52 protein-coding genes, 1 tRNA gene and 1 pseudogene (1 of these 54 cut by a window edge) are annotated in these 57,438 nt (G+C 66.9%); 29 read left to right on the forward strand and 25 right to left on the reverse strand.

The annotated features are described in order from the left end of the window. From ASE91_RS02745 to ASE91_RS02760, 4 genes are all read right to left on the reverse strand, one after another. Positions 1-1,640, reverse strand: a 1,640-nt coding sequence (locus tag ASE91_RS02745) for an alpha-galactosidase (protein ID WP_235530272.1), incomplete at its 3' end; no start/stop codon positions are given. Next, complete coding sequence (locus tag ASE91_RS02750) at positions 1,637-2,935, reverse strand: MFS transporter (RefSeq protein ID WP_235530273.1); 1,299 nt, start codon at positions 2,933-2,935, stop codon at positions 1,637-1,639. The genes ASE91_RS02745 and ASE91_RS02750, both read right to left, overlap by 4 nt. A gap of 156 nt (positions 2,936-3,091) precedes the next feature. Further along, a complete protein-coding gene (locus ASE91_RS02755) occupies positions 3,092-3,475 on the reverse strand; it encodes a hypothetical protein (RefSeq protein WP_235530274.1) in 384 nt (127 codons plus the stop codon). Then, positions 3,472-4,323 carry a type 1 glutamine amidotransferase gene (locus ASE91_RS02760; protein WP_056622539.1) on the reverse strand — a complete coding sequence of 284 codons (852 nt, stop codon included), beginning with the start codon at positions 4,321-4,323 and terminating at the stop codon, positions 3,472-3,474. The genes ASE91_RS02755 and ASE91_RS02760 overlap by 4 nt, the downstream gene beginning before the upstream one ends. Positions 4,324-4,524: 201 nt before the next feature. On the opposite strand from ASE91_RS02760, the gene ASE91_RS02765 reads away from it, so the two are divergent. Further along, entirely contained in the window at positions 4,525-5,523 is a 999-nt protein-coding gene (locus ASE91_RS02765) for an alpha/beta hydrolase (protein ID WP_056622442.1), read from the forward strand. A gap of 97 nt (positions 5,524-5,620) precedes the next feature. On the opposite strand, the gene ASE91_RS02770 is transcribed toward ASE91_RS02765, so the two are convergent. Further along, the gene (locus ASE91_RS02770) at positions 5,621-6,973 is read right to left on the reverse strand and encodes a methyl-accepting chemotaxis protein (RefSeq protein WP_056622443.1); all 1,353 of its coding nucleotides are present in this window, start codon (positions 6,971-6,973) and stop codon (positions 5,621-5,623) included. Between the two features lie 263 nt (positions 6,974-7,236). Between ASE91_RS02770 and ASE91_RS02775 the strand changes: the two genes are divergently transcribed. The 5 genes from ASE91_RS02775 (at position 7,237) to ASE91_RS02795 (ending at position 11,979) form a co-directional block, all read left to right on the forward strand. Next, positions 7,237-7,509, forward strand: a complete 273-nt coding sequence (locus tag ASE91_RS02775; RefSeq protein WP_056622445.1) for a hypothetical protein — start codon at positions 7,237-7,239, stop codon at positions 7,507-7,509. A 340-nt stretch (positions 7,510-7,849) separates the two neighbouring features. Next, entirely contained in the window at positions 7,850-8,332 is a 483-nt protein-coding gene (locus tag ASE91_RS02780) for a GAF domain-containing protein (RefSeq protein WP_056622447.1), read from the forward strand. 86 nt (positions 8,333-8,418) lie between these two features. Further along, entirely contained in the window at positions 8,419-9,744 is a 1,326-nt protein-coding gene (locus tag ASE91_RS02785) for a Gfo/Idh/MocA family protein (protein WP_056622541.1), read from the forward strand. A gap of 58 nt (positions 9,745-9,802) precedes the next feature. Further along, positions 9,803-11,308, forward strand: a complete 1,506-nt coding sequence (locus ASE91_RS02790) for a tryptophan halogenase family protein (protein WP_056622449.1) — start codon at positions 9,803-9,805, stop codon at positions 11,306-11,308. Further along, on the forward strand, positions 11,305-11,979 hold the full coding sequence (locus ASE91_RS02795; RefSeq protein ID WP_056622451.1) for a DUF6445 family protein: 675 nt from the start codon (positions 11,305-11,307) through the stop codon (positions 11,977-11,979). Before ASE91_RS02790 ends, ASE91_RS02795 begins: the two co-directional genes overlap by 4 nt. On the opposite strand, the gene ASE91_RS02800 is transcribed toward ASE91_RS02795, so the two are convergent. Next, positions 11,976-14,012, reverse strand: coding sequence for a hypothetical protein (locus ASE91_RS02800; protein WP_056622453.1), 2,037 nt, complete (start codon positions 14,010-14,012; stop codon positions 11,976-11,978). The genes ASE91_RS02795 and ASE91_RS02800 overlap by 4 nt on opposite strands. A 147-nt stretch (positions 14,013-14,159) precedes the next feature. Then, positions 14,160-16,662 (reverse strand): annotated as a pseudogene (locus tag ASE91_RS02805) (TonB-dependent receptor domain-containing protein); the annotation flags it as partial. Between the two features lie 269 nt (positions 16,663-16,931). Here ASE91_RS02805 and ASE91_RS02810 point away from each other — a divergent pair. Next, positions 16,932-19,064 carry a glycoside hydrolase family 3 N-terminal domain-containing protein gene (locus tag ASE91_RS02810; protein ID WP_082453775.1) on the forward strand — a complete coding sequence of 711 codons (2,133 nt, stop codon included), beginning with the start codon at positions 16,932-16,934 and terminating at the stop codon, positions 19,062-19,064. A 5-nt stretch (positions 19,065-19,069) separates the two neighbouring features. Here ASE91_RS02810 and ASE91_RS02815 read toward each other — a convergent pair whose 3' ends face one another. Beyond that, positions 19,070-20,065: a ligase-associated DNA damage response exonuclease gene (locus tag ASE91_RS02815; protein WP_056003413.1), complete on the reverse strand. Its 996-nt coding sequence runs from the start codon at positions 20,063-20,065 to the stop codon at positions 19,070-19,072. Between the two features lie 140 nt (positions 20,066-20,205). On the opposite strand from ASE91_RS02815, the gene ASE91_RS02820 reads away from it, so the two are divergent. The 3 genes from ASE91_RS02820 (at position 20,206) to ASE91_RS02830 (ending at position 26,133) form a co-directional block, all read left to right on the forward strand. Beyond that, complete coding sequence (locus ASE91_RS02820; protein WP_235530276.1) at positions 20,206-21,417, forward strand: DUF5690 family protein; 1,212 nt, start codon at positions 20,206-20,208, stop codon at positions 21,415-21,417. 157 nt (positions 21,418-21,574) lie between these two features. Continuing rightward, positions 21,575-23,953 (forward strand): TonB-dependent receptor domain-containing protein, encoded by a 2,379-nt coding sequence (locus tag ASE91_RS02825; RefSeq protein WP_056622458.1) that lies wholly within the window; start codon positions 21,575-21,577, stop codon positions 23,951-23,953. A 122-nt stretch (positions 23,954-24,075) separates the two neighbouring features. Continuing rightward, entirely contained in the window at positions 24,076-26,133 is a 2,058-nt protein-coding gene (locus ASE91_RS02830) for a phosphocholine-specific phospholipase C (RefSeq protein WP_056622459.1), read from the forward strand. 57 nt (positions 26,134-26,190) lie between these two features. Here the strand turns inward: ASE91_RS02830 and ASE91_RS02835 are convergent. The 4 genes from ASE91_RS02835 to ASE91_RS02850 all read right to left on the reverse strand — a co-directional run bounded on the left by ASE91_RS02835 (position 26,191) and on the right by ASE91_RS02850 (position 28,205). Continuing rightward, positions 26,191-26,267, reverse strand: a tRNA-Arg gene (locus ASE91_RS02835). A 52-nt stretch (positions 26,268-26,319) separates the two neighbouring features. Continuing rightward, positions 26,320-26,979, reverse strand: a complete 660-nt coding sequence (gene nth / locus ASE91_RS02840; protein ID WP_056622461.1) for an endonuclease III — start codon at positions 26,977-26,979, stop codon at positions 26,320-26,322. Continuing rightward, complete coding sequence (gene dapB, locus ASE91_RS02845; RefSeq protein WP_056622463.1) at positions 26,976-27,704, reverse strand: 4-hydroxy-tetrahydrodipicolinate reductase; 729 nt, start codon at positions 27,702-27,704, stop codon at positions 26,976-26,978. The genes nth and dapB overlap by 4 nt, the downstream gene beginning before the upstream one ends. Before the next feature lie 129 nt (positions 27,705-27,833). Then, entirely contained in the window at positions 27,834-28,205 is a 372-nt protein-coding gene (locus tag ASE91_RS02850) for a hypothetical protein (RefSeq protein WP_235530277.1), read from the reverse strand. 269 nt (positions 28,206-28,474) lie between these two features. Here ASE91_RS02850 and crcB point away from each other — a divergent pair, with 269 nt between their 5' ends. From crcB to ASE91_RS02880, 6 genes are read left to right on the forward strand one after another with little or no spacing between them, the layout of a single operon-like run. Next, complete coding sequence (crcB, locus tag ASE91_RS02855; RefSeq protein WP_056622464.1) at positions 28,475-28,849, forward strand: fluoride efflux transporter CrcB; 375 nt, start codon at positions 28,475-28,477, stop codon at positions 28,847-28,849. After that, entirely contained in the window at positions 28,846-29,940 is a 1,095-nt protein-coding gene (locus ASE91_RS02860; protein ID WP_056622466.1) for an RluA family pseudouridine synthase, read from the forward strand. The genes crcB and ASE91_RS02860 overlap by 4 nt, the downstream gene beginning before the upstream one ends. Before the next feature lie 23 nt (positions 29,941-29,963). After that, entirely contained in the window at positions 29,964-30,515 is a 552-nt protein-coding gene (locus ASE91_RS02865) for an FMN-binding negative transcriptional regulator (protein ID WP_235530278.1), read from the forward strand. After that, on the forward strand, positions 30,512-31,171 hold the full coding sequence (locus ASE91_RS02870) for an HAD-IA family hydrolase (RefSeq protein WP_056003625.1): 660 nt from the start codon (positions 30,512-30,514) through the stop codon (positions 31,169-31,171). The genes ASE91_RS02865 and ASE91_RS02870 overlap by 4 nt, the downstream gene beginning before the upstream one ends. Beyond that, complete coding sequence (locus ASE91_RS02875) at positions 31,168-31,377, forward strand: hypothetical protein (RefSeq protein WP_056622471.1); 210 nt, start codon at positions 31,168-31,170, stop codon at positions 31,375-31,377. Before ASE91_RS02870 ends, ASE91_RS02875 begins: the two co-directional genes overlap by 4 nt. Continuing rightward, complete coding sequence (locus ASE91_RS02880) at positions 31,374-32,081, forward strand: ATP12 family chaperone protein (protein ID WP_056622545.1); 708 nt, start codon at positions 31,374-31,376, stop codon at positions 32,079-32,081. The genes ASE91_RS02875 and ASE91_RS02880 overlap by 4 nt, the downstream gene beginning before the upstream one ends. Here ASE91_RS02880 and ASE91_RS02885 read toward each other — a convergent pair. From ASE91_RS02885 to uxuA, 3 genes are read right to left on the reverse strand one after another with little or no spacing between them, the layout of a single operon-like run. Then, the gene (locus tag ASE91_RS02885) at positions 32,041-33,054 is read right to left on the reverse strand and encodes a LacI family DNA-binding transcriptional regulator (protein ID WP_235530279.1); all 1,014 of its coding nucleotides are present in this window, start codon (positions 33,052-33,054) and stop codon (positions 32,041-32,043) included. The genes ASE91_RS02880 and ASE91_RS02885 overlap by 41 nt on opposite strands. Before the next feature lie 5 nt (positions 33,055-33,059). Then, on the reverse strand, positions 33,060-33,263 hold the full coding sequence (locus ASE91_RS02890; protein WP_156357623.1) for a GntR family transcriptional regulator: 204 nt from the start codon (positions 33,261-33,263) through the stop codon (positions 33,060-33,062). A gap of 47 nt (positions 33,264-33,310) precedes the next feature. Beyond that, the gene (gene uxuA / locus ASE91_RS02895) at positions 33,311-34,477 is read right to left on the reverse strand and encodes a mannonate dehydratase (RefSeq protein WP_056622477.1); all 1,167 of its coding nucleotides are present in this window, start codon (positions 34,475-34,477) and stop codon (positions 33,311-33,313) included. Positions 34,478-34,689: 212 nt separating this feature from the next. Here uxuA and ASE91_RS02900 point away from each other — a divergent pair, with 212 nt between their 5' ends. The 3 genes from ASE91_RS02900 (at position 34,690) to ASE91_RS02910 (ending at position 37,870) form a co-directional block, all read left to right on the forward strand. Next, complete coding sequence (locus ASE91_RS02900; protein WP_056622480.1) at positions 34,690-35,937, forward strand: putative DNA modification/repair radical SAM protein; 1,248 nt, start codon at positions 34,690-34,692, stop codon at positions 35,935-35,937. 77 nt (positions 35,938-36,014) lie between these two features. Next, positions 36,015-36,491, forward strand: coding sequence for a hemerythrin domain-containing protein (locus tag ASE91_RS02905; RefSeq protein WP_056622481.1), 477 nt, complete (start codon positions 36,015-36,017; stop codon positions 36,489-36,491). Continuing rightward, positions 36,491-37,870 carry a UdgX family uracil-DNA binding protein gene (locus tag ASE91_RS02910; protein ID WP_056622483.1) on the forward strand — a complete coding sequence of 460 codons (1,380 nt, stop codon included), beginning with the start codon at positions 36,491-36,493 and terminating at the stop codon, positions 37,868-37,870. The genes ASE91_RS02905 and ASE91_RS02910 overlap by 1 nt, the downstream gene beginning before the upstream one ends. A gap of 313 nt (positions 37,871-38,183) precedes the next feature. Here ASE91_RS02910 and ASE91_RS02915 read toward each other — a convergent pair whose 3' ends face one another. The 6 genes from ASE91_RS02915 to sdhC form a co-directional block, all read right to left on the reverse strand. Further along, positions 38,184-38,825, reverse strand: coding sequence for a nucleotidyltransferase family protein (locus ASE91_RS02915; RefSeq protein ID WP_056622485.1), 642 nt, complete (start codon positions 38,823-38,825; stop codon positions 38,184-38,186). Next, positions 38,815-39,726 carry an XdhC family protein gene (locus tag ASE91_RS02920; protein WP_056622547.1) on the reverse strand — a complete coding sequence of 304 codons (912 nt, stop codon included), beginning with the start codon at positions 39,724-39,726 and terminating at the stop codon, positions 38,815-38,817. The genes ASE91_RS02915 and ASE91_RS02920 overlap by 11 nt, the downstream gene beginning before the upstream one ends. 172 nt (positions 39,727-39,898) lie before the next feature. After that, positions 39,899-40,468 carry an ATP-dependent Clp protease proteolytic subunit gene (locus tag ASE91_RS02925; protein ID WP_056003365.1) on the reverse strand — a complete coding sequence of 190 codons (570 nt, stop codon included), beginning with the start codon at positions 40,466-40,468 and terminating at the stop codon, positions 39,899-39,901. A 378-nt stretch (positions 40,469-40,846) separates the two neighbouring features. Next, positions 40,847-42,652 (reverse strand): succinate dehydrogenase flavoprotein subunit, encoded by a 1,806-nt coding sequence (gene sdhA / locus ASE91_RS02930; RefSeq protein WP_056622487.1) that lies wholly within the window; start codon positions 42,650-42,652, stop codon positions 40,847-40,849. Then, positions 42,652-43,038, reverse strand: coding sequence for a succinate dehydrogenase, hydrophobic membrane anchor protein (sdhD, locus tag ASE91_RS02935; protein WP_056003359.1), 387 nt, complete (start codon positions 43,036-43,038; stop codon positions 42,652-42,654). Before sdhD ends, sdhA begins: the two co-directional genes overlap by 1 nt. Then, positions 43,038-43,457: a succinate dehydrogenase, cytochrome b556 subunit gene (sdhC, locus tag ASE91_RS02940; RefSeq protein WP_056622489.1), complete on the reverse strand. Its 420-nt coding sequence runs from the start codon at positions 43,455-43,457 to the stop codon at positions 43,038-43,040. The genes sdhD and sdhC overlap by 1 nt, the downstream gene beginning before the upstream one ends. A gap of 210 nt (positions 43,458-43,667) precedes the next feature. Here sdhC and ASE91_RS02945 point away from each other — a divergent pair, with 210 nt between their 5' ends. From ASE91_RS02945 to ASE91_RS02955, 3 genes are all read left to right on the forward strand, one after another. Then, positions 43,668-45,017, forward strand: coding sequence for a methyl-accepting chemotaxis protein (locus ASE91_RS02945; protein WP_056622491.1), 1,350 nt, complete (start codon positions 43,668-43,670; stop codon positions 45,015-45,017). A gap of 70 nt (positions 45,018-45,087) precedes the next feature. Then, positions 45,088-45,783: an SDR family NAD(P)-dependent oxidoreductase gene (locus ASE91_RS02950; protein WP_056622493.1), complete on the forward strand. Its 696-nt coding sequence runs from the start codon at positions 45,088-45,090 to the stop codon at positions 45,781-45,783. After that, the gene (locus ASE91_RS02955; protein WP_056622495.1) at positions 45,780-46,715 is read left to right on the forward strand and encodes a 50S ribosomal protein L11 methyltransferase; all 936 of its coding nucleotides are present in this window, start codon (positions 45,780-45,782) and stop codon (positions 46,713-46,715) included. Before ASE91_RS02950 ends, ASE91_RS02955 begins: the two co-directional genes overlap by 4 nt. Positions 46,716-46,739: 24 nt before the next feature. Here the strand turns inward: ASE91_RS02955 and phhA are convergent, their stop codons facing one another. After that, positions 46,740-47,606 (reverse strand): phenylalanine 4-monooxygenase, encoded by an 867-nt coding sequence (gene phhA, locus ASE91_RS02960; protein WP_056622497.1) that lies wholly within the window; start codon positions 47,604-47,606, stop codon positions 46,740-46,742. A 24-nt stretch (positions 47,607-47,630) separates the two neighbouring features. Here phhA and ASE91_RS02965 point away from each other — a divergent pair, with 24 nt between their 5' ends. Next, on the forward strand, positions 47,631-48,287 hold the full coding sequence (locus tag ASE91_RS02965) for a TIGR02117 family protein (protein ID WP_235530280.1): 657 nt from the start codon (positions 47,631-47,633) through the stop codon (positions 48,285-48,287). Further along, complete coding sequence (locus ASE91_RS02970) at positions 48,278-48,994, forward strand: alpha/beta fold hydrolase (RefSeq protein ID WP_235530281.1); 717 nt, start codon at positions 48,278-48,280, stop codon at positions 48,992-48,994. The genes ASE91_RS02965 and ASE91_RS02970 overlap by 10 nt, the downstream gene beginning before the upstream one ends. 128 nt (positions 48,995-49,122) lie before the next feature. On the opposite strand, the gene ASE91_RS02975 is transcribed toward ASE91_RS02970, so the two are convergent. Both ASE91_RS02975 and ASE91_RS02980 read right to left on the reverse strand, forming a co-directional pair. Further along, positions 49,123-49,344 carry a hypothetical protein gene (locus ASE91_RS02975; RefSeq protein WP_443024520.1) on the reverse strand — a complete coding sequence of 74 codons (222 nt, stop codon included), beginning with the start codon at positions 49,342-49,344 and terminating at the stop codon, positions 49,123-49,125. A 28-nt stretch (positions 49,345-49,372) separates the two neighbouring features. Further along, complete coding sequence (locus ASE91_RS02980) at positions 49,373-50,374, reverse strand: glycerophosphodiester phosphodiesterase (protein WP_200911182.1); 1,002 nt, start codon at positions 50,372-50,374, stop codon at positions 49,373-49,375. Positions 50,375-50,471: 97 nt separating this feature from the next. Between ASE91_RS02980 and ASE91_RS02985 the strand changes: the two genes are divergently transcribed. The 5 genes from ASE91_RS02985 to zapE all read left to right on the forward strand — a co-directional run bounded on the left by ASE91_RS02985 (position 50,472) and on the right by zapE (position 56,464). Continuing rightward, positions 50,472-50,993 carry a 2Fe-2S iron-sulfur cluster-binding protein gene (locus ASE91_RS02985; RefSeq protein ID WP_082453772.1) on the forward strand — a complete coding sequence of 174 codons (522 nt, stop codon included), beginning with the start codon at positions 50,472-50,474 and terminating at the stop codon, positions 50,991-50,993. After that, the gene (locus tag ASE91_RS02990) at positions 50,990-51,967 is read left to right on the forward strand and encodes an FAD binding domain-containing protein (RefSeq protein WP_056622505.1); all 978 of its coding nucleotides are present in this window, start codon (positions 50,990-50,992) and stop codon (positions 51,965-51,967) included. The genes ASE91_RS02985 and ASE91_RS02990 overlap by 4 nt, the downstream gene beginning before the upstream one ends. Further along, positions 51,964-54,183, forward strand: a complete 2,220-nt coding sequence (locus ASE91_RS02995; RefSeq protein WP_056622507.1) for a xanthine dehydrogenase family protein molybdopterin-binding subunit — start codon at positions 51,964-51,966, stop codon at positions 54,181-54,183. The genes ASE91_RS02990 and ASE91_RS02995 overlap by 4 nt, the downstream gene beginning before the upstream one ends. A 239-nt stretch (positions 54,184-54,422) precedes the next feature. After that, positions 54,423-55,202, forward strand: coding sequence for a succinate dehydrogenase iron-sulfur subunit (locus tag ASE91_RS03000; protein ID WP_056622510.1), 780 nt, complete (start codon positions 54,423-54,425; stop codon positions 55,200-55,202). A gap of 158 nt (positions 55,203-55,360) precedes the next feature. Next, positions 55,361-56,464: a cell division protein ZapE gene (zapE, locus tag ASE91_RS03005; protein ID WP_056622512.1), complete on the forward strand. Its 1,104-nt coding sequence runs from the start codon at positions 55,361-55,363 to the stop codon at positions 56,462-56,464. Positions 56,465-56,633: 169 nt separating this feature from the next. On the opposite strand, the gene hrpB is transcribed toward zapE, so the two are convergent. Continuing rightward, a protein-coding gene (gene hrpB, locus ASE91_RS03010; protein WP_056622513.1) for an ATP-dependent helicase HrpB crosses the window boundary here: on the reverse strand, positions 56,634-57,438 show its 3' end. It continues 1,616 nt past the right edge of the window; 805 of the gene's 2,421 nt are visible here — the last part of the coding sequence; the start codon falls outside the window, past its right edge — the gene reads right to left on this strand; the stop codon is at positions 56,634-56,636.

Raw genomic sequence — 57,438 nt, forward strand, 5'->3', positions numbered from 1 at the left:
AACGCCATGCCTTGGCTGCGCCCGGTCGAATGCGCCGGGCTGGCCCCGACATGCGACCCCATCATTTCGGGCGGCAGGAAATGCAGGAAGCCGCGCTGCATCGCGACCCGGCTGACCGCGTCGATGCAATCGCTGGTCCACATCCGGTGCGTGCGCGTGGCGATGCCGGCATCGCTGCGCCCGCCGCCACCGGCGCATGCCTCGATCTCGACCGCCGGATGCGCCGCGCGCAACCGGTCGATCAGCGCATAGGCACCGACCACCTGTGCATGATAGCCCGCCCGTCCCCGCGCATCGCCGGCCGGCGCCAGATCGCGATTATGATCCCATTTCAGATAGGCGATCGGCAGGTCGCGCAGCAGCGTATCGATCGCGTCGAACAGATACGCGCGAACCTCGGCCCGCCCCAGGTCGAGCACCAGCTGGTTGCGCGACGTCAGCATCGGCACGCCGTCCAGCTGCAACGCCCAGTCGGGATGCGCGCGCGCCAGATCGCTGTCGGGATTGACCATTTCGGGTTCGACCCACAGCCCGAACTCCATGCCCAGGCCGACGACATGGTCGGCCAGCGGCTGCAACCCGCGCGGATATTTGACCGGATCGGCCACCCAGTCGCCCAGCGCGGCGGTGTCGTCGCCGCGTCCCTTGAACCAGCCATCGTCGAGCACGAACCGCTCGACGCCCAGCCCCGCCGACCGATCGGCCAGCGCCATCAGCGCCGCTTCGTCATGGTCGAAATAGAAACCTTCCCAGCTGTTCACATGCACCGGGCGCGGGCGCATCGCCCCGGCCCATGGTGCGCGCGCGCGGACGGCGGCATGGAATGCCTGCACCGCGCCGTTCAATCCGGCGATCGAACAGGTCGCGAGCATCTCGGGCGTGGCGTAGGTTTCGCCCGGGGCCAACCGGATCTCGCCGGGGGCCGGCGCCTCGCCCATCTGCAACACCCAGAACCCATCATCGTCGCGCTCGATCGACAGCCGGTGATTGCCCGACCATGCCAGTTGCGCGGCATGGACCCGGCCATGGTGCCAGCCCGCATTCGGTCCGACCACGAACAACCCCGGTGGCCCGGCATGGCCGGTCAGCCCGCGCCGGTTCTCGCGGACCCAGCCATGCGCCGGCATCGCTTCGTCATGGACGACGAACTCGGCATTGTGCCGCCCGGTGAAGCTGCGAATCGTCGCACTGTCGCCGGGCAGCGGCAGTGTCCCCGCCGCCAGCCAGTCGACATCCAGCACATCATCGCCGTCATTGGTAACGCTCGCCGACAGCGTCAGCATATCGCCCGCCATCGCAATCCGCTGCACGACGGTCACGCGCGCGGTCCGATCGGTCAACGTGACGGTGATCGCGTCCGGTTCCGCCTTGATGGCAACGTCGGCGAACCATTGTGCGAACGCCCGCCCGCCGCGATGCGCGCGCAACGCCGCCGGCCCGAACCAGCCGGTGCCATAGGCCGGCACCAGCGTCAGCGGCTGATCGCGATCGAGCGAGAAGGACGCCTGCGGCCGCGTATCGCCGAGCGGCGGCAGCAGGGCGGCGTCGACGCGCGGCCCCCACCAGCGCCACAGCGGCGCGGCACCTTCCTGCGGTTCGAGGATCAGGCTCGATGTCGGGCCGTGCAGCGCGATGGTCACGCCGCCGCGTCCTGCGTCGCGCCGACCGGCAGCCCCTGCGCATTGCGCTCGCGCACGCTCCACACCGCGATCGCCGCCGCGAACATCAGCACCCCGCACAGCGTCAGCACGTTGCGCGGATCGCCGCCCAGCAGCCTGTCGTAGAACAGCCACATCGTGCCCGAGAAGATCAGCATCGGGATCACGATCATCATGTTGAAAATGCCCATATAGACCCCGGTCCGCTCGGGCGGGATCGATCCGGCGAGGATCACATAGGGGTTGCCCATGATGCTGGCCCAGCCGATGCCGATGCCGATCGCGGGCACGAACAGCATCCATTTTTCGGTGACGTGCGGCAGCGTGACCATGCCGATCCCGGCCAGCACGAGGCAGAGGGCGTGCAGGCTCGCCGCACCCATCCGCTTGGCCAACGGCACCATCGCGAACGCGGCGAGGAACGCGACCCCGTTATAGAATGCCGCCATCTCGCCATTGGTCAGCACCGCCGAATGGAAACCCGATGAGGTCGCATCGGCGGTGCCATAAACCGACCGGCCGACCGAATAGATGACATACGCCCAATAGGCCGCCATCGCATACCATTGGAACAGGCTCATCAGCGCCAGCTTGCGCATCGCCCGCGGCATGTCGCGGATCGCCGATCCGATCTCCGTCAGCATCGCGCCCAGCCCCTTCGGCTCGGCGGCGATGCGGGCGCGTTCCTGCGCCGACAGCGGCAATTCGGGCACGCGCCAGATCGACCACAGGATCGTCGAAAAGCTCAGCACCGCCCCCACCATGAACGCGATCCGCGCGGTATAGGGGATGTTGTGGGTGTCGACCCAGTCCTGGTTCATCCCCGCCCACACCAGCAGCGACGGGGTCAGGAACGCCAGCATCTGCGCCGCACCGGTGAAGGCGCTCTGCGTCAGGAACCCGATCTGGTGCTGATTTTCGTTCAGCCGGTCGCTGACATAGGCGCGATACGGCTCCATCGTGATGTTGTTGCCGGCGTCGAGAATCCACAGCAGCGACACCGCCATCAACAACGACGAACTCAGCGGCATGAAGAACAGCCCCAGCGCGCACAGCACCGCCCCCAGCAGAAAATAGGGGGTACGCCGTCCCCAGCGGCTGTCGGTCCGGTCGCTCAGCGCGCCGATCAGCGGCTGCACCAGCAGGCCGGTCATCGGCCCGGCCAGTTGCAGCATCGGGATCGTCGCCTCCGACGCGCCGAGATAGCTGTAGATCGGTGCCATATTCCCCTGCTGCAACCCGAACGAGAATTGCAGGCCGAGGAAACCGAGATTCATTTCCAATATGCGGGGAAGCGACAAATGGGGCTTGGAAGCGGGCAGGCGCATCGGACATCCTCATGACAGACGCCCGTCTTCGCGAGCCTTGCAACCCGCTATATCAGCTTTGCCGATCCTGACAACAATCGATTGCGGTCGCATGTACATGCGCCGTTACGTGTCACCTTCGCCACCTTCGATGCCCGCCAGGAACGCCGCGACATTCGCCCCCAGCGCATCGACCGCATAGCCGCCCTCCATGACGATCACCGCCGGCAAGCCGGCTCCGGCGATCATCCGCCCCATCTCCAAGAAGTCCGCCGTCTCCAGCGCGAAACCGGCAACCGGATCATGGGCATAGGTATCGGCGCCGAACGACACGACCAGCGTCTTCGCCCCCCAGTCCGCGATCACCGCCAGCGCCTGCGCCAATGCCGGCCGATACCCGGCCCAATCGGTACCGCGCGGCAACGGCAGGTTGAGCGTACTGCCCATGCCCGCCCCCGCACCACGCTCGTCGCCATGCCCCCAGTAAAACGGGTCGAAGAAGCACCTCACCCTGCCGTCTCCCGCAGCTTTTTCAGATGGGCAAGAAAGTTGACGATCTCACGCCTGCGGTTCGCCTCCACCGCCAGTTCGTCCCCGACCCCCAGCTTCCACCGCGTCGGCCCGTGATCGGGTTCGCCGTGCAGCCGGTCGAGCAACGCCGCACGATCCGCGACATCGGCCTCCTCCTCCGCCAATCCGGCCTCGACCAGATCATCGGCCTGCGCCCGCAACGCGACCGCGATCTCCTCCAGCGACAATTCGGGATGATATTGCACACCCCAGAACACACCGCCGGCATGGCGGATCTCAGCGGCCTGAACGCGGGTCATGGCGTTGCCCGCCAACAGGACCGCATCCGCCGGCAGCGTTTCGACCTCGTCGCCATGGATCGCCGCGGCGTCCCACGCAGCCGGCCGCCCGGCCAGCAACGGATGCCCTCGCCCTGCGTCCGTCGCGACGATCGCACGGGCGATGCCGGCCTCCATCCGCCTCGGCATTTTTCGCACCCGACCACCTGCCGCCGCGACCGCGATCTGTAGTCCGGCGCAGGAACCGAACGACGGTACGCCCGATGCGAACACCGCGCGCATGAACGCCAATTGCCGCGCGACTTCCGGCGTAGCGTCATACACGTGCATCGGCGATCCGGTCAGAAAGACCCCGTCGAACCGCCGCACCATCTCGGCTGAAAAAACCGGTGCATCGGCATCGGCAGGCGCGATCAGGGTGATGTCCGCGGCCGGGGCGATCTGCCGGAGAGTCGCGGCGTAGCTTTCCCCCGCACTTCTTCCTGCCCGTTCACGACGCGCCTCGCGTTCTTCGGGCAACTCACTTTGCGCGACGAGATAGTGCAGCAAAAGCCATCCTTTGATCTGGGAGCAGGCCGGTCGAACGCACGGCCGATACAATCGCCGCATTCGCACGGACCAATCGGGTCGATGCCGACCCGACGCGGTCGCGCCCGAAACCGGCTTGGCGAAGCGCTTCGCTGCCGCCAAGATCGCTGTGCTCTCGGCACCGATCATGCGGGCGCATGCGACTTCTACAGGATTACCATCATGACCGTTCGTTCGTTTTCGCTACGTGCCGCATCGTTGTTCGCGCTGGCGATGCTCTCGCCCGCCGGGTCGGCACAGACACCGCGCCCGACCGTCGCCGAACGCCCCGCCCCGCCCGCCGCATGGACCTCGGCCCCGTTCGTGCCGTTGTGGACCGGCACGCCGCCGGGCGGCGGGTTCAAGGCGGTCGCGGTGCCGGCGAACGATCGCGCGACCTTCCTGCGCAATATCGACCGGCCGGGGCTGCGCCGCTTCACCCCTGCCCGGCCGAACGGCGCGTCGGTGCTGGTCATTCCGGGCGGTGCCTATACGTTCCTGTCGATCGGCAACGAAGGCGTCGATATCGCCGGCCGGCTGACCGCGCTGGGCTATACCGTCTATGTCCTGACCTATCGCCTGCCGGGCGAGGGCTGGACCGACCGTGCCGACGTGCCGTTGCAGGACGCACAGCGCGGGCTGCGCATGGTCCGTGCCGCCGCGACGAAGGACGGGCTGGATCCGCACAAGATCGCGGTACTCGGCTTTTCGGCGGGCGGGCATCTGGCCGCGACGCTGGAAACCGACTTCGCGCAAGCCGTCCATGCACCGCGCGACGCCATCGACCGGATCGACGCACGGCCCGATGCCGCGGCGCTGATCTATCCGGTGATCGCCGCCGCCGCACCCTTCACCCATGCCCAGTCCGCCGCGCAGCTGCTGGGCAAGAACCCCGACCCGGCAGCAGTCGCGCGGCGGTCCCCGGCGGAACATGTGACGGCGACGACGCCGCCCACGTTCCTGCTGCACGCGATGGACGACCGCGCGGTCGTGCCCGACAACAGCCTGTTGATGATGGCGGCGCTGCGCCGCGCCGGTCGCCCGGTCGAATCGCATTTCCTGACCGAAGGCGGACACGGCTTCGGCGTCGGCCCCGCCGCCCTGCCCGCCGGCCATTGGGTCGAGATGTTCGACCGGTGGCTGCAACGCAGCCTTGCCAAAACGTCGCGTCCGGCGGGGTGATCTGCCGGCTTGCCTGCGTTCCTGCGCCATATGTCGATCATGGCGATCCGGCCGCAACCGGCTCCGGCGAGCGCAGGCCGCAGGTAGCGAAAGTCGATCAGGCGGCGCGGCTACTCCGGAAGTCGCCGTCGAGCAGCCTGACGCCGCCATGGCTGGCGTCCGACCGGCCGGTGGATCGCGGCAGGTTGAAGCGCCCGACCTGACCGGCAAGCTGGTCGGCATGGTTGGCAAGCGTCCGCGCGGAAGCGGTCGCCTGTTCGACCATCGCCGCATTGCGCTGGGTCACGCCGTCCATTTCGGAAACAGCGGTGTTGACCTGTTGCAGGCGGATCGCCTGATGTTCGGACGACTCGGCGATCCCGTGGACCAGCGTGCTGACTTCACCGATCCGCTCCATGATCCGCCGCAGTGCGTCGCCGGTTTCGTTGACCAGCGAGACGCCGGTGTTGACCTGCTCGCTCGACGCGGTGATGCGGACCTTCACGTCGTGCGCGGCGTCGGCGGAACGCTGCGCCAGTGCGCGGACTTCGCTGGCGACGACTGCAAAGCCCTTGCCCGCATCGCCCGCCCGCGCCGCCTCGACCCCGGCGTTCAGCGCCAGCAGGTTCGTCTGGAATGCGATGCCGTCGATCACGCTGATGATATCGCTGATCTCGATCGACGCGCGTTCGATCGATCCCATGGCGTGGATCGCGCGATCGACCACCGCACCGGACTGGTTCGCTTCGTCCCGTGCCTGACCGACGACCGCCTTGGCGCGCGCCGCGCCGCTCGCCGTCTGGCGGACGGTGCTGGTGATCTGCTCCATCGCCGCCGCCGTTTCTTCAAGGCTCGCGGCCTGCTGTTCGGTACGTTGCGACAGCGCGTCGGAGGCACGGCTGATATCCAGCGCCCCTTCGTTGATGCTGTCGCTGGCGGCGGCAACCGCTTGCAACGTATCGGCGACCGCAGCCATTGCCCGGTTATAGTCGCGCCGCAACTGGTCGGCCTCGTCCGGGAACGCCGTGTCGATGCGGTGGCTGAGATCGTTGCTGGCCAACCGGTCCAGTCCGGCGCCGAGCAATGCGACCATCTGTTGCTGCACCGCCGATGCCGCCGCCAGCCGGACGCCGTTGTCACGGAACGTCGCCATCGCCCGCGTCATGCGTCCGACGCAATCGCGATACTCCGAAAAGTCGATCGGCGCGGCGAATTCGCCCGCCGCCAGCGCCTCCATGCGCACGACCGTCGTGACATAGGGGTCGCAGATCAGCTTGCGCGCGATCAGCGTCAACAGCACGATGGCAACGATGCCCGTCACCGCTGCTGCGATGAACGGCGCGGCGGGATCGGTCGCGGGCGGCGATAACAGCGCGGCGGCGAGCGGCAGCGATGCCAGTGCTCCATTCAGGATCGCGAGCATCACGAACTTCACCCGGATGGGTGCGTCGGCCTTGAACCAGTGGATCAACGGATCATCCTGAAGCTAATATGGTGTGGTAGCGGCCCTCCTGTCCTTCATTCGCCAACGAAGAATTAACGCGATATCGCCCGGAAAACCGCGCATTGCTTCGGTTACGGCGGAAGATTTTGATTTAACGTCACTTCTACGATTCGGCATTCTCAGCAACCGTACGCTCCGGACGCTGTCCATCGTGACCATTTGGCGGAACAGGATGTACGCTCGCCGCGCTTATTGTCGGCGGCCAGCGTGCTGCCATCAGGAGCGACTCGATGAGCGATACGGGACTGACGATCGATGCGACGACCTTTGCCGACAATCCGGCGGCGTATCAGGTCGAATTTGCCGGGAACGTGGATGGCGAACTGCAGCCATTCGCAGTCCGATACAGCGCGCTCGAAGCGCTGGCGGGCCGGCCGGTGGTCGACGATCCGTTGGCGGTCGCGCAATCGCATCTGGACCTGTTGTCCGTTTCGGCGGGGAAGGCGCTGGCGCGCGGTCAGGCGGTGGTACGGGTGATAATCGGAGAAGCCGACCTGCTATAGACGATCCGCGCGGGACGTCTGACGCCATGCCTCCCTGTCGTCGCCGTCCGATACTTGCCAATACTGTCCGCGTATCCTTAAAATCGATACCCGCAGCATATTCTGCCGATCTTAACTCGTTTTTCCACCAATAAAATTGTATTTTACTTTCGCGTTTCTTCCGCAATCGATGCCAGCCGATCCCAATTTACGTTTTGTTAACCAGTGTTCACGTAAGTTAAGGATCAACCGAGTGCACCGGTCTGGTCCGGTGACGTACCGCGGATGGATCGGGCGAGGGCAGCGAATGGCATATCTTCCTTCAGCACATGGCGGTATTCGGAATTGGCCGAATACCGGCATGAACAGGCTTTATCGTGACGGCGACCGGGCCGTTCGGGATCTCGCTGTCGATCGCAGCGGGGTGATGGCGCGGGTGCGTGACCCCGAACTGGCGACGATCGTCAGCTTCACCGCGGCGGAGTACAAGGCGTCGATCGCCGGACTGTCGATCGTGACCGGCCGGTGCCAGATCCTTATGGGCGGGGTCGGCACCGATATCTATGAAGTCGCGCTGGAAGATTCGTTTTGTGCAGTCACCGTCCAGCGTCCCGACGAACCCCTGATCGTCCCCGATGCGACGCGCGACCCGCGCTTCGCCACGCTCCGCACCGTGACCGGGCAGCCGTCCGTGCGATTCTATGCAGGCGTTCCCGTGCTTGATCGCAACGGCTTTGCACTGGGGGCGCTGTGCATCGCCGACCGGACGCCGCGCACGGAGGCGTTCGACCCGACCATGTTGCTGATCCGCGCACACGAAATCGAGCGGCTGATCCGTTCGTAAGGCAACCAGCGCCACTGACGCTATGCATCCTTGCGACGCGATCGTTTCCGGCTACCATCCTCCCAAAGATATTGGGAGAGATGGAAATGAACGCCCGCTTCGACCGCCGCACCCTGTTGGCCGGCGGCATCGCCGCCTCGACCGCGAGCGTTCTGCCAACCGGCGATGTCTTTGCCCAGCGTCGCCGCACGTCCGCGAACGACAAGCTGCAGGTCGGGCTGATCGGTTGCAAGGGGATGGGCTGGTCCAATCTGAACGCGATGTTGAAGGGATCGGACGTCGTGCCGGTTGCCTTGTGCGACGTCGACGCGCGGGTCCTGACCGAACGCGGCGCGGAGTTGAAGAAGGCATCGGGCCGGGCACCGCGGCTGTACGACGATTATCGCCGGATGCTCGACGACCGGTCGGTCGACGCGGTCATCATCGCCACCCCCGATCACTGGCACGCGCTGCAACTGATCGATGCGATGTCGGCGGGCAAGGATGCCTATTGCGAAAAGCCGCTGGGCAATTCGATCGCCGAGTGCCGGGCGATGGTCGCCGCCAAACAACGCCACAACCGCGTGGTACAGGTTGGCCAATGGCAGCGCAGCAACCAGCATTGGGCCGACGCCATCGCGCTGGTCCATGGCGGCGGCATCGGCCGGGTGCGCAAGGTGAAGGCATGGGCCTATATGGGCTGGATGAAGCGGGTCGCGCCGCAGCCCGATCAGGCAACACCGGCAGGCGTCGATTACGACCGCTGGCTGGGGCCGGCACCGGCGCGGGCGTTCAACCCCAATCGCTTTCATTTCAGCTGGCGCTGGTATTGGGATTATGCGGGCGGACTGATGACCGACTGGGGCGTCCATCTGATGGACATCGCGTTGCTGGGCATGAAGGCGTCGATGCCGAAATCGGTCAGTGCGCTGGGCGGTGCCTACGGCTATCCGGACTCGGCGATGGAGACGCCCGACACGCAGACCGCCATCTTCGATTTCGGCGACTATTCGGTCGAATGGGAACACGCGGTCGGCATCAGCCACGGTCCCTATGGCGGGCGCGATCACGGCGTCGCGTTCGTCGGTGAGACGGGCACGCTGGTCGTGGATCGCAGCCAGTGGCAGGTATTTCCCGAGGTCAGCGACGGAAAGCCGCTGACGCGCGAGGTGCCGGTCACCAAATCGACCGACAACGGCGTCGACCGTCATACCGCCGACTTCGTCGCCTGCGTGAAGGATCGCGCGCGAACCCCCGCCTGCCCGATCGAATCCGCCGCCAACACCGCGATCGTGTGCCAGATGGGCAATATCGGCTGGCGGACGGGCCGGAAGGTTCATTGGGACGCGGCAACGGGGCAGTTCACGGGCGACGCCGCCGCCAATGCGCTGATCACCCCGCGCTACCGCGCACCCTATCGACTGCCGGTGTGAGGGGTAACCGCAGCAGGGCAGGCTTTTCCGGCAGGCGACGCTGCGGTACGACATCGCCATGGAAGCACGGAATCGAATCCGGCGGGTCGTCATCCTCGGCGGGGGCACCGCCGGATGGATGACGGCAGCGGCGCTGTCGCGCAGTTTCGGCAGCGCGGTCGACGTCACGCTGCTCGAATCCGAAGCGATCGGGACGGTCGGCGTCGGTGAGGCGACGATCCCGACCATCCACTGGTTCAACGAACTGATCGCGCTCGACGAACCGGAATTTCTGCGCGCCACCAAGGCGACGTTCAAGCTGGGCATCGAATTCGTCGACTGGACGGCACCGGGCCACCGGTATTTCCATCCCTTCGGCCAATTCGGCGCGGCGTTGCCGGGCGTCGCCTTTCACCATCGCTGGTTGAAGGCGCAGGCGGACGGGATGGATGTGCCGTTGCCGGCGCTGTCGCTGGCGGCGCAACTGGCAAGGCAGGGGCGCTTCGCCAAACCTGTCGGCGACGCGCGATCGATCCTGTCGACGCTTGGCTATGCCTATCATTTCGATGCCGGGCTCTACGCCACCTATCTGCGGCGATTGAGCGAGGCGGCAGGCGTCCGGCGGATCGAGGGCAAGCTGCAAACGGTCGATCGTGACGGCGAGACCGGCTTCGTCGCCGCACTGACCACCGAACGCGGCGAGCGGATCGACGGCGATCTGTTCATCGATTGCTCGGGATTTCGCGCGCTGCTGATCGGCGATGCGATGGGTGAGCCGTTCGAGGACTGGTCGCACTGGCTTCCCTGTGACCGGGCCGTGGCGGTACCCTGCACGCGGGTCGCAACGACCACGCCCTATACGCGATCGACCACGCGTGCCGCCGGGTGGCAATGGCGTATTCCGCTGCAACACCGTACCGGCAACGGCTATGTCTTTGCGAGCCGCTATGTGTCGGAGGACGAAGCGACCGCGACGCTGATGGGCAATCTGGATGGCGAAGCGCTTGCCGAACCGCGACTGTTGCGCTTCACGGCGGGCACGCGGCGACGGCCGTGGCGCGACAATGTCGTCGCGATCGGGCTATCGTCAGGGTTTCTCGAACCGCTCGAATCAACCAGCATCCATTTGATCCAGAGCGGCATCACCAAGTTGCTGACGCTGTTCCCCGACCGCAATTGCGATCCGGCGCTCGCCGACCGGTTCAACGACGTGTTCGCGCGCGACATGGACGGGATCAAGGACTTCCTGATCCTCCATTACCATGCGACCAGCGGGCGCAGCGAACCGCTATGGCAACATTGCCGGACGATGGAATTGCCCGGGAGGCTGGTCGCGCGCGAGGCGCAATATCGCCGGTCGGGCCGGCTGATCCTCGACGGCGACGAGCTGTTTCGGGACGCGAGCTGGCTGGCGGTGCTGAACGGTCAGGGAATCGTAGCGCAGGGGTATAACCCGCTGGCGGACGCGATCGATGCCGACGGCAACCGGGCGCAGGTGCGTCAGATCGCCGACGTCATCGCCCGTGCAGCGCCGACCCTGCCTTTTCACGACGTTGCGCTGGCGCAGGCGATGGGGGCGACATGACCGCACCCGACATCGTCGCGCGACGCATCGGTGTCGAGCGACAGCCGATCGCGATCGTCGATCATTTCCATCCCGATCCGGACGGCCTGCGCGACTTTGCCCACGCGGCGTATTTCGAACCGGCCCGGCGACAATATCCCGGCGTGCGCGCGGATCTGCCGGAGACGTATTTTCACGCGATCCGGCCAGCGCTGACGAACGTCCTGACGCATGTTTTCGATCATCGTGGCGGCGTTTCGCTGCTCGACGCCAGTTTTTCGGTAGTGACCGCACCACCGGCGACGTTGAACATCGAACAGCGGCTGCCGCATTTCGATGCCATCGATCCGGCGCGCATCGCGCTGGTCCATTATCTGGGGACGGAAGATCGCGGCGGTACCGCGTTCTATCGGCATCGCAGCACCGGGTTCGAGACGATCGATGCCGGGCGGGTGTCGGCGTATCTGGACGCGGTCAACGGCGAAGTCGCGACGGCACCACCGCCACCGGCCTATATCGACGGATCAACCGACCGGTTCGAACAGGTTTCCATGGTCGATAGCCGCTACAATCGGGCGGTACTCTATCGCAGTGCGCTGCTCCACAGCGGTGCGATCCCGCCTGATACGGTGCTCAGCGCCGATCCGGCACAGGGGCGGCTGACGGTGACCGCGTTCCTGCTGCTTGCCTAACGCGGCGGCTGTACCGCCAGATAGACGGTGCTCCACAGCTGCGCGGCGTTGGATTCATCGACGTCCTGCTTGCCCGCACCGAACGCCACCACCTGATATCGGCCGCCGCGATAGGCCCATGACCATAGTTCGGAGCTTTGCGTTGCGCGGGTGGCATTGATTGCGCGCCACAGCGTCGCCTGTGCGCGGGTCAGTACCGCGCGAGTCGCGGCGGGCAGGTCGCGGCGGGCGAGCTGTCGCTCCAGACCGGCGGCGAACAGCGCCTGCTGCCACGACCACACGACCGCACCGTGATAGGCGGCGGGGGTGAAGCGCGCCTGCACCGTCGCATCGGTCTGCGCGGCGTTGGCGACCAGCATGCCGATATCGGTCATCAACCCGGCCGGGAACGGCCGCATCGCGGCGGTGACATAGGTTTCGAGATCGGCGGGCGAAGGTTCGGCGAACATCAGCGCGAAGCCTTCGTCCGAATTCACGATCGGGATCGTCCGGCCAGCATCGTCGAGCGCGATCGCGTGGAACACCATCGGGTCGGACCCGATCGACGCCAGCGCCGGTGCAACGGGGATGCCGAGCGTTCGGGCATAGGCGTCGATACGCGGCTTCGCCTGCGCGGCCGGGAGCGACACGCGGAACAGCGCCGGCGCGCGGGTGCGCCAGACGTCGGCCATCGCGTCGGCGCGGGTCAGCGCGGTGCGATCCGCGGGCGTCAGATAGCGGTCGAGCAGGCCGGCGCGCAGCAGCCGGGCAGCCGATTCCAGTGCGGCGGGGACGAACACGGCGTTGACGTCATAGGCATAGCGTCCGCGACCCAGCCCTTCCTCGCTATCGCGCCACTGCCCGGTCAGACGGCCCTTCGGGATCGCTATCAGACTGGAAAAACCGGGATCTTCGGCAAAGGGTTGGGCGGTGGTGATAAGGTGACGAAGGTTACGCACAAGCGCCATTCCCGCCGGGGCGGTGGTGCCGGGAATGCCTTCGCTCGCCAAGGGGCGGTCGAGGAAAGTCTTTGCCGCAGAAGGGCTTGCGTGGTCGAGGAGATAGGCGGCGGCGACGGGGGCGAGCATATAGTCGTCGTCGACCATCGCGTAATCGAGCACGGCCGCGTCGCCGCGCTCCCGAAGTTTACGCCGGTCGACCACGGCGAATTCGCCGATGCCCTCTTCATGCGCGACATCGCCACGCGCATCGAGCCGGGCGAGGACCGACCCCAGCCCCGCCTCGATCGCCTGCGGCTGCAAGACCGGCATCAGCAGGCGTACCGACATCAGCGTATCGCGGCCGAAATAGGTCTGAAACCGCCATGATCCCGCAAGGAATTTCTCCCGATAGCTGAGGAATCGCAGCGCGTTACGGGCACCGGGATCGTTGGCGGCGCGGGCGTTCAGCAATTCGTCGCGGGCAAGGCCGGTCAACGGCTTCTCCCCGCTCGACGCCAATATCTCCATGCGCAGCGGACGGCCGGCATCGGCGACCAGCGCGCCGTTGCGGATCGTGCCGGAGAGCAACCTTATCTGCAACAGATAGCCGGGTTTGCCGTCGAGGCGCGGGCGGCTCCAACGGATGGTGTTGCCGGTGACGACCGGATCGACCGCGACTTCGGCCGGGAACCGACCGACCGACTGATAGTCGCGAAGGAAGCGGATCGACGACAACACCGCCTGCCTGATGCGAAGTTCGGGGGCGTCGATGCTGGCAAGGGTCAGCACCGCCGGTTGCGGCCCGGCGATGCCCGGCGCGGTGGTCGGGCGTGGTGCCTGTTCGAGCCGCCACGTCGCCGCGCGCCCAACGGGTTCGAACCACAGGCCGACGCCGCTATTGCCCGCCGGAAACGCGACGAGAATGCGCGGATCGGTGCCGTTGCGCAGGAGCAGATGCGCCGCGACCGGCCCTTCGCGGACGAAGGCGTTGAGATTCTGTCCCTCGGTCAGCTGGAAGGCGAGTTCGGGGGTTTTCGAGGGGCGCTGTGCCGCCGCCAGTCCCGTTCCCGCCAGCATCGCGCCCGCCAGCATCCACCGCATCACGGTCTTCATCGCTTACTCTCTTCCGCGAAGAGCGGGCCTTGAGGAAGGCCCGCGCTATTTCGTGACCTCACCGTACGCCCGCGCAGCCGGGGGTCCAGAGCCAAGCAGAACGACGTCCGGTGCCCGTGACCCTGGCCCCCCGCCTGCGCGGGGGNNCGACGATACCGCGGGCGTAGAAATAGCCGTCGGTGATCGCCTGTGTCTGACCCTGTCGCGGATTGCCCTCGGTCAAGCCGACCACGTCGAACACATTGTCGGCGTTCAGGTTCAGCTGCACCCGCTTGGTCAGGTTCAGGTTCACGCCGAAACCGGTGACGCCATAGCTGGGCAGCGCGATGCCGTTGCCGTTGTCGGCGAAGATCTTGCCGACGAACTTGTAGCGGGCATACACCTCGCCCGCGCCATTGGGCAGCGTGAGCGTCGGCAGGATCGTGAACAGCTGCGCCGGCGTGCGTTCGGGGCGATTGCCCTCGAACGACGCGCCCTGATCGACCCCGTCGAGTTGCAGGTTGAGCAGCTGCGGGTCCTGAAACACCCCCTGGAAATCGACCGAGAACCATGTCGTCGGACGCACGACGAAATCGATCTCGACGCCCTTTGTCTTCAGGTCGGCGTTCAGATTCTGCTGTTGGGAGGGGTTGGTGGGGTTGGCGAAATTATAGTTCTGATTGTCGAAATTGGTGCGGAAGACGGTAGCCGAACCGGAGAAGAACCGGCCCATCTGATACCGGACGCCCGCTTCGTACAGCTCGATCGTGGTGATCGGATCGACGTTGTTCGTCTGGAAACCGTTGGCGTAGCGGGCATAGATCGAGAAGTTCGGCGTGAGCAGATAGTTGGCACCGACCGTCCATGACGCCTTGCGCTGCGTGCGTTCGCGCACCGCAAGCACGCCGTTATAGGCCGACCCGACGGTGCGGACCACGCCGCCGACCCCCGCCGGTACCGGCTGGCTGCCGGCCAGTTCGCCACCGTCGCGCGCGGTCGCGTCGTCGCTTTCCCAGCGGACGCCGCCGTCGATGCGCAGATCGCCGATCGCGACTTCGTCGTTGGCGTAGAGCGAGACGGTCGAGTCCAGACGCTCGCGGATGCCGGCGCCCCAGTCGCCATAGGAAACGAGGCCGTTGTCCGACAGCGTGCCGATGACGCGGTTGCCGGCGTCGAGCGCGACGATGTCATAGATGTCGCTGTTGGTCTGCACGCCGTTGACGACGCTGGCGGTCGCCGACTGATCCTGCGACCGCTTGACGTTGTAATACATGACGCCGGCGGTCAGCGAGTTCTTGAAATTATCGTTCTCGAATTCCCAACGGCCGCCGACATTCGCGCCGAAATCGCGCCCGTCGATATAATCGTGGTTGAGCACGGTGCGTTGCAGGAAGCCGTTGCCGTTCAGCGCATTCAGGTCCGCCGTCTGGTTCGAGCCGAGCACCACGCCGGTGCGCAGATTCTTGATGCCGAAGCGCACCGTGTTGGGGAAGGCGGCGGCACCCAGCGTCAGCAGCCCGTCGATCGGCGAATTGCCACCCGGCGTCAGATAGTTCTGCGCGCTGGTCAGACCGCCGTTACCGGTCCCCGAACCGGGGAACAGGCCGTTGAAGTCGTAGGAATATTTCAGATAGCGGGCGTGGGCAAACAGGTCGATCGTGTCGGTCAGCGGCTTTTCGACATCGAAGCGGACCTGCGCGGTCTTGGCCTTGATCCCGTCGCGGTAGCGGAATTCGCGGAAGCCGCTGGGGTGCGCCAGCGTCGATACCGGCACGGCGATGTTGGCGAACGCGTCGCCGCCGACATTGCCGAACTGGGTATCGAGGCCGGGTATCCCCTTCACCTCGCCATCGTCGAGCCGGTAGGGCATCGTCGCGTAATAGGCGTTCTCGACATCGCCGCCCTTTGCCGACAGCCGGACATAGCCGCCGCCGTCGAAGCGATATTCGAGCATGCCCTTGATACGCCAGCCGGCATAGTCGAACGGATTGTCGCGCACGCCGGGGCTCGACTGGACATAGCCGCCGATGTTGAAGGCGAGTTTGTCGCTGAGCGGCTGCGAATAATAGAAGTCGCCGCGCTTCATGCCGTAATTATAGGCGGTGACGCGCGCCGCCCCCTCGGCTTCGTTGAAGTTCGGCCGGCGCGAGATGAAGTTGATCGTCGCGCCCGCGCCGTTGACGGTCAGCACGCCCGACGAGCCGCCCTTGACCGCTTCGAGGCGGTCGATGGTCAGATCCTGATCGAAGAAGAAGTCGGCACCGCCGCCGCCATAGAGGATCGGCATGCCGTCCTCCTGCAACTGCACGAACCGCTGGCCACCGCCCTGAAGGCCGCGGACCGAATAGTTGTTCGACACCTGGCCTGCCGTCGCCTCGACAAAGATGCCGGGGACCAGTTCGAGCATGTCGGCGGTCGAACGCGGCGCGCGCCGGTCGATATCGGCACGGTCGGCGAGCGTGATGTCGGCCGATGCGGTGATGAGCGGACGGTCGCGGGTGGTCGTGCCGGTCACGACGATGACGTCCTGTTCGTCGTCGGCCGTCGCGACATCGGTGCCCTGCGTGGCCGCCGGATCGGCGGGCGGCGTCTGTGCAAAGGCAGCGACCGGCAGCAGCGTCGCGCCAGCCAGCAACGCCGCACGCGCGCCGAAGCGATGGAATGTCAGCATGATCCTCTCCACGGTATATTCTTTGGCTCCGGGGCTGCCGGAACCGGTTACAACTAGACCCGGCCCGATAGCGCTGCAATGTTGGTTAACGGACCCAAGTATTTGCGAGCCGGACTGTGGCGATCAGGCAACATTTTGTAGAACAAGCATGCTTGCGCCGCCGGACCCTTTTGGAGGTTTCGTTGCTGGCGACGGCAGCGGCGGTGCTGCCGGGACGGGCCGCTGCGGCGCAGGGGGCGTCGGCACGGGTCGACGCGCTGCTGGCGCGCATGACGCTGGCGGAAAAGGCCGGGCAGCTCAGCTGTTTCAACGACGAGATCCGGCCGGTCGGCGCGGTGTTCAATCCGGTGGTCGATCCGCGTGGGCGCGACGCGATGCTGGCCGATATCCGGGCCGGGCACGTCGGCATGGTGTTCAACGGCTATGGGGTGGCCGGGGCACGGCGGGCGCAGGAAGCGGCGCTTTCGAGCCGGCTGCGCATCCCCCTCGCCTTCGCCGCCGATGTGCTGCACGGGTGCCGGACGATCTTTCCGATCCCGCTGGGCGAGGCGGCGGCGTTCGACCCCGACCTGTCGCGGCGCGCGGCACGGGCGGTGGCGCGCGAGACGACGGCGGGCGGCATCCACTGGACCTTTGCGCCGATGGTCGACGTCGCGCGCGACCAGCGCTGGGGCCGGGTGGCGGAGGGTGCGGGCGAGGACGTGCTGCTCAACAGGGTACTGGCGGCGGCGCGGGTGGCGGGGTTTCAGGGACCGGACCTGACGCGGCCCGACGCGTTGCTGGCGACGCCGAAGCATTTCGTCGGCTATGGCGCGGTGCGTGGCGGCATGGAATATGCCGCGGTCGACATGAGCGAGGCGGAGCTGCGCGAGACGTTCGTGCCGCCCTTCGCCGCCGCCTTTGCCGCCGGCGCGGGCGCGACGATGGCGTCGTTCACCGATTTCGGCGGCATACCGGTCAGCGCCAACCGGCGCATCCTGACCGATCTGCTGCGCGACGAACTGCGGTTCGACGGGGTGTGCGTGTCGGATTACGATGCCGATCGCGAGCTGATCGCGCACGGGATCGCCGCCGACGAAGCCGATGCGGCGCGGCTGGCCATGCTGGCCGGGATCGACATGTCGATGCAGAGCGGGCTGTATGTCCGGCATCTGCCGGCGCTGGTCGAAAGCGGCCGGGTGCCGATGGCGGCGGTCGATCGGGCGGTGCGGCGGGTCCTGACGCTGAAGGAGCGGCTGGGGCTGTTCGATGATCCGTTCCGGTCGATCGATGTGAAAGCCGAGCGGCGCGAGACCGGCAGCGCCGCGATCAAGCGGGTCGCGCGCGAGGTCGCGACGCGGTCGATCGTGCTGTTGCGCAACGACGGCGGGTTGTTGCCGCTGCCACGGACGGGAAAACGCATCGCGCTGATCGGGCCGTTCGGGGCGGACCGGGCGAATCTCAATGGGCCATGGTCGTTCGCGGGGGATGCGACGGACGGGATCGATATCGCCAGCGGATTGCGGGCGATGCTGCGCGATCCGGCGGCGCTGACGGTCGAGGCGGGGTCGGGGATCGGCGAGCCGCTGCCCGGCGGGATCGAACGCGCGGTGGCAGCGGCGCGCGCGGCGGATGTGGTGCTGCTGGCGATCGGCGAGGGTGCCGACCTGTCGGGCGAGGGCAACAGCCGGACCGAGATCACCGTGCCGGCGGCGCAACAGGCGCTGGCCGAGGCGGTAGCGGCGGCGGGCACGCCGGTGGTCGTGCTGTTGCGGCATGGCCGGGCGCTGGCACTGAGCGGGGCGGTGCGCGATGCGCCGGCCTTGCTCGCGACGTGGTTTCTGGGGGAGCAGACCGGAGCGGCGATCGCCGACATCGTGTTCGGGGTGGCCGAGCCGACCGGGCGACTGCCGGTCAGCTTTCCGATCGCGAGCGGGCAGCAGCCCTGGTCGTACGACCGGCGCAGTACCGGGCGGCCCGCGCCCGACACCGACCCGATGCTGGCGGGGCGCAGTCGCTGGCGCGATGCGCCGGACCGGGCGCTGTACCCGTTCGGGTCGGGCATGGGCTATACGCGGTTCGCGGTGTCGGACCTGCGGGTGCCGGCGGTGGTGCCGGCAGGGGCGGCGGTGCCGGTGTCGGTGCTGGTCCGCAATATCGGCGAACGCGCGGGCACGACGCTGGTCCGCGTCGATGTCCATGACCGGGTCGCCAGCCGGACGCGACCGGTGCGGCAGATGAAGGCGTTCGCGCGGGTGACGCTGGCGGCCGGAGCCGAGGCGCGGGTCGATCTGAGGATCGCGGGCGACGATCTGGCGCTGATCGCCGGCGACGGCGCGTGGCGGGTGGAACCGGGGGCGTTCGACCTGTGGGTCCATGCAGGTGACGGGGTCGAAGTGACGGGAACGTTCGCGGTGCGCTGACGCGCTCAGTCATCCTCGTCGTCGAAGCCGACCAGATCGAGCGCGCGGGCCTTGATCTGGCGGGTCATGCACCAATGGACCAGCGCGTCCTCGCGGCCGTGCGTCACCCAGACTTCCTTTGGCGCGATCTCGGTCAGCGTCCGGGTCAGTTCGTCCCAGTCGGCATGGTCGGACAGGATCAGCGGCAGTTCGACGCCGCGCTGGCGCGCGCGCTGGCGGACGCGCATCCAGCCGCTGGCCATCGCCGTGATCGGATCGGGCAGCCGCCGCGACCAGCGATCGTTCAAGGCGGAGGGCGGCGCGATGATGATCCGACCCTGCAACTCGGCCTTGGTCGCGCCGGTCGCCGGGCGCAGCTCGCCCAGATCGACGCCCAGTTCGACATACAGGTCGCACAGCCGTTGGAGCGCGCCGTGCAGGTAGATCGGATCGTCGAACCCCATCGCCCGCGCCTCCGCGATCACCCGCTGCGCCTTGCCCAGTGCATAGGCCCCGACCAGCACGCAGCGTTCGGGTTCGGTGCGCAGTGCCGCCAGCAGCTTGTCGATCTCGTCACGGGTCTCGGGATGGCGGAAGACGGGCAGGCCGAACGTCGCCTCGGTCACGAACACGTCGCAGGGCACCGGTTGAAAGGCCATGCAGGTCGGATCGGCGCGCCGTTTGTAATCGCCCGAGACGACGACGCGCTCGCCCCGGTGGTCGAGCACGATCTGCGCCGATCCCAGCACATGGCCGGCGGGAACGAACGAAATGCCGACATCGCCGACCGTCAGGTTTTCGCCATAGGCGACGCCAATGCCGTTCTGCGGTCCGTAGCGCGCGTCCATGATCGCCAGCGTTTCGGGCGTCGCCCACACCGTCTGATGCCCGCCGCGCGCATGATCGGCGTGGCCGTGCGTCACCAGCGCGCGCGCGACCGGTTCGGACGGGTCGATCCACATATCGATCGCCGGAATATGAATGCCGGTGGGGTGCGGCGTGATCCAGCGCGCGAGAGCCATGCCCGACACATGGGGCGGACGGCCGGGCCTGCCAAGGTCATCGAACCGACATATCCGTGCGATAGACCGACGATATTCGCAACGATTGCCCGACCTTGCCGACGCCTGCCCCTTCCCGTTTCAGCCTGTTCGCGGCGGGCATGGCCGCATTCTGCGTCTATTTCGCGATGTACGGCTTTCGCAAACCGGTGATGGCGGTCGGTTTCGCCGATCAGGCGGCGCTGTGGCCGGCGCTCGATTACAAGGCGACGCTGATCCTCGCGCAGGCGATCGGCTATGCCCTGTCGAAGATGCTGGGGGTGAAGGTCGTCGCCGAACATGCGACCGGCGCGCGGGCCCGGCTGATCCTCGCGCTGGTCGCGGCAGCATGGGTGGCGTTGCTGGGCTTCGCGATCCTGCCGCCACGGTTCGGGCCGGTCTGCCTGTTCCTGAACGGGCTGCCGCTCGGCATGATCTGGGGGCTGGTGTTCAGCTATCTTGAGGGACGGCGGGTGTCGGAGATGCTGGCGGCGATGCTGACCGCCAGCTTCATCCTGTCCTCGGGCGCGACCAAGACGGCGGGGGCGCTGCTGGTCCAGCACGGACTGTCGCCCTTCTGGATGCCGGCGGTCACCGGGCTGCTGTTCGCGCCGGTGCTGGTCGTCGCGCTGATCGTGCTGGCCCGCACCCCGCCGCCCGATGCCGCCGACCGCGCGGCGCGGGGCACGCGGGTGGCGATGGATGGTGCGGCGCGCCTTGCCTATATCCGCGCCCACGCCCTGCCGCTGACGCTGCTGATCCTCGGCTATACGCTGCTGACGGGCCTGCGCGATTTCCGCGACAATTTCGCCGCCGAGATCTGGGGCGACCTTGGCAACGGTGCGCCGGCCGCGATCTTTTCGATCACCGAAGTGCCGGTGACCGTCGTCGTGCTGATCGGCATGGCGTTGCTGGCCAAGATCCGCAGCAATCTGCGCGCGCTGCTGGCGATCCATGGCGCGATCCTGTTCGGCGCGGTGGCGCTGGGCGGGGCGACCCTGTTGTTCCGGCTGGGCTTGATCGGGCCGGTCGCGTGGACGGTGTGGATCGGGATCGGCATCTACAGCGCCTATGCGCCGTTCAGTGCGGTGCTGTTCGACCGGATGATGGCGCTGGGCCAGTCGCCGGGCAATGCCGGCTTCCTGATCTATCTGGCCGATTCGTTCGGCTATGCCGGCAGCGTCGCGTTGCTGTTGCTGCGTGAACTGGCCGATGATCGCGCGCCGTGGCTGGCGTTCTTCACCGGCGCGACGCTGGCCACCGCGCTGGTATTGGGCGGCGGGGCATTCCTGTCGGGACTGTGGTTCCGGCGGCGATTTCCGGCCGATACGTGATGACATCACGTTGATGTTGGCACTCGCTCCACAAGTATCGCCGATCTGAACGTCATTTTCATCATCCGTCACACACCCGTCATCAAGATCCGCCAAAGGCGCAGCGGGGGCCGGGAACCGGCCGGGACACGGCGGCACGTCCGCCAGGGGAGACATCATGAAGTTCATCACGGGTGCGGCGATCCTCGCGATCGCGGCGGGGACGACGCACGCCCATGCGCAGACGGCCCCGGCCGATGCGACGACGACCGAAGTGTCGGGCGGCACGCAGGACGAAGCGCGCAGCGGCGGCGAAATCGTCGTGACCGGCCGCGCCACGACCTTCGCCAACACGCAGGTGACCGAGCCGATGCTCGATCGCCAGTCGGCGCTGACCAGCGTCAACGACGTCATCAAGGAACTGCCCGGCGTGTTCGTGGCCGAGGGCGACGCCTTCGGTTCGTCCGACTGGGCGACGTCGATCAGCATTCGTGGCTTCAGCTCGGGGGGCGGCGGCGGTCAGCAGATCGGCTCGACCATCGACGGCCTGCCCAATGGCGGCTCGGGCTATGGCGGCGGATCGCGCGCCAACCGCTATCTCGACGTACTGAACCTGAAGACGGTGATCGTGTCGCAGGGCACCGCCGACATCTCGTCGCGATCGAACGAGGCGCTGGGCGCGACGCTCGACTATGTCACGACCGATCCGGCGCGCGACACCCGCTATCGCTTCACCCTCGCGGGCGGTGATTTCGGCGCACGCAAGCTCTATGGCCGCGTCGATACCGGTCAGTTCGCCGGCGACACCCGTGCCTTCGTCAGCGCCTCGACCAGCCGCGTGAAGGACTGGATCGGCGGCTCCGGCGAAACCCGCCGCGACCATGTCGATGCGAAGATCGTCAGCAACATCGACCGGGTCAAGCTGACCGGCTGGGTAAGCTATGACGATGCCGACGAAGCCGAATTCGGATCGGTCAGCCCGGAGATGTTCGCCAACGATCCGAACCACGATGCCTATACCGACAACTGGACCGGCATCCCCTATATCGATCAGGGCTATCGCTCGACCTCGCGCGCGTTGCGCCGCAATTTCTTCGGCTATCTGCGCGGCGAGACCGATCTGGGCGACGTCAAGCTGTCGGGCACCGCCTATTACCACCGGATGCGCGGGCGCGGCGATTTCGCGCCCCCCTATCTGGTCGATGTCCGCAACGACGGCCTCGGCAATCCCGAGAGCGAATTCACGGGCAGCCTGCCGACCGTGATCGGCGGCGGCAATCTGGGTCGCTATTATTTCGTCACCCCGACCGGCGCGAAGGCGACGTTCCTGACCGGCTGCACCGGCACGGCGGCGATCCCGGCGGTGTATGCGCCGAGCTGCTATGCGGCGGGATCGACCCCGGTCATGTCCTATCGCCACACCCATTATGAGAATGATCGCGGCGGGCTGACCGCCGATGCGGCATGGACGCATGACTTCGGCGGGGTTCAGAACACGCTGCGGGGCGGCCTGTGGTGGGAACGCGGCCGCGCCAACCAGCTGCGCGACTGGCACAAGATCACCAATGCGCTCATCGGCCCGGCGTTCGACGGCAAGCCGTACTACCAGCAGTTCAGCACCGATTATGGCCTCGACGAGATCATGTATTATGTCGAGGACGCGGTGACCTTCGGGCCGCTGACCGCGCGGTTCGGCGTAAAGCAGTTCTTCCTCGACCAGCGTCGCGCCGAATTGCTCAACGATCGTACCGTCACCGAACTCAATTCGAACAGCCGCCCGCTGATCTCGACCGGCATCGTCTATCACGCGCCGATCGACGGGTTGGAAGCGTTCGCCGGCTATTCGCAGAATTTTGCCGCGATCGGCAACGGGCCGCTAGGCGAACCGCGCGAGGTAATCGACCGGATCAAGCCCGAAACCGCCAACAACATCGAAATCGGCGCGCGCTATTCGACGCCGCGCGTCAAGGCATCGCTGACCGCCTACGACATCAAGTTCGACAACCGCATCCAGTCGATCTCGGCCAACCTCGTCACCGGCATCGATTATCTGGAGGAGCAGGACAGCGTCTATCTGAACGTCGGCGGCATCAAGAGCCGGGGGATCGAGGCGGCGCTCGCCTATCGCGTGACGCAGGGGCTGACGCTGTCGGGCAACTATACCTATAATCACGCGACCTATATCGGCACCGGCAATGCCGCGCAGGACGCCGATATCGGCGTGACGCCGGGGCGGCAGGTCATCAATTCCCCGCGCAACATGTGGGTCGCGGCGGCCGATTATGCGCGCGGCGTGTTCAAGATCGGTGGGGCGGCCAAGTTCGTCGGCGATCGCTTCATCGGCAGCGACGGGACGGCCACCGCACCCGGCTTCACCACCGTCGACGCCTATGCCGGCGTCGATCTGGGCGAAGTGAACGCGGTCATGAAGGGCATGGCGCTGACGGTACAGGCGACCAACCTCGCCGATCGCCGGTATCTGGCCGGGGCCGATGGCGGGTCGGCGTTCCTCGGCACGCCGCGGACCGTGACGGCGGCGTTGACGTTCGATTTCTGACGTTACCCCGTCATCCCCGCGCAGCGGGGATCCATTGCCGCTGACGTTGCGCATTGATCCGCTACGTCGGCGTAGATGGGCCCCCGCCTGCGCGGGGACGACAATGCAATAACGAGGACCCCATGGTCGACCTGTCGCGCCGCACGCTCCTGTCCACCGGTGCCGCCCTTGCCGGGGCAGCGGCGTTGCCCGCGTCGATCGCGCGCGCGGCGGCGATCGGCCCCGACCGGCGCAGCGGCACCATCGCCGATGTCGAGCACGTCGTGATCCTCGCCCAGGAAAATCGCGGCTTCGACCATTATTTCGGGACGTTGCGCGGCGTGCGGGGCTTTGCCGACCGCTTCCCCATTCCCACGCCCGCCGACACCGTCTGGCAACAGACCGACCGGACCGGCACCGACGGTCCCCGCATCGTCTCCCCCTTCCACCTCGACACCGCCCGCCAGTTCGATCTGATGCGGATGGAGGGCACGCCGCATAGCTGGCCCGATGCCCAGCGCGCGTGGGAGGAGGGGCGCATGGCGCATTGGCCCGAGGCCAAGCACCCGCGCGCCATGGGGCACTACCGCCGCAGCGACATCCCGTTCCAGTTCGCGCTGGCCGAGGCGTTCACCATCTGCGACGCCTATCACTGCGCGGTCCAGACCGGGACCAACACCAACCGCCTGTTCCTGTGGAGCGGCACCAACGACCCCGCCGGCCGGCATGGCGGCCCGGCGATCGGCAATTCGCACGACAATTTCGTCGAACAGGGCGGCGCGACCGATCCCTATCGCTGGACGACGACGGTCGAGCGGTTGCAGGCGGCCGGCGTCGACTGGCGCATCTATCAGGACATGGACGACAATTTCACCGACAACCCGCTCGCCGGCTTCGCGGCGTTCCGCGACGCCCATGGCGGGCACGGCGATGCGGTGCTGAAGGACCGCGCGCTGACCACGCGCGGGCCGGACCTGCTGAAGGCCGATGTTCTGGCGGGACGATTGCCGCAGGTGTCGTACGTGATCGCCACCGCCGCCGGTTCCGAACATCCCGGCCCGTCCAGCCCGGCACAGGGCGCGGACTATACCGCCCGCGTGCTCGACGCGCTGACCGCCGATCCGAAGGTGTGGGCGCGCACCGTGTTGCTGGTGATGTTCGACGAAAATGACGGGTTCTTCGACCATATGCCGCCGCCCGCCCCGCCCGCGCGCGGCGCGGACGGCACGGTGTTCGGCGGATCGAGCATCGACCTGACCGGCGAATATCACGACGTGCCGAGCAGCGGCGATGCCGCGATCGACCTGCCCGCCTATCGCGGTCGCCCTTACGGCCTCGGGCCGCGCGTGCCGCTCTATGTCGTTTCGCCATGGAGCCGGGGCGGCTGGGTCAATTCGCAGACGTTCGACCACACGTCGGTGATCCGCTTTCTGGAGACGCGCTTCGGCATCCACGAACCCAATATTTCGCCATGGCGGCGCGCGATCTGCGGTGACCTGACCTCCGCGTTCGACTTTACGGCGACCGACGCGGCAACGCCGGTGCTGCCCGATCCCGCCGGCGATGCGCGGCGGGCGGCGGCGATCAAGGGACAGGTCACCCCCGATGCGCCGGCGGCCAGCGCGCCGTGGCAGGAAAGCGGCATCTGCCGGTCGCGCACCCTACCCTATCGACTGGACGTGACCGAGCGCGGCGATGCGACCGGCCTCAATCTGCGCTTTGCCGCCGATGGCGCGGGCGCGGTCTTCCATGTCTATGACCGCCATGCGCTCGACCAGCCGCCGCGCCGCTACAGCGTCGGAGCCGGCGACCGGATCGACGGGCATTGGCCCTATACCGCCGATGGCGGCTATGACCTGTGGGTGCTGGGGCCGAACGGATTTCACCGCCAGTTCGTCGGGCACCGCGGCGATCCGGCGCTGGCCGTCGCATGGAGCCTGTCCGATGCCGGGCTGGCGCTGCGCGTCGGCACTGCGCCTGGGCTGCGTGCCCGTCGTCTGACGCCGGGCGGCGGTGCGTCGGAGGAGGCGCTGCCCGCCGGGCGGCATCGCTGGTCGCTGGACGGCGCGCTCGGCTGGTATGACGTGACGCTGTCGAGCAGCGCCGCCCCCGGCTGGCGCCGCCGCATCGCCGGGCGGCACGACCGGGCGGGGCGTGCCAGCAGCAGCGATCCGTTCGTCAAAGGGCTTGGGCTGGGCTGAAACGGCATGATCGGCAGTACTGCCGTCTGCCGCGATTCCTACCAAGTCTTTGGGAAATGGCGCACCCGAAGGGATTCGAACCCCTGGCCTCTGCCTTCGGAGGGCAGCGCTCTATCCAGCTGAGCTACGGGTGCTTGGCCGTGGAGGCTGCGACTAGCAAAGCTTTGCCGGCATGGCCAGCCGTTTTCAGGCGGTCGTCGCCTTTTGCACCGGCGGCGGGGTTTTCGGGCGGAAGGCGCAGAGGTCGGCGACCGGGCAGCGCCAGCATTCGGGGCGGCGTGCCTTGCAGATATAACGGCCGTGCAGGATCAGCCAGTGATGCGCGTGCAGCCGGAACGGCGCGGGGACCACCCGTTCCAGCACCGCTTCGACCGCGTTCGGCGTCTTGCCGCGCGCAAGGCCGGTGCGGTTGCCGACGCGAAAAATATGGGTATCGACCGCGAACGTCTCGTGCCCGAAGGCGACGTTCATCACCACGTTCGCCGTTTTCCGGCCCACGCCGGGCAGTTTTTCCAGCGCATCGCGGTCTTCGGGAACCTGTCCGGCATGGTCGGCGATCAGCGCTTCGCTCAGGGCGATGACGTTCTTGGCCTTGGTATTGAACAGGCCGATGGTGCGGATGTGATGTTTCAGGCCGTCGAGGCCGAGCGCGACCATCTTGTCGGGCGTGTCGACCTGCGCGAACAGCGCCCGTGTCGCCTTGTTCACGCCGGCGTCGGTCGCCTGCGCCGACAGCACGACCGCGACCAGCAACGTATAGTCGTTGACCGATTCGAGCTCGGTTTCAGGGTGCGGATTGTCCTCCGCCAGACGGCGGAAGAATTCGAAAATATCCGCCTTCTTCAAACGCCGAGCACCGCATCCATCGTGTAGCGGCCGGGAGGCGCGCTTGCCAGCCACAGCGCGGCGCGGACCGCACCGCGCGCGAACAGCGCACGGTCGTCGGCGCGGTGGCCGAGTTCGATCCGTTCGCCCTCACCCGCGAAGACCACCTGATGATCGCCGACGATGGTGCCGCCGCGCAGCGCGGCGAAACCGATCGTGCCGCCCGCCCGTGCACCGACCAGTCCGGCACGACCGATGACGCCGCTATCGGCCAGCGTCGTCCCCAGCCCTTCCGCCGCGGCATCGCCCAGCATCAGCGCGGTACCCGACGGGGCATCGACCTTCAGCCGGTGATGGCTCTCGACGATTTCGATGTCCCAGTCGGGACCGAGGCGGCTGGCGGCGTCGCGCACGAGCCGCGACAGCAGCGCGATGCCGAACGAGGTATTGCCGGTCTGCAGCACCGCGATGTCGCGCGCAGCATCGTCGATCATCGCATGATGCCGTTCGGTAAGGCCGGTGGTGCCGATGACGATCGGCGTCGCAGCAGCGCGAGCAGCGGCCAGATTACCCTCCAGCGCGACCGGCGCGGAGAAATCGACCAGCACATCGGCGCCTGCGGCAAGCTCGACCGGATCGCCCCCCTGATCGACGCCGCCGGCAAGGGTTTCGCCCAGCCGTTCGATCTCCAGCGCGATCGCGCGCCCCATCCGGCCCTGCCAACCGAAGATACCGATGCTGGTCACTGATTCCCGCCCGCTAGCGTCCGGCTGGCCGCCTGATCGCGCCCCCGACCAGTAGCGCAATGGCCCCATGACCGGCGATGTGCAAGCGATTGCGCGGCGCCGCGCGTTCCGGTTCGACGATTGAATGATTCAGCGTTGGACCGACGCGATCGGTGCTTCGGCGTATTTCGGGTCGGCCGGATCGAATTCAGGCTGCGGAACGAACGTGCGCGAGGTCAACGCGACGTTACCCAGCCCGGCCAGCTTGAACGTGCCGATCTTGAAGACCTTTGGCGCGCTGCCCGCACGTTCGACGGTGACCGCATCGACATGGAGGTCGCCATGCTTGGTCCACAGCATGTGCGGCGCGAGCAGCATGTCCATGTTGTTATAGCGCACCGACAGGCAGATGCGCTGCATCAGCGCAAAGCGAATGATATCGCTCAGCGTTGCGCGCTGTTCCTCGGCCACGCTGTCGGTCGCGGCATGAACGTCCGACTCGGATACGGCATCGTTGTGCATCGCAGCATTTAGTAGTGATTGTAACTGCCAGCAGCAAGGGGGCTGGCATCATCCATTCGCCCGACGCGCGCGGATGAGCCATGAATCGGGGCGCACCGGAAGCGTATGATCCGGCGATCAGGACGGCAGCAACGGACCATCTGCACGCTACCGGGCACAACCCAAGGTAACATTGCGATTTTGTACGCAGTTTTGTGAGCAGACCAATACCTTGGTATCATCAGCACCGGTTTCCTCCCGCGCCGCAATCGGCTAGGCGCGGATCAATAATGGGAAATCTATTCATCGTCATGGCCGGCGGGGCGCTGGGGTCAGGCCTTCGCTATCTGTTCGGTCGCTTCGCTACCGCTTCGTTCGGCCCCGACTATCCATGGGGTACGCTGGGCGTGAACCTGATCGGCGGGCTGGCGATGGGGTTGTTGACCGGCCTGCTCCTGCGCAGCGGCGGCAGCGAGCCGGTGCGGCTGGCGGTCGGTGTGGGCGTGCTGGGCGGCTTTACGACCTTTTCAGCGTTTTCGCTCGACATGGTGACGATGATCGAACGCGGCGCGATGGCCAGCGCGCTGGGATATGTACTGGTATCGGTGATCGGCGCGGGCATCGCGCTGTTCGTCGGGCTGCAACTGACACGGGGTGCGGCATGAGCGAGAACGACGTCCGGCAATTCACGGTCGGTGCCGATGACGACGGCATCCGGCTGGACCGCTGGTTCAAGCGGCATCTGCCCGATACCAGCTTCAACATCGTGTCGCGCTGGGCGCGGACCGGGCAGTTGCGCATCGATGGCGGGCGGGCACAGCCCGGCGCGCGGCTGGCCGCAGGACAGGTGCTGCGGGTGCCGCCGCCCGAATCAGCGATCGTCGCCCAGCCCAAGGCGAAGGCCGAACGCCCCCCGCTATCCGCGGAACAGATCGAACTGGCCCAGTCGCTGGTAATCCACCGCGACAAGCAGGCGATCGTCCTGAACAAGCCGCCGGGTCTGGCGACGCAGGGCGGGACGAAGACCCACGACCATGTCGACGGGCTGCTCGACGCGTTGCAGTTCGACGGCGAAAGCCGGCCGAAGCTGGTCCACCGGCTGGACAAGGACACGTCGGGCGCGCTGCTGATCGCGCGGACGGCGCGGGCGGCGGCGTTCTTCGCCAAGTCCTTTTCGGGGCGGACCGCGAAGAAGGTGTATTGGGCGTTGATCGTCGGCATCCCCGATATCTCCGACGGGATCGTCGACCTGCCGCTCGCCAAGCAGCCCGGCACGGGCGGCGAGAAGATGCATGTCGACGAGGACGAGGGCCAGCCGGCGCGGTCGCGGTACCGCGTGATCGAACGGGTCGGCAACCGCGCGGCGTGGGTCGAGCTGCAACCCTTTACCGGGCGCACCCACCAGTTGCGCGTGCATATGGCCGCGATCGGCCATCCGATCGTCGGCGACGGCAAATATGGCGGACAGGCCGCGTTCCTGACCGGCGGGGTCAGCCGCAAGATGCACCTGCACGCACGGCGCATCCGCATCGATCATCCCGATGGCGGCAAGGTCGACGTCACCGCCGAACTGCCCGATCATTTCGCCGAGAGCATCGACCTGCTGGGGTTCGACCTGAGCCTGGGCAATGCGATGATCGACGATACGCCGCCGCCCGTCACCAAGGCCGATCTGAAGGCCAAGGCGAAGGCGCATGCCAAGACCTATCGCAAGGAACGGCGGGGTGAGCGTCGCTCCCGGGGATCGCGCGACTGATGCATCCCGACCGGGCCTTTCGGATGGCCGACGATGCCGCACGGACGTTCGTGCGAGACGAAGGGTTCGGCGTGCTGTTCGTCGGCACGCCCGACGGACCGCGTGCGGCGCAGGTGCCGGTGGTAATGACCACGGATGGCGCGCTGCGGTTTCATGTCGCGCGTTCCAACGCGGTGACCGCACATCTGGAGGGAGCGACCGTGCTGTTCGTTGTGCAGGGGCCGCACGCCTATATCTCGCTGCGCTGGTACGAGGCCGGGCCGAACGAGGTGCCGACCTGGAACTATCTGTCGGTCGAGGTCGAGGGCGTGGTTCGCGCGATCGATCGTGCCGCGTTGTGCGAACAGATCGACGCGCTCGCCGTGACCTACGAAAGCGCGCCGCAATGGGCGGTCGACCAGATCGATCCGGGGAAGGCCGATGCGATGCTGGCCGCGATCACCGGGTTCGAACTGGTGCCGACCGCGTGGCGGGGCACGGCCAAGCTGAACCAGAACAAGCCGGTCGAGGTGCGCGCCCGCGTGGCGGCGGCGCTGGGCAACCATCCGCTGGCACCATGGATGCGGGCAGCATGACCCGGTTGGCCGTATTCGACTGCGACGGAACGCTGGCCGATGGGCAGGCGAACATCTGTACCGCGATGGCGCTGGCCTTTGCCGACGCGGGACTGGCCGCGCCCGATTCGCGGCAGGTGCGCCGCATCGTCGGGCTGAGCCTGCCGCAGGCGGTGGCGCGGCTGGTACCCCATAGCTCGGCCGACCTGCACGAGGCGGTGGCGGAGGGGTATAAGCAGCATTTCCGGGCGATGCGCACCGACGGGCGATTGCAGGACGAGCCGTTGTTTCCGGGCATCGTCGAAACGCTGGTGACGTTGCTGGATGGCGGCTGGCAACTGGGCGTCGCGACCGGCAAGTCGGATCGTGGCTTGCGACTGCTGCTGGCGCATCACCGGATCGACCACTATTTCGTGACGCTTCAGACCGCCGATCGCCACCCGTCCAAACCGCATCCGGCGATGCTGCAGGCGGCGATGGCCGAGGTTGGCGCTGCACGGGAGACAACCGCGATGATCGGCGACACCGGGTACGACATGGCGATGGCACGGACGGCCGGCGTGCGGGCGATCGGCGTCGAATGGGGCTATCACCCGCCGCACGAACTGACCGCCGCCGGGGCCGACCGGCTGTGCGACGATGCGTCCCTGCTCCCCGCCCTGCTGGACCTGCCATGACTCCTGATCCCATCGCGCGCAATCGCTGGCTGATTCTGGTCGGCATCCGTATCGTCACCGCGATGGGGGCGGTGTTCGGGGTGATCGTGCTGGCGCGGGCACCCGATACCGGCATGCGCGTGCTGGGCGTCGCGATCGTACTGTCGGCGCTGTATGCGATGGCGGTGGTGCCGCGCGGGCTGGCTGCGAAATGGCGAAGCCGGTGAGGCGGTTCTGGAAGACCGTCGCGGTTTCGCCCGAAGGCGAGATCGCGCTGGACGGACGGCCGGTGCGGACGCCGGGACGATTGCCGCTGGTCGTGCCCTATCCGGAACTGGCGGAGGCGATCGCGCAGGAATGGCGCGATGTCGGCGAGACGGTCGATCCACGCGCGATGCCGCTGACCGGCCTTGCCAACGCCGCGATCGAACGGGTCGCGGCCGATCCGGCGGGCTTTGCCGGCGGACTGGCGGTTTATGGCGGCAGCGACCTGCTCTGCTATCGCGGCGAGGCACCACTGGCCGAACGACAGGCGGCGGCATGGAATCCGGTGCTCGACTGGGCGCGCAAGCGGTTCGACGTGACCTTCGTCGTCACCGACGGCGTGATGCCGGTCGAACAGCCGCCGCGCACGCTGGCGCGGTTGCGCGAGGCGGTGGTCGCATTGTCGCCATGGGCGCTGGCGCCGCTGTCGCCGATCGTTGGCCTGACCGGCTCGCTGCTGCTCGGGCTGGCGCTGATCGAGCGGGCGATCGATGCCGATACCGCATGGACGGCGGCGCATGTCGACGAGGATTGGCAGGCCGAGCAATGGGGCGAGGATGCGCTGGCCGCCGAAACCCGCGCAGTCCGCGCGGCGGAGTATCGCGCGGCGGTGCGGTTCCTCGACCTTATCCGTCGCGGACCGGACCGCACGACCCGCCGATCCTGAGCGACAGGGTGGCGGTGAGCGCGGCATCGGCAGCGGTGCCTTCGATCCGGTCGATCAGCCGTTCGGTCACGGCACCGGCCATGTCGGCGATCGGACGATGGACGGTAGTCAGCGCCGGGGTCAGCATCCGCGCGAGGATGCTGCCGTCGAAGCCGATCACCGACAGGTCGCCCGGCACCGATACGGCCATGCCCGCCGCGACCTTCAGCACCGCCGCCGCCATCACGTCGTTGGCGGCGAAGATCGCGGTCGGGCGCGGCCGGGCGGTGAGCAGTGCTTGCGCCGCCGTCACCCCGGCGTCGAACCCGTAATCGCCCTCCGCCTCGCCCGACAGCGCGATGCCGTGCGCGGCGAGGCCATCGACGAACCCCGCCCGCCGTTCGCAGGCCGAATGGGCAGATGCGGGGCCGGACAGCAGCGCGATGCGGCGATGGCCGAGCGCGACCAAGTGGTCGGCGACGATGCGCGCCGCGCCGCGTTCGTCGGATACCAGCACCGCGTCATACCCCGACAGCGCGACCGAGGATAACGCCACCGCCGGCACGCCGGCCAGCGCATCGGCCAGCCCGGCCAGTCCCGACACCGGCGGCACGACGACCACGCCATCGACCCGCGAGCGGCGCACGAAATCGAGGACGTCGGCCGCCGGATCGCCCGCGATGGCGACCGGATGGACGACCAGTTCATAGCCACGCGCTGCCGCCGCGCCGACCATGCCGCGTTGCAGGGGGTCGAGCACCAGCGCATTGCGATCGTTATGGACCAGCCCGAGCAGATAGGAGCGCCCGGTCGCCAACCCGCGCGCCCGCGCGCTGGGACGGAAATTCAGCCCGGCGATCACTGCCTCGACCGCTTCACGGGTGACGGCATTGACCAGCGGCGATCGGTTGAGAACGCGCGACACGGTACGGATCGATACCCCCGCGCGGGCGGCAACGTCGGCGATGGTGGTACCGGCGAGCGGTCTGGTCACCGGCGTCAGACGCAGAGTCGCCGGACGACCAGTCCGCGAAGCTCCGGCGCGACCATCACGTCGCGGACCGTCGGGCGGCTGACCGCGAACGCCTCGGCAAGACCACGTTTACCGGGCAGGCGCGTACCGACCGGATGGCACCCCTTGTCGATCGCAGCGGCGATGGCGGTCGAAACCCGCCGGTAGAGCTTGTCGCTGCGCTGCTTCATCGCGAGGACCGATCCCATAGCCGTCCGCTTGTTACAATAGGCTGCGCTCAGCCGGCGGCCGCGTGGGCGATGCCGCGTTCCAGCCCGCGCAACTCCGCCAGCCCCCGCATCCGCCCGAGCAGCGAATAGCCCGGATTGGTGCGCCGCCCAAGATCGTCGAGCATCTGGTGGCCGTGGTCGGGCCGCATCTGGATGCTGCGCCCCTCGCTGCGTGACACTTCATGCACCGCCGCGACCACCGCGGCCATATCGGCATCGCCGCGCAGATGCTCGGCCTCGTGAAACGCGCTGTCGCCGCCTTCGCGATCGACCGAACGCAGATGGAGAAAGCCGATGCGCTCGCCCAGTCGGCGGACCATGCCGGGCAGGTCGTTGTCGGCGCGCACCCCGAATGATCCGGTGCACAGGCACAAGCCGTTCGAGGGGTTGGGCACCGCATCGAACAGCGCTGCGACGTCGCGCTCGGTGCTGACGACGCGGGGCAGGCCGAAGATCGGGAACGGCGGATCGTCCGGGTGGACGACCAGACGGATGCCGAGGTCGTCGGCATGCGGACACACCGCCGTGAGGAACGCGATCAGATTGTCGCGCAGCACGCCGGCATCGATCCCGGCATAGCCGGCGATGGCGTCGCGGAATTGCGCCGAGGTGAAGCTTTCCTCGGCCCCCGGCAGGCCGGCGAGGATCGTCGCCTCCAGCTCGCGGCGCGCCGCATCGTCCATTGCCGCAAACCGCCGCGCGGCGGCATCGACCAATGCCGGGCGATAGTCCTGCGGGGCACCGGGGCGCTTCAGGATATGGATGTCGTATGCCGCGACCGCTTCCCATTCGAAGCGCAGCGCCCGGGCACCATCGGGCAGCGGCCACGCCAGATCGGTGCGCGTCCAGTCGAGCAACGGCATGAAATTATAGGTAACGACGGTGATGCCTTCCGCCGCCAGATTGGTCAGGCTCTGGCGATAGGCGTCGATGTACCGGTCCCAGCCGGGGCCGCACCTCTTCAGATCGTCATGGACCGGCAGGCTTTCCACCACGCTCCAGCCAAGGCCGGCATCCGCGATCATCGCCCGGCGCCCGGCGATCGCTTCGCGCGGCCAGACGGATCCGTTGGGAATGTCGTGCAGCGCGGTGACGACCTCGGTCGCCCCCGCCTGGCGAATGGCGGCCAGCGTCACGGGGTCGGACGGCCCGAACCACCGCATCGTCTGTGTCATCAGCAAATCGCTACCCTCCCCGCTTTGCGAACCCGGATACGGGTTTCGCCAACGAACCTAGGGCAGTGCGATCGACCTTGCCAGTGCGCAAGATTGGTCAGCCCAGTCCGATCGTCGCGGTTTTTCGGGTCATCGCGCAGCGGTCGGCATCGGCGTAAGCGCCCGGCGGATTACCCCTTGGTCGCGGACGCCCCAGAACATATATTGAACGGATGGCGCAACTCGATACCCGGCAGAAACTGGCGATCCTGGCCGATGCCGCCAAATATGATGCGTCGTGCGCGTCGTCAGGCACCGCCAAGCGCAATTCACGCGACGGCAAGGGGATCGGATCGACCGAGGGCATGGGCATCTGTCACGCCTATGCCCCCGATGGTCGCTGTATCTCGCTGTTGAAGATCCTGCTGACCAACAGCTGCATTTTCGACTGTCATTATTGCATCAACCGCAAATCGTCGAACGTCCGTCGCGCGCGCTTCACCGCGCAGGAGGTCGTCGCGCTGACGCTCAGCTTCTACCGCCGCAATTATATCGAAGGGCTGTTCCTGTCGTCGGGGATCATCGGATCGTCCAACTATACGATGGAGCAGATCGTCGAGGTCGCAAGGTCGCTGCGCGAGGACCACGACTTTCGCGGCTACATCCACCTGAAGACCATTCCCGACGCCGATCCCGAGCTGGTCCATCTGGCGGGCGTCCATGCCGACCGGGTTTCGATCAATGTCGAGCTGCCGACGGTCGGGGGATTGAAACGGCTTGCCCCCGAAAAGTCCGCACCGCAGATCGAGGGGGCGATGAAGGACGTCGCCCATGCGATCGCGGACGGTCGCGACGCGCGCAAACGCTATAAATCCGCGCCGAAATTCGCGCCGGCGGGACAATCGACGCAGATGATCGTCGGGGCGGATGCCGCGACCGACCGCGACATCGTCGGCAAGGCGGCGACGCTGTACGACCGGTTCGCACTGCGCCGCGTCTATTATTCGGCGTTCAGCCCGATCCCGGAGGCATCGGCCGTCCTGCCGCTGCAACGCCCGCCATTGATGCGCGAACATAGGCTGTACCAGTCGGACTGGCTGATGCGCTTCTACGACTATCGCCCCGACGAAGTGCGTGCCGCCGCCGATGATGCGACGGGGATGCTGCCGCTCGATATCGATCCCAAGCTGGCATGGGCCTTGAAGTTCCGCGACCGCTTTCCGGTCGATGTGAACCGGGCACCGCGCGAAATGCTGCTGCGCGTGCCGGGACTGGGGGTGAAGGCGGTGGGCGCGATCCTGACCGCGCGGCGGTGGCGGCGGTTAGGGTTGGCCGATGTCGCGCGGCTGACGGTTTCGGTCGCCAAGCTTCGCCCGTTCATCATCGCCGATGACTGGCGACCGGTGGTGCTGGCCGATCGCGCCGAATTGCGCCCGGTGGTGGCACCCAGGAAGACCGACCAGCTGGAGCTGTTCGCCTGACGCTGAAAACCGCTCGCAAGAGAAACCTCCGCCGATGGCCGCCGTTGGTCTGGTCGAACCACCCGAAGGAAATTCCCATGGCCGACGCCCGCATCTATGCCGATCTGAAGGCCGATCACGACCGGCACCGCGACCTGCTCCAGCGGATCGATGCCGCGAGCGGCGACGAGCGCGCTGTCTTGTTCGAGGAGTTCCGCGTCGAGGTATCGGCCCATGCCGCTGCCGAGGAAGAGGCGCTGTACGCGACGATGCTCGCCAATCCCGAGCTGCGCGACGAGGCGCGACATTCGGTGTCCGAGCATAAGGAAATCGACGATTATCTTGGCGAGATCTCCAAGCTCGATCCCGCCGGCAACGAATGGAACCAGCGCTTCGCCGAAATGCGGCATCGTTACGAACATCATATCGACGAAGAAGAGGAAGAGATGTTTCCCGCCGCCGCCAAGGAATTGAGCGACGAAGAGGAAGCGCGGATCGCGACGGTGTTCGAAACGCGCAAGCCCAAGGAACTTGAGATCGCCGAATCGTCCGAAGCAGGCGACGACCGCGACTGATGCGGGTTGCGGCGCTGGCGGCGGCGGATGATTTCGACGGGTGGCGCGACGCCGCCAGGTCGCTCGCCGCCCAGCGCGTTGCACCATCCGAGGTGGTGTGGCAGGTCGGCGACCTGCCCACCGACCTGTTCGGCGACGAGGCGATCGTCGACAGCAACGCCCCCGCCCCCCGCGTCCCCCGCGCCTTCATCGATCTGGCGCGGACGGTGGCGATGCACGCCGACCCGGCACGGTTCGCGCTGCTCTATGCGATGCTCACCCGCCTGATCGCCGAACCGCGGCTGATCGACGACAAGGCCGATCCGGCGATGCAGCGGCTGGAGGAAATGGCCAAGGCGGTCCGGCGCGACATCCACAAGATGCGCGCGTTCCTGCGGTTTCGCGAGATGGTGGAGGCCGAGGACACTCGTTTCGTCGCGTGGTTCGAGCCGGAACATCATATCGTCCGCCACAATGCGCGATTCTTCGTCGACCGCTTCGCGGCGATGCGCTGGTCGATCCTGACGCCCGACCTTTCGGTGCATTGGGACGGCGAGACACTGACGCAGGGGCCGGGCGCGACCAAGGCGGATGCGCCGACCGGCGATCCGGTCGAGGAAGTCTGGAAGACCTATTACGCATCGATCTTCAATCCCGCGCGGCTGAAGAAGGGCGCGATGATGAAGGAGATGCCGCGCAAATATTGGAAGAACATGCCCGAAACCGCGCTGGTCCCGGCGTTGATCGCGGGGGCACAGGCACGCGAGGCGGCGATGATCGAGACGGCACGAGCAGCACCCGGCGGCAACAGTGTGGCGGCATGGGCTGCCCTTCGCGATGAGGCGGCGGGATGCCAGCGCTGCCCGCTATGGCAGCCCGCCACGCAGACGGTGTTCGGCGAAGGGCCGGTCGATGCCGCGATGATGGTGGTCGGCGAACAGCCGGGCGATCAGGAGGATTTGGCCGGGCGACCGTTCGTCGGGCCGGCGGGGCAGGTATTCGACCGGGCGATGGCCGAGGCGGAGATCGACCGGTCGCGCGTCTATGTCACCAACGCCGTCAAGCATTTCAAGTTCGAACCGCGCGGCAAGCGGCGCATCCATGCCAAGCCGGGCGTGGGCGAGATCGATGCCTGCCGGTGGTGGATCGAACAGGAGCGCGGCATCCTGCGTCCGCGCATGACGGTGGCGCTGGGCGCGACGGCGGCACGGTCGCTGACCGGCAAGACGGTGACGATATCGCGTGAGCGCGGGCGGGTGCTGACGTTGGCCGACGGCAGCTCGGCGTGGATCACGGTGCATCCGAGCTATCTGCTGCGGTTACCGGATAAAGTGCAGGCGGAGGAAGAGTTTGCGCGGTTCGTCGAGGACCTGAAGGGGGCGCAGGCGGCGATGGCCTGACGCCAAAGGTCACAAAGGTCACACTTGCCGCGTATTTGGTTCGGGTTCGGAATTTGGTTCACGCGAAGGCGCGGAGACGCGGAGAAGATCGTTTTCGCGCGGTTACGCGGAGGGTTGGGAGCTGGCGGCTGCAGCATTCCCGGCGGAGCCCTTCCCCTGCCCGATAAGAGTAGCGATCCGCTGTCGCGGCATGTTCGACCTCTCTGCGTCTCCGCGTCTCCGCGCGAAAACTAACCTTCTTCTCTTTGCGTCTTCGCGCCTTCGCGTGAACCCGATCCGGCCGGGCCTATCGCTTCACCGCCCTGTAGGAAAATCATTCCAAGCGCGGTCGATGCCATGGCTGGAGCTGCGGCAACGTGATCGCGTCATGCTGCTCGGGAGACTCGGCGATGGCGCGCAGGCGGTCGAGATCTTCGGGTGTGTCGATGTCGATCAGTTCGGCGGGTGTGGTGATGACATGGCGACCGGCGCGGACCAGATCACGCGCGCCGGCGTCGCCCTCCAGCGATTCGAGGAAATCGAAGCGCCCCTGCCCGAACACGGCGGGCGGACAGGGTTTGGTGCCATCGCTCGATGCGACGACCGCATCGTCGCCCTGTGCGGTGTCGAGCAGGCGATAGACATGGGCGGCGGTGATGCGCGGCATGTCGGCCAGCGCGATCACGACGGCCTTCGCCCCCGCCGCCCGTGCAGCGCGCAGCCCCAGTTGCACCGATCGCGACATGCCGGCGCCGGGATCGTCGTTGACGATGACGTCGAACCCGCGCGAGGCGAAATCGAGTTTCGTCCCGTCGATCACCGCGATGCGCGCGAGGAACGAGATCGCCTCCAGCGCCGTCACGACGTGGAAGGCGACCGGCTTGTGCAGAAACGGTTGCGCCAGCTTGTCGGCGTCGCCGAACCGGCGCGAGCGACCGGCGGCGAGTAGGATTAGCGCGGTGTCTTCAGCGTGCATGGAAACTCCTGACCATCGCCGCGGCGATCGACAGCGCGATTTCGGACGGACCGATCGCGCCGATATCCAGTCCGACCGGGCCGTCGATCCGGTCGAGATCGGCCGGCGCGAAGCCGACGGTGGCAAGGCGTTCGAGCCGGGCGGCATGGCTGCGCCGCGACCCCAGCGCACCGACATAGGCGGCGGGGGACCGTAGCGCCTCGATCAGCGCGGGGTCGTCGATCTTGATGTCGTGGCTGAGCGTCACGACGGCGGTGGCGGCATCGGGCTTGAGCGCGGCCAACGCCTCGTCGGGCCAGCGATCGTCGAGCGTGACGCCGGGAAAGCGTTCTTCGGTCAGGAACCGGGCGCGCGGGTCGATGACGGTGGTGGCGATGCCGAGTTCGCGCGCCATCCCGGCCAGCCCCTGCGCGATCTGCACGGCACCGACGATCAACAGGCGGCGCGGCGGGTCGTAGCGGTTGACGAAACCGTCACCCTCCCCGACCTGCGTCCGGCCACTGGTCAGGTCGGTCGTCAGGGTGACCGCCTGTCCCTCGGCGTTTGCCGCTTCGATCGCGTCGAACAGGGCGGGATCGAAGTTTTCCGCGTCGACGCGCTGGACCATCACCTCGATCTCGCCGCCGCACGGCAGGCCGACTTCCCACGCGGCGGCATCGGCCACGCCATAGCGTTTAAGCGCGAAGGGCGCGCCGGCGACCACCTCGGCGGCGGTGGCGAGGATATCGCTTTCGACACAGCCGCCCGACACCGATCCTTCGAACCGGCCGTCCTCATGCACCAGCATGTGGCTGCCGCGCGGGCGGGGCGCGGACCCCCAGGTCGAGGTGACGGTGGCCAATGCCAGCGGCGCTCCGGCCCAGTCGCGGGCGGCGGTGAGGACGGAGTCGTTGTCGGCCATGTCGTTCCGATGTTGGGCGTTTTCGTCGGCGAGTGTCAGCAAGATAGGTTCTGGCTCCCCTTTCTGAAAGGGAAGGGGTTGGGAGTGGGTCGGCCGATTGTTGCGGGGTATCGTTTCCTCGCAGGCCAACCCACCCCCCCGCCCCTTCCTTTCAGGGAGGGGAGACCCCGGATCAGATCACGTCGAGGACCAGCCCGCGCGCCTTCGCTTCCTCCGCGCCGATATACCAGTTGGCCGGGGCCTTCTGGACCAGTTCGTCGAACGACACCTGCGACCCGGCGACGATGTCGCGGAAACCCTCTTCCTCGATCTCGACCGAGGTTTCGATCTCGTGCAGCTTGGCCTTCAGCGTCGCGACCAGCATCTTCAGCGGGCCGGACAGTTCGAGGGTGCTGGTCATCTGCCGTTCGTGCAGCATCAGACGGGTGCCCTTGGTCAGGAAGCGTTTGTCGACCGGGAAGGCTGACATGAAGGTGGAGCCGGCGGAATAGACGGCGACCTTGCCGAGGAACAGCGCCTCGCGGCCGGTATAGTCGCGCAGCAGGCGGATATCGTCGCCCATCGCGCGCGCGACTTCGGGATCGCCGCCGAGCGTCGAGATCGACACGACGAGCGGGCCGTCGGCGGGGGCATTCTGCATCTGGTTGCGAAAACTCTCGTACATCGCATGGTCGACGGGACCGGCGAGATGGACGTGCGGGCGGGCAAGCAAAGGATAATCGTTGACGTTGGTATCGGGCATGACGGGTGTTCCTGTATTAGTCGGCGGCGAAACCGAAAGCGCGGGGTAATGTTCCGGATTTCCGCGAATTGATTTCAGGCGGTCCGGAAGAAGCAAGTCCGGGAGTTGGCGCGGGAGAGGTCGCACGCACGGACTATAATCTTCCTCGTCACCCCTAAGCTGATCCGAAGTCCCGCTATTTTCAGTGTCGGAGCTGGAAACGTCGCCCCGGATCAAATGCGGGGCGACGATCGTGGAGCAGGTTGTGACCGGTCGACTGGCGCACCGCGCGCGCACCTCGCGGCGACCCCTCGGCCTTCTCGTCGTTGCAGCCGCGCAAATGAAAAGGGCGACCGGTTCGCACCGATCGCCCTCTTCGTACCTTTCAGAAAAGCGGGATCAATATACCCGCTTCTTCGGCTTGATATAGTCGATCTCGTCGGTCAGCGTATAGTCGTGGACCGGGCGATAATCGATCGCGGTCATGCCGCCATTGCCGCCCCAGCCGTCGAACGACGCGATGGTGTGCTTCATCCAGTTGGCATCGTCGCGATCGGGGAAATCCTCGTTCACGTGCGCGCCACGGCTTTCCTTGCGGTTCTGCGCCGACCGCATCGTGACCATCGCCTGCGCCAGCAGATTGTCGAGTTCGAGCGTCTCGACCAGATCGGTGTTCCAGATCAGCGAACGGTCGGTGACGTTCACGTCGGCGAACGACCGGTAGATGTTCTCCATCATCGTGACGCCTTCGTTCAGCAGCGCGTCGTCGCGGAACACGGCGCAGTGTTTCTGCATCGTCTTCTGCATTTCGAGGCGGATCTGCGCGGTCGGCTTGCTGCCGCTGGCGTTGCGGAACTTGTCCAGCCGCGCGAGCGCGAGGTCGGCCGAGTCCTTGGGCAGCGGCTTGTGCGGGGTGTTGGGCTTCAAGGTTTCCTTGAGGCGCAGGCCGGTCGCACGGCCGAACACGACCAGATCGATCAGCGAGTTCGACCCGAGGCGGTTGGCGCCATGCACCGACACGCAGGCCGCTTCGCCGACCGCGAACAGGCCGGGTACGATCGCATCGGGGTCACCGTCCTTGATCGTCACGACTTCGCCGTGATAATTACAGGGGATTCCGCCCATATTGTAATGGACCGTCGGGGTGACCGGCAGCGGCTGGCGCGTCAGGTCGACGCCGGCAAAGATCTTGCCCGTTTCGGTGATGCCCGGCAGGCGTTCGGCCAGCACCTTGGGATCGATATGGTCGAGATGCAGGAAGATATGGTCGCCGTCCTTGCCGACGCCGCGCCCTTCGCGCATTTCCATCGCCATCGACCGGCTGACGACGTCGCGCGAGGCGAGGTCCTTGGCCGAGGGGGCGTAGCGTTCCATGAACCGCTCACCGTCCTTGTTGGTCAGATAGCCGCCCTCGCCGCGCGCACCCTCGGTGATGAGGACGCCCGCGCCATAGATGCCGGTCGGGTGAAACTGCACGAATTCCATGTCCTGCAGCGGCAGGCCGGCGCGCAGCACCATGCCGCCGCCGTCGCCGGTGCAGCTGTGCGCCGAGGTGGCGGAGAAATAGCAGCGGCCATAGCCACCGGTCGCCAGCACCACCGAATGAGCGCGGAAACGGTGGATCGACCCGTCTTCCATGCACAGCGCGATGACGCCGCGGCACACGCCGTCCTCCATGATGAGGTCGAGCGCGAAATATTCGATGAAAAAGTCGGCGTCATACTTCAGCGACTGCTGGTACAGCGCATGGAGCATGGCGTGGCCGGTACGGTCGGCGGCGGCGCAGGTGCGCTGTACCGGGGGGCCTTCGCCCATATTCTGCATATGGCCGCCGAAGGGACGCTGGTAGATCGTCCCGTCCTCGTTGCGGCTGAACGGCACGCCGGCATGTTCCAGTTCGATCACCGCCGCCGGGGCTTCGCGGACCATATATTCGATCGCGTCCTGGTCGCCGAGCCAGTCGGAACCCTTGACGGTATCGTACATGTGCCACGACCAGTGGTCGGGGGAGTTGTTGCCGAGGCTGGCGGCGATACCGCCCTGTGCCGCGACGGTGTGCGACCGGGTCGGGAACACCTTGGTGATGCAGGCGGTCTTGAGACCGGCTTCGGCGATACCCATCGTGGCGCGCAGGCCCGAGCCGCCCGCACCCACGACGATCGCGTCATAGGTGTGGTCGATGATCTTGTAAGCGTCGGTGGCCATTATTCGGGCGTCCCGGTGAAAGCGATACGGAGGATCGAGAAGGCGGCGAGCAGCCAGCCGGCGCCATAGACGAGGTTCAGCACGACCAGCGCGACGACACGCGTTTCGTCATGCTGGTAATCCTCGATCACGGTCTGCAGGCCCATCTTGGCATGGTAGAAGACCGACGTGGCGAGCAGGAGCAGCGGCACCGCACCCCATGCCGACGACACCCAGGCGTAGACCGTGTCATAGTCATAGCCCGGCAGGATGGCGATCGACAGCACCAGCCATACCATCAGCACGAGGTTGGAGACCGCGGTCAGCCGCTGGTGCCAGAAATGATGTGCGCCGGCCTTTGCCGATCCGAGGCCGCGAACGCGACCGATGCTGGTTCCATTACCCATTACTGCTTCCCCACCAGCAGCCACGCCCACAGCGCCGCCGTGGCGCAGACGGCGAAGACGATCGTCGCGATCGCCGTCCTGCGATTGCCGTTCAATTCGAAATTGGCGCCGATATCCATGAAGAAATGACGCACGCCGTTGCCGATATGCTGGAACAACGCAAAGCTGAGGCCGATGCCTACGACATAGCCGACCACCGCGAACGGCCCGGTGAACCACGACAGGAACTGCGCATAGCTGTCCTGGCCGCCCGCCAGCGCCGCCAGCCACCACACGAACAGCGCAAGGCCGACCGTTCCCATCGCGACGCCGGTCGCGCGGTGCAGGATAGACACCAGCATGTTGGGACCCCAGCGCCAGATCTGTAGATGCGGCGATGTCGGGCGGGCTTTCGGGCGGACCATGGCCAAGTCGGGCATTCCTCAGGCAGTGCGACCGCGCGGCAGATGCGGTCTTCCAGCGATTGTGGTCTATCTACGCACCGCGCCCGCCGATGCAAGTGTGCATCCGCGAAACGGGCTTTGCGCAAGGGGTTGGTCAACGGACTGTTAACGCCTGACCGGCTATTTACGAATCGGCGCATCGGTTCCGACAGGCCGGGCTGCGCAGGGGAACAGGGGATTCGCAACGTGGCGACGAAGACACTTCCGGCAGCAGAGAGCGTCAGCCGTACGATCGATTTGCGGGAACGCCTTCGCCTGTTCAACATCTCCCCGGCCGATGTCGACGCCGCGCGCGCGCTGTGGAGCGTGATCGAGCCCGAGGCGCGACTCGTCGCCGCCGCGCATTTCGACCAGTCGCAAAAGGTCGGCGGGCGCAACAGCATGTTGAACGATTACGAACGGATGCTGGAACTGGGCGTCGCCTATCTGCGCAACCGTTTCACCAACCTGACCGGCATCGCGTGGGTCGAATCGTGCGAGCGCACCGTCGCCCGCGCTTTTTCGAACGACGTGCCGCTGACCTCGATCCTGTCGATGGGCGATGCGGGTGCGCGGGCGCTGCTCGACGTGCTGCGACGTGGCATCGCCGATGAGACCGCGTTCCGCGATGCCGCCGAGCTGCTGTTCCGGCTACGCTCGATCGAATGCGAAGTGTTCGTGTCGCTCTACAATGCCTATGCAAATTACGACCTGCAGGAATCGCGCGACCGGCTGGCGCATGAGTTCCGCGACAATATCGGATCGACGGTCGAACGCGCCAGCCGCGAGAGCGACGCGCTGCGCGGCCACGCCGTCCGCACCTCCGCCAGCGCCCGCGGGATGCTGGGCAAGGCGTCCGAAGTCGCCGCCGCCGCCGAACAGTCGGCGGTCGCGATGCGTGAGGCGGCCGCTACCGCCGCCGGGCTGATCCGCGCGATCGAGGATGCGCGTACCGAGGTCGAGGCCGCCGCCGAGATCGCGACGCGCGCCTCCGGACAGGCGGGCACCGCCGTCGGCATGTCGGAAACGCTGTCCGACCATGCCAAGTCGATCGAATCGATCCTCGGCCTGATCCGCGACATTGCCGGTCAGACCAATTTGCTGGCGCTGAACGCGACGATAGAGGCGGCACGCGCGGGCGACGCCGGACGCGGGTTCGCGGTGGTCGCACAGGAGGTGAAGAGCCTCGCCAGCCAGACCGCCCGCGCGACCGACGACATCGCCGCCAAGATCGCGGCGATCCAGGCGGCGACCCGGTCGACCGTCGAAACCAATGCGTCGATCCGCGCCACGGTGAGCGAGGTGCAGGAAAGCGCCAATCGCATCCGCAGCGCGATGGAGGTGCAGGCGCAGACGGTGACCGCGATTACCGCCGCCGTCGACGAAACCGCGCTGGCCGCCGATTCGATGTCGTCGACGATCGCCACGATCCGCGAGGACACCGAAACCGTCGCGTCGGAAATCGACCGGGTCGGCGAAGGGTTCAACTCGCTCGACGGCGAACTGGGATCGCTGAAGGCCAGCGCGGTCGATTTCATCGCCAAGGTCGCGGCGTAAGGCCGACGACCGCAACGGTGCGGACGACCGCCCGTTGCCCCCTGCCCCGCCCCCGCCTACACGGCGGGGCATGGCTCATATTCTCCTGACCGGCGGATCGCGCGGGATCGGTGCGGCGATCGCCGACCGCCTGCGCGACGCCCACACTCTTGCGGTCCAGTCGACCGGCGGCGACCTTGCCGCCGACTTCGCCGATCCCGCCGCGCCCGGCGACCTGTGGCGGCGCGCACTCGACCGGCTGGACGGGCGGGTCGATATCCTCATCAACAATGCCGGCGTGTTCGAACCGAACCCGATCGACCAGTCCGACGACGATTGGGTCGCAGGATGGGAGCGGACGCTGCGCATCAACCTGACCGCCGCCGCCGAACTCAGCCGGCTGGCGGTGCGCCACTGGCAGGATCAGGGCATCCCCGGCCGGATCGTCAACATCGCCAGCCGCGCCGCACACCGGGGGGATTCGCCCGCGCACTGGCATTATGCCGCTGCCAAGGCCGGCATGGTGGCGATGACCAAGACCATCGCCCGCGCCTATGCCGCGCAGGGCATCCTCGCCTTCGCCATCTGTCCCGGTTTCACCATGACCGGCATGGCCGAGGACTATGTGGCGAGCCGCGGCGGCGACAAGCTGCTGGCCGATATTCCGCTCGGCCGGGTGGCGATGCCCGACGAGGTCGCGGTGATGGCGGCATTCTGCGCGACCGAGGCGCCTGAATCGATGACCGGCGCGGTGCTGGACGTCAACGGCGCGAGCTATGTACGATGAGCTGGAAACTGACCCTGCCGTGCACCCGCGCCGAAGCCGAGGCGATCGACGCGGCGGAGGATTTCGGGATCGACCCCGCCCCGGTGCTGATGACGACCGAGACGGTCGAGGACGATACCGAGACGTGGCGGCTCGACGCCTATTTCGAGGTGGAGCCCGATGCCGCCGCCATCGCCGCGATCACCGCGCTGGCCCCCAGTGCCGCCGGGCAGGTGCCGCGGATCGAGGCGCTGGGCGACGAGGATTGGGTGACGATGAGCCAGGCGGGGCTGGACCCGCTGTCGGTCGGGCGCTTCTATGTCCACACCGCCGCGCAAGGCGGGGATGTGCCGCCGGACAAGCGCGCGTTCCTGATCGATGCGGGACGCGCCTTCGGCACCGGGCATCATGAGACGACCAGCGGCTGCCTGGCGATGCTCGACCGGTTGGCGGACGAGACGTTCGCGAACGCGATCGATCTGGGGACCGGCACCGGGTTGCTGGCGTTCGCGGCGCGCGAATTGTGGCCGGCGGCGCGGGTGATCGCGACCGATATCGATCCGGTGGCGATCGACGTGACCGCCGACAATGCGCGGCTGAACGAGGTTGATCGGGTCGAACTGGTGGTCGCCGACGGCGCATTGTCGGATGCGATCACCACGGCGGCACCCTATGACCTGCTGATCGCGAACATCCTCGCCGGGCCGTTGATGTCGATGGCGCCGGAGGTGGCGGCGATCGCCGCGCCGGGGGCGACGATCGTGCTGGCCGGGCTGCTGGAGACGCAGCGGGCGGACGTGGTCGCGGCCTATGCGGTCTGCGGCGTTACGCTGGCGGAGGTCGACCGGCGGGGCGACTGGAGCGTACTACGGCTGACGGCAGGGGCGGAACGGTTCGTGCCGACCGAGCCGATCGATCCGAAGGGGCGCGACGGCTGGGCTTTGGATCTCTGAATTCCCCCCGGCACGGGGAGGAACTTAGGGTTTCGACCTCGCATACTCCTGCGTGCCGCGGGTCAGCACCACATCCTCGGGCAGTACTTCGTCGACCGCGATCTCCTGCTGCCCGGCGATCGAGTCATACACCGGCGCGAAGTCGGTCTCGACGGTCAGGCGCAGCAGTTCGTCGAAGCTCGGGATGACGAAATAGGTCTGCTGGAAATCGTCGATCCGGTAATCGGTGCGCATGACGCGCGGCAGATAGAGCAGGATCCGGTTGGGGCTGGGATCGTCGAGCGAGAAGCGGGTTTCCGATGCGCTCGACACGATGCCCGCGCCGTAGATGCGTAAGGCACCCGCCTCCTGCACCAGCCCGAATTCGACGGTGTACCAGTAGAGCCGCGCGAGTTGCTTCAGCGACCCGAGTTCGAGCGCGCGCAGGCCTCCGCGACCATAGGCCGCCAGATAGTCGGCGAACACCGGATCGGCGAGCATCGGCACATGGCCGAACACGTCGTGAAAGACGTCGGGTTCCTGAAGATAGTCGAGCTGATCGGGCCGGCGGATGAAGTTGCCGGCGACGAAGCGGCGATTGGCCATGTGGGTGAAGAACACGTCGTCGGGCACCAGCCCCGGCACCGCGACCACCCGCCACCCGGTCAGCGCCTCCAGCCGGTCCGACAGCTCCTCGAAATCGGGAATCCCGGATTCGGACAGTTTCAGCGCGTCCAGCCCGCGCAGGAACGCGTCCGACGCGCGACCGGGCAGCAGCTTCATCTGCCGCGCGTACAGCGTGTCCCACGTGGCATGGTCCTGCGCGCTATAGGCGTCCCAGCCCTGCGGGATCGTCCAGTCGGCATTGGCACCCTCGGGCGGGCGGTCGAGTACATGGGTATCGCTGGCCATCCGACCATAGTAGCATGGGGAACGATGCTACGGAAATGGTCCCTTCGACTGTCGGGTTTGCTGGGCGGCATGCTGTTGTTCGTGCTGGGGTACTGCATCGCCGGGCTGATCGGCGGCGCGATCCCGGGCGGATCGGGCGAGCTTCCGCCGCGACAGGGCATCCGCATCTATGTCGAGGATAACGGCATCCATACCGGCATCGTCCTGCCCAAACATGCCGCCGGCCAGTCGTTCGACGATGTGGTACGTGCCGGCGATCTGGCCGACCCGCGCTATGCCGGCCATGGCTGGCTGTCGATCGGCTGGGGCGAGCGCGCCTTCTACCTCGGCACGCCGACCTGGGCCGATGTCAGCCCGGTCACCATCCTTGCCGCCGCGACCGGCAGCGACGCGGTGGTGCTGCATGTCGGGCATCTGCCCGAACCGAAGGGCGAGCCGGGGGTTTATCCGGTCACGCTGTCGCCCGACCAGTATCGGCGGCTGGTCGCGGCGATCCGTGCGAGTTTCGCGCAAGGGCCATCCGTACACGGCTATGGCCCGTCCGATGCCTTTTACGCGGCGCGCGGGCGGTACAGCGCGGTACATACCTGCAATGCGTGGACCGGCGCGGTGCTGCGGGCGGCGGGGGTGCCGATGGGGGCGTGGACGCCGTTTCCGGTGACGGTCACGGCATGGCTGTGACCATGCTCGCCCCGCCCCCGATCGGCCGTTTCGTGATCGAGACGCCGCGCGCCGCGATCGCGCTGGTGGGGGTGCCGTTCGGATGGCGGCGGGCGCTGGCGGGCGCACCACGGGCGGGCGGCGAGCCGGTGATGCTGTTGCCCGGATTGTTCAACAGCGACCGGTCGAACACGATTCTGCGCCGCTATCTGCGCGCGCTCGGCCACCACGCGCATGGCTGGGAACTGGGGCGCAATTTCGGACAGCGCAGCATCGGGCCGGACGCGGGCGACCTGTTCGCGCGCATCGATGCCGTCGCGCAGGCGAGCGGACGGCCGGTGGCACTGGTCGGGGTCAGTCTGGGCGGGATCATGGCGCGGCTGGCGGCGCATCGCCGGCCCGATCTGGTCGAACAGGTGGTGACCGTCGCCAGCCCCTATGCCGGGCCGGCGCGCTCGACCCATGTCTGGCGGCTCTATGAATGGATCAGCGGCGAATCGGTCGACGACCCCGCCGTGCTGGCGCTGGCCGAAGAGGTCCGCCGCCCCCTGCCCGTTCCCGCCACCGCGATCTGGAGCGCCAGCGACGGGCTGGTCAACGGCATGGGCTGCCATGTGCCCGGCGAACCCGGCTGCCGCGCGGTCGAGGTCGTGAGCAGCCATTATGGCGTGCAGACCCGCCTGGTGGTGCTGCGCGCGGTGGCGGAGGCGCTGGCGGGGAATCGGTGAGATCGTACTTCCCTCCCTGACAAGGGCGGGGGTTGGGGGTGGGTAGGCTCGTTGTGGCGCGCTATCGTTCCCTCGCGGGCCAACCCACCCCCGGCCCCTCCCATGTCAGGGAAGGGAGTTAAAGCGACTCAATCGTCGTCCCGCTCGCGACGACGCCGCGCCTCTTCCTGGCGCATCTCGCGACCCTCGCGGGCTTCCTTCTTGCGCATCTTGCGGCCGTAATTGCGGTCGGCCTCCGACTGGCTGGTCGTCGTCCAGTCGATCACCTGCGCACCCGCGCGGACCGGCGCGGTCGCGACGTTCCACACCGTGCTGACACAGCCCCCGGTCAGCGGCGCCAGCGCCAGCATCACCCACCCCAATCGCATGCACCGTCCCTCAATATGGTTTGTCGCGTATCTGCGCCCCGATTAGCGGGAAATCGGTGAAGAAACCATCGACACCGGCGGCGATGGCATCGGCGATCTCCTGCCCCACCCGGCCATGCACCTCGGGTCCGCCGGCCACGCGATAGGATTCGGGCAGGAAGACATTCTCGGCACGATAGGTCCACGGGTGGACACGCAGCCCGGCGACATGCGCGTCATGCACCAGCGGCTTTCCCGCCGCGACCATCGACTTGTTCGGCCCAATCCCGAAGGCATAGGTCGCGACATCCTTCAGCCCGGCCGGAGTCGCCATCGTCGCATAGCTGTCTTGTGGCTGATCGGCCGGCCCGCCGGTCGCATCCATCAACTGGATCAGGCGGATGCCGGTCAGTTTCTTCAGCGCCTTGAGATTGTTCACCTCGAACGACTGGATGAACACCGGTGCCTTCGCACTGTCCCAGCCAGCGGCGTGCAGGTCGCGGACCAGATGCACCTCCATCGGATGGCCGATCGACGCGAAATAGGTCGGGTGCTTGGTTTCGGGATAGATGCCGATCGTCCGACCCGTCTGCGCGGTGGAGCGCTTGGCCAGCGCGATCACCTCGGCCAGCGTCGGGATCGGTTGCTGCCCGTCATAGCGGGTATTGCCGGGGCGCAGTTGCGGCAGGCGTTCCTTCGCCCGCAGCGTGCGCAGTTCGGCCAGCGTGAAATCCTCGGTGAACCAGCCGGTGACCTGCTGGCCGTCGATCGTCTTCGTCGCGCGGCGGGCGGCGAATTCGGGGTGCGCGGCGACGTCGGTGGTGCCCGAAATCTCGTTTTCATGCCGGGCGACGAACACATCGTCCTTCGTCAGCACCAGATCGGGTTCGATGAAGTCCGCACCCTGTTCGATCGCCAGCTCATACGCGGCGAGGGTATGTTCGGGGCGCGATCCGCTGGCACCGCGATGCGCGATGACGATCGGCGTGGCGTCGATCGGTCGTTCCTCGGTCATCATGCCCATCCCCAGCATCGCCAGCAAAACCGTACTCAACATCTGCGATCCTTTCGCAACAGGAAACCGTTTCGACGGCGAACGTTAGCCGATGTGACCAACGGAGCGCCGACCCATGCATTTCACCATCAACGGCCAGCCGCATCAGGCGGAGGTGGACATTCGCACCACCCTGCTCGACCTGCTGCGCGAACATCTTTCGCTCACCGGCAGCAAAAAGGGCTGCGACCATGGCCAATGCGGGGCGTGCACCGTGCTGGTGAACGGCCGCCGCATCAATTCCTGCCTCACGCTCGCCGTGATGCATCAGGATGACGAGATCGTGACGATCGAGGGGCTGGGCACGCCCGAAAAGCTGCACCCGCTGCAGGCCGCGTTCGTCAAGCATGACGGATTCCAGTGCGGATACTGCACGCCCGGACAGATTTGTTCGGCGGTCGGCATGCTCGACGAGGTCGAAAAGGGCTGGCCAAGCCATGTCAGCGCCGACCTCGACGATTCCGATTTCACCGATGACGAGATCCGCGAACGGATGAGCGGCAATCTGTGCCGCTGCTCGGCCTATCCCAACATCGTCGACGCGATCCGCGAAGTCGCCGACGCCAAACAACCTGCGCAGGCGGAGGCGGCGGAATGAAACTGTTCGATTATGCGAAGGCCGGCAGCGCCGAAGCTGCCGTCCGCGAGGGTGCGGGGCGCGAAACGAAGTTCATCGCCGGCGGGACCAACCTGCTCGACCTGATGAAGTTGCAGGTCGAAACGCCTGCACGGCTGGTCGATATCAGCCGCCTGCCGCTGAACGATATCGAGGAGATCGACGGCGGCGGCATACGGATCGGGGCGCTGGTGCCGAATTCGGACCTTGCGGCCGACCCGATCATCCGCGAGCGGTACGAAGTGCTCAGCCGCGCCTTGCTGGCCGGGGCGTCGGGGCAGTTGCGCAACAAGGCGTCGACCGGCGGCAACCTGCTGCAACGGACGCGCTGCTATTATTTCTATGAGACGGCGGCCCGCTGCAACAAGCGGGTGCCGGGGTCGGGCTGCGACGCGCAGGAGGGCTTCAACCGCATCCTTGCCGTGCTCGGCACCAGCGAGAAGTGCATCGCGACCCATCCGAGCGACATGGCAGTGGCGATGCGTGCGCTCGACGCGACGATCGTGACACTGGGCAGCGATGGCGAGCGGCGACGCATTCCGATCGGCGATTTCTATCGCCTGCCGGGCGACACGCCCGATATCGAGCATGTGCTGCGTCCCGGTGAACTCATCACCCATGTCGAATTGCCGCCGGCACCGGCGGGCAAGCAGACCTATCGCAAGGTCCGCGACCGCGCGTCCTATGCTTTCGCGCTGGTTTCGGTCGCCGGGATTATCGCGGTCGAGGACGGCAAGATCGCCTCGGCCCGCCTTGCGTTCGGGGGACTCGGCCCGATGCCGTGGCGCAACGAAGCCGTCGAGAACGTGCTGGTCGGGCAGGCCCCGTCCGATGCGCTGTTCGGGCGGGCCGCCGAACTATTGCTGCAAGACGCCAAGGGCTTCGGCAGCAACGACTTCAAGATTCCTCTGACCCGGCGCACGCTGATCGCGACGCTGCGGGAGTTGACCGCATGACCACCAACGCACTCCGCATGGACAAACCGGTCGAGAACAGCCTGCTCGATTCGAGCGTACAGGGCATCATCGGCAAGGGGATCGAACGGATCGACGGTCCGCTGAAGGTCGCCGGACAGGCCACCTATTCGGCCGAGTACGATTTTCCGAACCTTGCCTACGGCTTCCTCGTCCGCGCAACCTTTCCGGCGGGCAAGATCACCTCGATCGATGCCGAGGGGGCGAAGGCGCTGCCCGGTGTGATCGACGTCGTCGTCGACCTGAAGACCTTCATCCGCAACGCCCAGCAGGGCGGTGAGACCGGAGCCCCGACGCAAGGGGTCAAGGACGTCGCCTATTTCGGCGAACCGGTCGCGATCGTCGTCGCCGAAAGCTATGAGGTCGCGCGCGACGCCGCGCAGCTGGTGACGATCCGCAATGACCCTGCCGACGGCGTCTTCACCTTCGACGATCATGTCGACGACGCGATCAAACCGCCCCCCGGATCGATGCCGCCCTATCACAGCCAGGGCGATCTGGATCAGGCGATGGCCGACGCCGCCTTCACGGTCGACGATGTGTGGCGCACCCCGTCGCAGAATTCGGCGGCGATGGAGCCACATGCCTCGATCGCGGTGTGGGACGATGACGGGCTGACGCTCTACGGATCGTTGCAGATGCCGTCGTCCGACAAGCAGCAGCTTGCCAAGTCGCTGGGCGAACGCCAGTCGAAGGTGCGGATCGTCGCGCGCTATATCGGTGGCGGTTTCGGGTCGAAGCTCGGCATCTCGCCCGACACCGTCGCGACCGCGCTGGCGGCGAAGGCGGTCGGGCGGCCGGTCAAGACGGTGATGACCCGCCAGCAGGTGTTCGACGCGACCGTGCGGCGGTCGAACACGCAGCAGCGCTTCCGCCTTGCCGCCGATGCCGATGGCAAGCTGACCGGGATCGGGCACGAAACGCTGTGTTCGAACCTGCCGGGCGAGGGCTATTTCGAACCGGCCGGACAGGCGACGCAATTCCTGTATGGCGGTGAGAACCGGATCATCAAACATGATGTGGTCGAACTGAACCGGACCCTGTCGGGATCGATGCGGGCGCCAGGAGAGGCGGTCGGGCTGCTCGCGCAGGAAAATGCGATGGACGAACTGGCCGAACAGATCGGTATCGATCCGGTCGAACTGCGCCGCCGCAACGATCCGGCCAGGGACCCGCAGAAGGACATCCCCTTTTCAACGCGGACGTTGACCCGCTGTCTCGACGCGGGCGCAAAGGCGTTCGGCTGGGATCAGCGCAACCGGACGCCCGGTGGCAAGCGCGAGGGCGACTGGCTGATCGGGCAGGGCATGGCGGCCACGACGCGCACCAACATGCTGCAACCCAGCGAAGCGCAGGTGTCGATCGGCCCCGACGGGCGGGCGATGATCGAAACCGACATGACCGATATCGGCACCGGCACCTACACCATCCTCGCCCAGATCGCGGGCGAGATCCTTGGCCTGCCGGTCGAACGGGTGGCGGTGCATCTGGGCGATACCAATTCGCCGCCGGGTGCCGGATCGGGCGGTTCATGGGGCGCGGGCAGCAGCGGGTCGTCAGTCTATCTCGCGGCGCAGGCGCTGCGCAAGAAGCTGGCCGAGGCGATGGGCGTCGAACCCGACGATCTGACGCTGAAGGACGGCCATGCCATCGCCGGCAACCGCCGGGTCGCGATCGGCGAACTGGTCGGCGACGGCATCACGGCCAAGGGGTCGATCGAGCCGGGCAAACAGGAACAGGAAACGACGCAAGCGGGCTATGGCGCGCATTTCTGCGAGGTGAAGGTGCATGCCGTCACCGGCGAGGTGCGGGTGACGCGCTGGCATTCGACGTTCGAAGCGGGGCGCATCCTCAATGCCCAGACCGCACGGTCGCAGTGCATCGGCGGCATCGTGTTCGGCATCGGCACCGCGCTGACCGAGGAACTGGTCCATGACGATCGCGACGGGCGCATCGTCAACCATGACCTCGCCGAATATCATGTGCCGGTCCATGCCGACATTCCGCACATGGACATCGCCTTCCTCGACGATCGCGATCACCATGCCAATCCGTTGCATGCCAAGGGGATCGGCGAACTGGGGATCGGTGGCGCGGGCGCGGCGGTGACCAACGCGATCTACAACGCGACCGGCATCCGGGTGCGCGACTATCCGGCAACGCTGGACAAGCTGCTCGAAGGATTGCCGGCGGTCTGAAAAATGCCTCCCCGCTCGCGGGGAGGGGGACCAGCCGCAGGCTGGTGGAGGGGGAGCGCCTCGCAACGCCACGGCAGCGTAGGCGGCCACCCCCCCCCCCCCCCCCCNCCCCTCCCCGTACCGGGGAGGAATAACCGTGGTTTTTCCCTTGTTCGCATTTGCGGCATCCCTACCTGTCATGTATCTGACGCGCAGACCGGGCGGTCTTGCCGCCCCACAAGCCGAACCGAGCGAGCACCATGGCCGAATTCCGTTTGCCCAAGAACAGTCGCATCCAGAAGGGCACGACCCACACGTCGTCGACCTTGGGCCGGATCAAGAAATTCAAGGTCTATCGCTACGACCCCGATTCGGGTCAGAATCCTCGCTACGACGATTTCGAGATCGATCTCGACGAATGTGGGCCGATGGTGCTCGACGCGCTCATCAAGATGAAGTCGGAACAGGACCCCTCGCTGACCTTCCGCCGGTCGTGCCGTGAAGGCATTTGCGGATCGTGTTCGATGAACATCGACGGCCGCAACGGCCTTGCCTGCACCACCGCGATCGAGGATATCAAGGGCGATATCCGCATCACGCCGCTGCCGCACATGGACGTCATCAAGGATCTGGTGCCGGACTTCACGCACTTTTACGCGCAATATGCCTCGATCAAGCCGTGGCTGCAGACCGTGACCCCGGAACCCGCCGGCAAGGAACGGCTCCAGTCGCCCGAGGACCGCAACAAGCTCGACGGGCTGTACGAATGCATCCTGTGCGCCTGCTGCTCGACCTCGTGCCCCAGCTATTGGTGGAACAGCGACAAGTTCCTCGGCCCCGCGATCCTGTTGCAGGCCTATCGCTGGCTGGCTGACAGCCGCGACGAAATGACCGGTGAGCGTCTCGACGAGCTGGAAGATCCGTTCCGCCTGTATCGTTGCCACACGATCATGAACTGCGCGAACGTCTGTCCGAAGGGGCTGAACCCGGCGAAGGCGATCGCCGAGATCAAGAAGATGGAAGTCGAGCGGATCATCTGATCGCTCGTGCCTTCCTGTTTCCTCCCCGTTCGGTTCGAGCAGCTTCGAGATTGTCGACAAGCGTCCGTCGAGAACGATGTTGATGCGGCCACCGCCTTCTCGACTTCGGTTCTCGACAAGCTCGAGGCAAACGGGGTTGGCGTGATAGGGGCCGGTGAATGACCGTCCTGACTCGTTACGACAGCCTCGTCACCGCCGGTGAACTCCGCCCCGATCCCGAACAGCGCGCCGCCGCGCAGCGCCTGTCGCGCCTCGCCGACGAACTCGATTCACCCCCGAAACGCGGGCTGCTCGCCCGGCTGACCGGCCGCGACGCCCCTGCCCCGCGCGGCGTGTACCTGTGGGGTGGCGTCGGGCGTGGCAAGTCGATGCTGATGGACCTGTTCTACGACTGCGTGAACGACCCGGCCAAGCGCCGCGTCCATTTCCACGCGTTCATGATCGAGGTCCATGCCCGCCTGGCGACCGAGCGCGCCAAGGAAGCGGGCAATCCGGTGCCGCCGGTCGCCGAGGCGCTGGCGAAGGACCTGAAACTGCTCGCCTTCGACGAAATGGTCATCAACAACACCGCCGACGCGATGGTGCTGTCGCGGCTGTTCACCGAAATGATGACCCACGGCGTGACGATCGTCGCGACATCGAACCGTCCGCCTGTCGACCTCTACAAGGACGGGTTGCAGCGCGACAGCTTCCTGCCGTTCATCGCGCTGCTCGAATCGAACCTCGACGTGCTGCCGCTGAACGGCCCGACCGATTATCGCCGCGATCGGCTGGGCGCAGTCGACACGTGGCTGGTTCCCAACGGCCCGGCCGCGACCACGGCGCTGTCGGCGGCATTCTTTCGCCTGACCGATTATCCGGTTGAGGATCGCGACCATGTGCCGTCGTGCGACCTCGATATCGGCGGGCGAACGCTGCACGTACCCAAGGCGTTGAAGGGCGTCGCGGTGTTCAGCTTCTCGCGCCTGTGCCGCGAGGCGCGCGGCGCGCCCGATTATCTGGAAATTGCGCGGACGTTCCACACCGTCATTCTGGTCGGTATCCCGGTGCTGGGACCCGACAACCGCAACGAGGCGGCACGGTTCGTGACGTTGATCGACGCGCTGTACGAATATCGGGTAAAGCTGCTGGCGGCGGCCGACGCGCAGCCGGGCGACCTGTATCCGCGTGGCGACGGACGGTTCGAATTCGATCGGACGATCAGCCGGCTCGAGGAAATGCGGTCGGAGGAATATCTCGCAAAGGGGCATGGCGAGGGGTAGCGCCTGCCGTCATCCATCCTTCACTCCCCATTACAACAGTCCCGTTTGCTTCGAGCGCAGGTTCGAGCCTGTCGAGAACCGAAGTCGAGAAGGGGTTGCCCCGAACAGGTCGTTCTCGACGGTCGCTTCTCGACAAGCTCGAAGCTGCTCGAACCAAACGGGTAGGAAGCTACCGCCGCGCATCCGCCTTCTTCGTCCGCAGCGTCGCCGACGCGGCGGTCGGGTCGTCCGGCCACGGATGCCGCGGATAGCGGCCACGCATCTCCTTCGACACGTCCCGCCACGACCCGGCCCAGAACCCCGGCAGGTCGCGCGTCGTCTGGATCGGGCGTCCGGCGGGGGAGGTCAGGCTGAGCGTCAGCGGCTGGCCCGCCACCGTCGGATGGACGGCAAGCCCGAACAGCGCCTGCACTCGCAGTTCCACGCGCGGCCCCCCTTCGGCGGCATAGTCGATCGCATGGCTCGACCCCGCCGGGCTTTCGAAGCGCGCGGGGGCAAGACGCCGGACCTGCTGCATCCAGTCCCAGCCCGCCACCTGTTCCAGCGCGTCGTGCAGCCCGGTCACCGCCTCCAGCCGCCGCTTGCCGGCCAGCAGCGGCGGCAACCACTCGTCGATCGCCGCGGTCAGCGCCGCATCGCCCAGCGGATCGTCCTGCCCCAGCATCGCCGCAACATAGGCCGACCGGCGACGCAGTATCTCCGCGCCCTCCCATGGCAGCAGCGACAGGTCGCGGCGCACCGCCTGCACCAGCGCGGCGACCATCTCGTCCGCCGACGCCGCCGCATCGGGACCGGACGACAGGCGGATTGCGCCCAGCCGCCGCTCGCGCAGCGCGATCACTCCGCGCGTGGCGGGGTCGAAGGTGACGCTGCGCCGCGTTTCGATCCGGTCGCCGAACAATTGCTCGACCGTCGCCTGCTCGATCGCGACCGCCGACAGGATGCGCGCGCCCGCCGCCTGTCCCTGCGTCTCG

It is taken from the genome of Sphingomonas sp. Leaf62 (genome assembly GCF_001421915.1).
Lineage (GTDB): Bacteria > Pseudomonadota > Alphaproteobacteria > Sphingomonadales > Sphingomonadaceae > Sphingomonas.

Coding starts and splice junctions, on each gene's coding strand:
- ASE91_RS02750 (WP_235530273.1), bottom strand. CDS start 2,935: ATGAATCTCGGTTTCCTCGGCCTGCAATTCTCGTTCGGGTTGCAGCAG.
- ASE91_RS02765 (WP_056622442.1), top strand. CDS start 4,525: ATGACCGTTCGTTCGTTTTCGCTACGTGCCGCATCGTTGTTCGCGCTG.
- ASE91_RS02775 (WP_056622445.1), top strand. CDS start 7,237: ATGAGCGATACGGGACTGACGATCGATGCGACGACCTTTGCCGACAAT.
- ASE91_RS02780 (WP_056622447.1), top strand. CDS start 7,850: ATGAACAGGCTTTATCGTGACGGCGACCGGGCCGTTCGGGATCTCGCT.
- ASE91_RS02785 (WP_056622541.1), top strand. CDS start 8,419: ATGAACGCCCGCTTCGACCGCCGCACCCTGTTGGCCGGCGGCATCGCC.
- ASE91_RS02790 (WP_056622449.1), top strand. CDS start 9,803: ATGGAAGCACGGAATCGAATCCGGCGGGTCGTCATCCTCGGCGGGGGC.
- ASE91_RS02795 (WP_056622451.1), top strand. CDS start 11,305: ATGACCGCACCCGACATCGTCGCGCGACGCATCGGTGTCGAGCGACAG.
- ASE91_RS02800 (WP_056622453.1), bottom strand. CDS start 14,012: ATGAAGACCGTGATGCGGTGGATGCTGGCGGGCGCGATGCTGGCGGGA.
- ASE91_RS02810 (WP_082453775.1), top strand. CDS start 16,932: ATGACGCTGGCGGAAAAGGCCGGGCAGCTCAGCTGTTTCAACGACGAG.
- ASE91_RS02815 (WP_056003413.1), bottom strand. CDS start 20,065: ATGGCTCTCGCGCGCTGGATCACGCCGCACCCCACCGGCATTCATATT.
- ASE91_RS02820 (WP_235530276.1), top strand. CDS start 20,206: ATGGCCGCATTCTGCGTCTATTTCGCGATGTACGGCTTTCGCAAACCG.
- ASE91_RS02825 (WP_056622458.1), top strand. CDS start 21,575: ATGAAGTTCATCACGGGTGCGGCGATCCTCGCGATCGCGGCGGGGACG.
- ASE91_RS02830 (WP_056622459.1), top strand. CDS start 24,076: ATGGTCGACCTGTCGCGCCGCACGCTCCTGTCCACCGGTGCCGCCCTT.
- ASE91_RS02850 (WP_235530277.1), bottom strand. CDS start 28,205: ATGCACAACGATGCCGTATCCGAGTCGGACGTTCATGCCGCGACCGAC.
- crcB (WP_056622464.1), top strand. CDS start 28,475: ATGGGAAATCTATTCATCGTCATGGCCGGCGGGGCGCTGGGGTCAGGC.
- ASE91_RS02860 (WP_056622466.1), top strand. CDS start 28,846: ATGAGCGAGAACGACGTCCGGCAATTCACGGTCGGTGCCGATGACGAC.
- ASE91_RS02865 (WP_235530278.1), top strand. CDS start 29,964: ATGGCCGACGATGCCGCACGGACGTTCGTGCGAGACGAAGGGTTCGGC.
- ASE91_RS02870 (WP_056003625.1), top strand. CDS start 30,512: ATGACCCGGTTGGCCGTATTCGACTGCGACGGAACGCTGGCCGATGGG.
- ASE91_RS02875 (WP_056622471.1), top strand. CDS start 31,168: ATGACTCCTGATCCCATCGCGCGCAATCGCTGGCTGATTCTGGTCGGC.
- ASE91_RS02890 (WP_156357623.1), bottom strand. CDS start 33,263: ATGAAGCAGCGCAGCGACAAGCTCTACCGGCGGGTTTCGACCGCCATC.
- uxuA (WP_056622477.1), bottom strand. CDS start 34,477: ATGACACAGACGATGCGGTGGTTCGGGCCGTCCGACCCCGTGACGCTG.
- ASE91_RS02900 (WP_056622480.1), top strand. CDS start 34,690: ATGGCGCAACTCGATACCCGGCAGAAACTGGCGATCCTGGCCGATGCC.
- ASE91_RS02905 (WP_056622481.1), top strand. CDS start 36,015: ATGGCCGACGCCCGCATCTATGCCGATCTGAAGGCCGATCACGACCGG.
- ASE91_RS02910 (WP_056622483.1), top strand. CDS start 36,491: ATGCGGGTTGCGGCGCTGGCGGCGGCGGATGATTTCGACGGGTGGCGC.
- ASE91_RS02915 (WP_056622485.1), bottom strand. CDS start 38,825: ATGCACGCTGAAGACACCGCGCTAATCCTACTCGCCGCCGGTCGCTCG.
- ASE91_RS02920 (WP_056622547.1), bottom strand. CDS start 39,726: ATGGCCGACAACGACTCCGTCCTCACCGCCGCCCGCGACTGGGCCGGA.
- ASE91_RS02925 (WP_056003365.1), bottom strand. CDS start 40,468: ATGCCCGATACCAACGTCAACGATTATCCTTTGCTTGCCCGCCCGCAC.
- sdhA (WP_056622487.1), bottom strand. CDS start 42,652: ATGGCCACCGACGCTTACAAGATCATCGACCACACCTATGACGCGATC.
- sdhD (WP_056003359.1), bottom strand. CDS start 43,038: ATGGGTAATGGAACCAGCATCGGTCGCGTTCGCGGCCTCGGATCGGCA.
- sdhC (WP_056622489.1), bottom strand. CDS start 43,457: ATGCCCGACTTGGCCATGGTCCGCCCGAAAGCCCGCCCGACATCGCCG.
- ASE91_RS02950 (WP_056622493.1), top strand. CDS start 45,088: ATGGCTCATATTCTCCTGACCGGCGGATCGCGCGGGATCGGTGCGGCG.
- ASE91_RS02955 (WP_056622495.1), top strand. CDS start 45,780: ATGAGCTGGAAACTGACCCTGCCGTGCACCCGCGCCGAAGCCGAGGCG.
- phhA (WP_056622497.1), bottom strand. CDS start 47,606: ATGGCCAGCGATACCCATGTACTCGACCGCCCGCCCGAGGGTGCCAAT.
- ASE91_RS02965 (WP_235530280.1), top strand. CDS start 47,631: ATGCTACGGAAATGGTCCCTTCGACTGTCGGGTTTGCTGGGCGGCATG.
- ASE91_RS02970 (WP_235530281.1), top strand. CDS start 48,278: ATGGCTGTGACCATGCTCGCCCCGCCCCCGATCGGCCGTTTCGTGATC.
- ASE91_RS02975 (WP_443024520.1), bottom strand. CDS start 49,344: ATGCTGGCGCTGGCGCCGCTGACCGGGGGCTGTGTCAGCACGGTGTGG.
- ASE91_RS02980 (WP_200911182.1), bottom strand. CDS start 50,374: ATGCTGGGGATGGGCATGATGACCGAGGAACGACCGATCGACGCCACG.
- ASE91_RS02985 (WP_082453772.1), top strand. CDS start 50,472: ATGCATTTCACCATCAACGGCCAGCCGCATCAGGCGGAGGTGGACATT.
- ASE91_RS02990 (WP_056622505.1), top strand. CDS start 50,990: ATGAAACTGTTCGATTATGCGAAGGCCGGCAGCGCCGAAGCTGCCGTC.
- ASE91_RS02995 (WP_056622507.1), top strand. CDS start 51,964: ATGACCACCAACGCACTCCGCATGGACAAACCGGTCGAGAACAGCCTG.
- ASE91_RS03000 (WP_056622510.1), top strand. CDS start 54,423: ATGGCCGAATTCCGTTTGCCCAAGAACAGTCGCATCCAGAAGGGCACG.
- zapE (WP_056622512.1), top strand. CDS start 55,361: ATGACCGTCCTGACTCGTTACGACAGCCTCGTCACCGCCGGTGAACTC.